Origin of the sequence: Nostocoides sp. F2B08, from assembly GCF_009184895.1 — a bacterium.
Taxonomy (GTDB): Bacteria; Actinomycetota; Actinomycetes; order Actinomycetales; family Dermatophilaceae; genus F2B08.
Window position 1 is genome coordinate 1 of record NZ_WESE01000001.1, and the last position, 57,671, is coordinate 57,671.

47 protein-coding genes and 1 tRNA gene (1 of these 48 running past the window's edge) are annotated in these 57,671 nt (G+C 70.3%); 13 read left to right on the top strand and 35 right to left on the bottom strand.

The genetic code is table 11. From position 1 onward, the window contains the following. Positions 1-120 precede the first annotated feature (120 nt). From GA707_RS00005 to leuS, 5 genes are all read right to left on the bottom strand, one after another. A complete protein-coding gene (locus GA707_RS00005; protein ID WP_152176390.1) occupies positions 121-501 on the bottom strand; it encodes a nuclear transport factor 2 family protein in 381 nt (126 codons plus the stop codon). A 104-nt stretch (positions 502-605) separates the two neighbouring features. Then, positions 606-2,426 carry a choice-of-anchor B family protein gene (locus GA707_RS00010; protein ID WP_152176391.1) on the bottom strand — a complete coding sequence of 607 codons (1,821 nt, stop codon included), beginning with the start codon at positions 2,424-2,426 and terminating at the stop codon, positions 606-608. A gap of 191 nt (positions 2,427-2,617) precedes the next feature. Beyond that, positions 2,618-5,029, bottom strand: coding sequence for a ComEC/Rec2 family competence protein (locus tag GA707_RS00015; RefSeq protein ID WP_152176392.1), 2,412 nt, complete (start codon positions 5,027-5,029; stop codon positions 2,618-2,620). Continuing rightward, positions 5,026-5,853: a helix-hairpin-helix domain-containing protein gene (locus tag GA707_RS00020; RefSeq protein WP_226963418.1), complete on the bottom strand. Its 828-nt coding sequence runs from the start codon at positions 5,851-5,853 to the stop codon at positions 5,026-5,028. The genes GA707_RS00015 and GA707_RS00020 overlap by 4 nt, the downstream gene beginning before the upstream one ends. A 175-nt stretch (positions 5,854-6,028) precedes the next feature. Next, positions 6,029-8,926: a leucine--tRNA ligase gene (gene leuS, locus GA707_RS00025; protein ID WP_152176393.1), complete on the bottom strand. Its 2,898-nt coding sequence runs from the start codon at positions 8,924-8,926 to the stop codon at positions 6,029-6,031. A gap of 250 nt (positions 8,927-9,176) precedes the next feature. On the opposite strand from leuS, the gene GA707_RS00030 reads away from it, so the two are divergent. Beyond that, a complete protein-coding gene (locus GA707_RS00030; protein WP_152176394.1) occupies positions 9,177-10,118 on the top strand; it encodes a hypothetical protein in 942 nt (313 codons plus the stop codon). Here GA707_RS00030 and GA707_RS00035 read toward each other — a convergent pair whose 3' ends face one another. The 7 genes from GA707_RS00035 to GA707_RS00065 all read right to left on the bottom strand — a co-directional run bounded on the left by GA707_RS00035 (position 10,119) and on the right by GA707_RS00065 (position 15,089). Beyond that, the gene (locus tag GA707_RS00035) at positions 10,119-10,772 is read right to left on the bottom strand and encodes a lysoplasmalogenase (RefSeq protein ID WP_193315094.1); all 654 of its coding nucleotides are present in this window, start codon (positions 10,770-10,772) and stop codon (positions 10,119-10,121) included. It abuts the gene before it with no gap. Between the two features lie 242 nt (positions 10,773-11,014). Next, a tRNA-Ala gene (locus tag GA707_RS00040) sits at positions 11,015-11,090 on the bottom strand. Between the two features lie 73 nt (positions 11,091-11,163). Further along, positions 11,164-11,868 carry a histidine phosphatase family protein gene (locus tag GA707_RS00045; RefSeq protein ID WP_152176396.1) on the bottom strand — a complete coding sequence of 235 codons (705 nt, stop codon included), beginning with the start codon at positions 11,866-11,868 and terminating at the stop codon, positions 11,164-11,166. A 12-nt stretch (positions 11,869-11,880) separates the two neighbouring features. Next, positions 11,881-12,297: a ribosome silencing factor gene (gene rsfS, locus GA707_RS00050; protein ID WP_152176397.1), complete on the bottom strand. Its 417-nt coding sequence runs from the start codon at positions 12,295-12,297 to the stop codon at positions 11,881-11,883. Next, complete coding sequence (gene nadD, locus GA707_RS00055; protein WP_226963493.1) at positions 12,294-12,968, bottom strand: nicotinate-nucleotide adenylyltransferase; 675 nt, start codon at positions 12,966-12,968, stop codon at positions 12,294-12,296. Before nadD ends, rsfS begins: the two co-directional genes overlap by 4 nt. Further along, positions 12,952-13,179 (bottom strand): hypothetical protein, encoded by a 228-nt coding sequence (locus GA707_RS00060; RefSeq protein WP_152176399.1) that lies wholly within the window; start codon positions 13,177-13,179, stop codon positions 12,952-12,954. Before GA707_RS00060 ends, nadD begins: the two co-directional genes overlap by 17 nt. A 599-nt stretch (positions 13,180-13,778) precedes the next feature. Then, the gene (locus GA707_RS00065) at positions 13,779-15,089 is read right to left on the bottom strand and encodes a glutamate-5-semialdehyde dehydrogenase (protein WP_152176400.1); all 1,311 of its coding nucleotides are present in this window, start codon (positions 15,087-15,089) and stop codon (positions 13,779-13,781) included. Positions 15,090-15,197: 108 nt separating this feature from the next. On the opposite strand from GA707_RS00065, the gene pdxY reads away from it, so the two are divergent. Beyond that, on the top strand, positions 15,198-16,058 hold the full coding sequence (pdxY, locus tag GA707_RS00070; RefSeq protein WP_193315095.1) for a pyridoxal kinase PdxY: 861 nt from the start codon (positions 15,198-15,200) through the stop codon (positions 16,056-16,058). A gap of 19 nt (positions 16,059-16,077) precedes the next feature. Here the strand turns inward: pdxY and proB are convergent, their stop codons facing one another. The 6 genes from proB to GA707_RS00100 form a co-directional block, all read right to left on the bottom strand. Beyond that, positions 16,078-17,193, bottom strand: coding sequence for a glutamate 5-kinase (gene proB / locus GA707_RS00075; RefSeq protein ID WP_152176401.1), 1,116 nt, complete (start codon positions 17,191-17,193; stop codon positions 16,078-16,080). Continuing rightward, a complete protein-coding gene (gene obgE, locus GA707_RS00080) occupies positions 17,186-18,700 on the bottom strand; it encodes a GTPase ObgE (protein ID WP_152176402.1) in 1,515 nt (504 codons plus the stop codon). Before obgE ends, proB begins: the two co-directional genes overlap by 8 nt. 129 nt (positions 18,701-18,829) lie before the next feature. After that, positions 18,830-19,084: a 50S ribosomal protein L27 gene (rpmA, locus tag GA707_RS00085; protein ID WP_152176403.1), complete on the bottom strand. Its 255-nt coding sequence runs from the start codon at positions 19,082-19,084 to the stop codon at positions 18,830-18,832. 59 nt (positions 19,085-19,143) lie between these two features. Next, positions 19,144-19,452 (bottom strand): 50S ribosomal protein L21, encoded by a 309-nt coding sequence (gene rplU / locus GA707_RS00090; protein ID WP_152176404.1) that lies wholly within the window; start codon positions 19,450-19,452, stop codon positions 19,144-19,146. Between the two features lie 213 nt (positions 19,453-19,665). Further along, complete coding sequence (locus tag GA707_RS00095; protein WP_152176405.1) at positions 19,666-22,680, bottom strand: Rne/Rng family ribonuclease; 3,015 nt, start codon at positions 22,678-22,680, stop codon at positions 19,666-19,668. 193 nt (positions 22,681-22,873) lie between these two features. Next, positions 22,874-23,650: a TIGR03936 family radical SAM-associated protein gene (locus GA707_RS00100; RefSeq protein ID WP_152176406.1), complete on the bottom strand. Its 777-nt coding sequence runs from the start codon at positions 23,648-23,650 to the stop codon at positions 22,874-22,876. Positions 23,651-23,806: 156 nt separating this feature from the next. On the opposite strand from GA707_RS00100, the gene GA707_RS00105 reads away from it, so the two are divergent. Then, complete coding sequence (locus GA707_RS00105; protein WP_152176407.1) at positions 23,807-25,450, top strand: vWA domain-containing protein; 1,644 nt, start codon at positions 23,807-23,809, stop codon at positions 25,448-25,450. 60 nt (positions 25,451-25,510) lie between these two features. After that, positions 25,511-26,878 (top strand): transaminase, encoded by a 1,368-nt coding sequence (locus GA707_RS00110; protein ID WP_152176408.1) that lies wholly within the window; start codon positions 25,511-25,513, stop codon positions 26,876-26,878. 57 nt (positions 26,879-26,935) lie between these two features. On the opposite strand, the gene GA707_RS00115 is transcribed toward GA707_RS00110, so the two are convergent. The 6 genes from GA707_RS00115 to rbfA all read right to left on the bottom strand — a co-directional run bounded on the left by GA707_RS00115 (position 26,936) and on the right by rbfA (position 34,673). Beyond that, on the bottom strand, positions 26,936-28,927 hold the full coding sequence (locus GA707_RS00115) for a TIGR03960 family B12-binding radical SAM protein (RefSeq protein ID WP_152176409.1): 1,992 nt from the start codon (positions 28,925-28,927) through the stop codon (positions 26,936-26,938). 154 nt (positions 28,928-29,081) lie between these two features. Continuing rightward, positions 29,082-30,938 carry a long-chain fatty acid--CoA ligase gene (locus tag GA707_RS00120; protein ID WP_152176410.1) on the bottom strand — a complete coding sequence of 619 codons (1,857 nt, stop codon included), beginning with the start codon at positions 30,936-30,938 and terminating at the stop codon, positions 29,082-29,084. 172 nt (positions 30,939-31,110) lie between these two features. Further along, positions 31,111-32,241, bottom strand: a complete 1,131-nt coding sequence (locus GA707_RS00125; protein WP_226963419.1) for an FtsW/RodA/SpoVE family cell cycle protein — start codon at positions 32,239-32,241, stop codon at positions 31,111-31,113. Positions 32,242-32,248: 7 nt separating this feature from the next. Continuing rightward, positions 32,249-33,238: a bifunctional riboflavin kinase/FAD synthetase gene (locus GA707_RS00130; RefSeq protein ID WP_152176411.1), complete on the bottom strand. Its 990-nt coding sequence runs from the start codon at positions 33,236-33,238 to the stop codon at positions 32,249-32,251. An 11-nt stretch (positions 33,239-33,249) separates the two neighbouring features. Then, complete coding sequence (gene truB / locus GA707_RS00135; protein WP_226963420.1) at positions 33,250-34,194, bottom strand: tRNA pseudouridine(55) synthase TruB; 945 nt, start codon at positions 34,192-34,194, stop codon at positions 33,250-33,252. After that, positions 34,191-34,673 carry a 30S ribosome-binding factor RbfA gene (gene rbfA, locus GA707_RS00140; protein WP_152176412.1) on the bottom strand — a complete coding sequence of 161 codons (483 nt, stop codon included), beginning with the start codon at positions 34,671-34,673 and terminating at the stop codon, positions 34,191-34,193. Before rbfA ends, truB begins: the two co-directional genes overlap by 4 nt. A 118-nt stretch (positions 34,674-34,791) precedes the next feature. Between rbfA and GA707_RS00145 the strand changes: the two genes are divergently transcribed. From GA707_RS00145 to GA707_RS00175, 7 genes are all read left to right on the top strand, one after another. Continuing rightward, positions 34,792-35,346 carry a hypothetical protein gene (locus tag GA707_RS00145; RefSeq protein ID WP_152176413.1) on the top strand — a complete coding sequence of 185 codons (555 nt, stop codon included), beginning with the start codon at positions 34,792-34,794 and terminating at the stop codon, positions 35,344-35,346. Between the two features lie 68 nt (positions 35,347-35,414). Then, positions 35,415-35,996 carry a copper chaperone PCu(A)C gene (locus GA707_RS00150; protein ID WP_152176414.1) on the top strand — a complete coding sequence of 194 codons (582 nt, stop codon included), beginning with the start codon at positions 35,415-35,417 and terminating at the stop codon, positions 35,994-35,996. Then, positions 35,993-37,174, top strand: a complete 1,182-nt coding sequence (locus GA707_RS00155; RefSeq protein ID WP_152176415.1) for a Dyp-type peroxidase — start codon at positions 35,993-35,995, stop codon at positions 37,172-37,174. Before GA707_RS00150 ends, GA707_RS00155 begins: the two co-directional genes overlap by 4 nt. A 174-nt stretch (positions 37,175-37,348) precedes the next feature. After that, a complete protein-coding gene (locus tag GA707_RS00160) occupies positions 37,349-38,287 on the top strand; it encodes a BTAD domain-containing putative transcriptional regulator (RefSeq protein ID WP_193315096.1) in 939 nt (312 codons plus the stop codon). A 1-nt stretch (position 38,288) separates the two neighbouring features. Then, positions 38,289-38,930 carry a response regulator transcription factor gene (locus tag GA707_RS00165; RefSeq protein ID WP_152176417.1) on the top strand — a complete coding sequence of 214 codons (642 nt, stop codon included), beginning with the start codon at positions 38,289-38,291 and terminating at the stop codon, positions 38,928-38,930. Next, complete coding sequence (locus GA707_RS00170; RefSeq protein WP_193315097.1) at positions 38,923-40,254, top strand: sensor histidine kinase; 1,332 nt, start codon at positions 38,923-38,925, stop codon at positions 40,252-40,254. Before GA707_RS00165 ends, GA707_RS00170 begins: the two co-directional genes overlap by 8 nt. Before the next feature lie 60 nt (positions 40,255-40,314). Further along, entirely contained in the window at positions 40,315-40,788 is a 474-nt protein-coding gene (locus tag GA707_RS00175; RefSeq protein ID WP_193315098.1) for a response regulator transcription factor, read from the top strand. 96 nt (positions 40,789-40,884) lie between these two features. On the opposite strand, the gene GA707_RS00180 is transcribed toward GA707_RS00175, so the two are convergent. The 7 genes from GA707_RS00180 to rimP form a co-directional block, all read right to left on the bottom strand. Beyond that, complete coding sequence (locus GA707_RS00180; RefSeq protein WP_152176420.1) at positions 40,885-43,074, bottom strand: hypothetical protein; 2,190 nt, start codon at positions 43,072-43,074, stop codon at positions 40,885-40,887. 91 nt (positions 43,075-43,165) lie between these two features. Beyond that, positions 43,166-43,654: a signal peptidase I gene (lepB, locus tag GA707_RS00185; RefSeq protein WP_152176421.1), complete on the bottom strand. Its 489-nt coding sequence runs from the start codon at positions 43,652-43,654 to the stop codon at positions 43,166-43,168. Positions 43,655-43,691: 37 nt separating this feature from the next. Next, positions 43,692-45,329, bottom strand: coding sequence for a multicopper oxidase family protein (locus GA707_RS00190; RefSeq protein ID WP_152176422.1), 1,638 nt, complete (start codon positions 45,327-45,329; stop codon positions 43,692-43,694). 193 nt (positions 45,330-45,522) lie between these two features. Next, positions 45,523-48,327, bottom strand: a complete 2,805-nt coding sequence (gene infB, locus GA707_RS00195) for a translation initiation factor IF-2 (RefSeq protein ID WP_152176423.1) — start codon at positions 48,325-48,327, stop codon at positions 45,523-45,525. Positions 48,328-48,532: 205 nt separating this feature from the next. Continuing rightward, positions 48,533-48,847, bottom strand: a complete 315-nt coding sequence (locus GA707_RS00200; protein ID WP_152176424.1) for a YlxR family protein — start codon at positions 48,845-48,847, stop codon at positions 48,533-48,535. 85 nt (positions 48,848-48,932) lie between these two features. Beyond that, positions 48,933-49,994: a transcription termination factor NusA gene (gene nusA, locus GA707_RS00205; protein ID WP_152176425.1), complete on the bottom strand. Its 1,062-nt coding sequence runs from the start codon at positions 49,992-49,994 to the stop codon at positions 48,933-48,935. A 44-nt stretch (positions 49,995-50,038) separates the two neighbouring features. Beyond that, entirely contained in the window at positions 50,039-50,548 is a 510-nt protein-coding gene (gene rimP, locus GA707_RS00210) for a ribosome maturation factor RimP (RefSeq protein WP_152176426.1), read from the bottom strand. 210 nt (positions 50,549-50,758) lie between these two features. On the opposite strand from rimP, the gene GA707_RS00215 reads away from it, so the two are divergent. Together GA707_RS00215 and GA707_RS00220 are read left to right on the top strand one after the other, a co-directional pair. Further along, positions 50,759-51,820, top strand: a complete 1,062-nt coding sequence (locus GA707_RS00215) for a DUF4439 domain-containing protein (RefSeq protein WP_193315099.1) — start codon at positions 50,759-50,761, stop codon at positions 51,818-51,820. Between the two features lie 65 nt (positions 51,821-51,885). Continuing rightward, positions 51,886-52,734: an aminoglycoside phosphotransferase family protein gene (locus GA707_RS00220; RefSeq protein ID WP_152176428.1), complete on the top strand. Its 849-nt coding sequence runs from the start codon at positions 51,886-51,888 to the stop codon at positions 52,732-52,734. Positions 52,735-52,840: 106 nt separating this feature from the next. Here the strand turns inward: GA707_RS00220 and GA707_RS00225 are convergent, their stop codons facing one another. From GA707_RS00225 to GA707_RS00240, 4 genes are all read right to left on the bottom strand, one after another. Further along, on the bottom strand, positions 52,841-54,412 hold the full coding sequence (locus GA707_RS00225; protein WP_152176994.1) for an inorganic phosphate transporter: 1,572 nt from the start codon (positions 54,410-54,412) through the stop codon (positions 52,841-52,843). Between the two features lie 228 nt (positions 54,413-54,640). Further along, the gene (locus GA707_RS00230) at positions 54,641-55,420 is read right to left on the bottom strand and encodes a TSUP family transporter (RefSeq protein ID WP_370459956.1); all 780 of its coding nucleotides are present in this window, start codon (positions 55,418-55,420) and stop codon (positions 54,641-54,643) included. Then, entirely contained in the window at positions 55,413-56,183 is a 771-nt protein-coding gene (locus tag GA707_RS00235) for an HAD family hydrolase (RefSeq protein WP_152176429.1), read from the bottom strand. The genes GA707_RS00230 and GA707_RS00235 overlap by 8 nt, the downstream gene beginning before the upstream one ends. Beyond that, a protein-coding gene (locus tag GA707_RS00240) for a proline--tRNA ligase (RefSeq protein ID WP_370459983.1) crosses the window boundary here: on the bottom strand, positions 56,180-57,671 show its 3' portion. The gene runs 272 nt beyond the window's last position; 1,492 of the gene's 1,764 nt are visible here — the last part of the coding sequence; the start codon falls outside the window, past its right edge; it ends in the stop codon at positions 56,180-56,182. The genes GA707_RS00235 and GA707_RS00240 overlap by 4 nt, the downstream gene beginning before the upstream one ends.

Sequence of the window (57,671 nt, forward strand, 5' to 3'; positions counted from 1 at the left end):
CGACCGCGCGTCGACAACGACACGCTCCACCACCACCGGCACACGAAGCACCGAGGCGCCCGCCCCCACATCCCGGGGACGGGCGCCTCACCCCGCCACTTGACAGGAAGTCCCTACATATCAGCCAGCGCCGTCGATGGCACTCACGTGGGCCTCGTCCCCCCGTGAGGACTCGCCCACGACCACCGTGGTCTGCCGCCAGATCAGCCCCTCGCGCAACACGATCGTGCCGACCACGTCGACGACGGTGTCGTCGAGCCGCATCCGTGCCCGGTAGGCGACCGTGTCCTCACTGCGGCCCAGCGTCTCGAGGGACTCGACGCGGGGGCGGGTTCGGATCTGTTCCGCGAAGAGGGACTCGATCTCAATCCGGCCACGGGCAGTGCCCCCGGCGTGGACGAGTCGGGCATCGGGTGCGTATCGCGCGGCGAGACCCGCCGCATCACCCGAGGCCAGCAGCGATGCGTTCTCCTCGAGGACGGTCTCCGCAGTGGTGACCATGCCGCCAGGCTAGCCGTCATCCGGCGCGGACGACGGCGGAGGCCGGGGAGGCGATCGCCTCCCCGGCCCCGTCGCTGTGACCGTTACCCGTATGGGTTACCGGCTCAGTTGCCCTGGCGGCTCAGCCTCGGCTGGAGGATGAACAGACCCCGGTCGATGCTGCTCGCGGCAACGACGCCCTTCTGGCCGAAGTAGGCGTAGTTGCTCCACGTGCCGCCCTCGAACGTGGTGTTGTCGTTCTCCGGGTAGAGGTCGAAGAACGCCGCCTCGCTCAGGCCGCCGCCGGCCAGGTCACGGGTGTCGTAGACCCGCAGACCGGAGGTGTAGTTCGACGCGTAGGCGTACCGACCCTGGGTGTAGATGTTGTGGTCGATCGACGTCGTGTCGTTCGCGAACGCCTGGATCTCGACGATGTTGTCGAGGTCGCTGACGTCCCACACCCGCGTGGTGGTGTTGATGCCGCGGCGCTGCTCGTCGAGCTCGTCGCCGTGCAGGAAGAAGCGGCGATCCGGGGTCAGCCAACCCTGGTGGCTGTAGCCGTCGTTCGCGTATCCCTCACGGGCGATCGAGACCGGGTTGGACTTGTCGGTCACGTCGACGATGGCGACGCGGTGCAGACCTCCGGCACCGCTGGTCGTGGCGTTGGAGTTGAAGCAGATCTCCCGACCGGTGTAGTCGGCGTCCGGCCCGTCGTAGACGATGCACTGCGTGTCGTGGATGTAACCGTGGCCGTCGAAGCAGCCCGCGAAGGTCGGGTTGGTCGGGTCGTTGATGTCGACCATGTGCAGACCGGTTCCACAGAGCGGAGGCGGGTCGTTGGCCGCGACGGTGCCCGTCGCCGGGAGACCTGCCTTGATCACCGCGCCGTCCGCCTGGCTGACCATGACCGACGGGATCGTGATGCTCGGGTCGGCGCCACCCATGGTGATCGGCGCGCCGGCGGTGTTCGCCACGACCACGGCCGCCGCGCCGGCGGCCTGGGCGTTCGCGACCTTGACGGTGAAGCCACAAGTGCCGCGGTCGACGATGGCGATGGCGCCGGCGGGGAAGTCGACGAAGGGAGCACATCCGAGGCTCGGTGTCGCTGAACCGTCGTCGACGAGCGCGAAGGTCCCGGACAGACCCTGGACCGGGGGCGGCGGACCGAAGACGGCACTCGTGGCACCGTAGGTGCCGGCCGCGGCCGATGGGGCGTCGACCGTCACTGTGTTGGGCAGCCCTCCGGAGGAGAACGGTCCGGCACCGACGGAGTAGAGGAAGCCGGTCTCCTCGTTGATGTTCAGGTTGTGCGCAGAGCCGTGACCGGTGTAGCGGGCGTCGACGTCATAGGTCGTGTACGTCCCGTCCCAGTCGCGCAGCCGGGTGAGGTCAAAGACCTGGATGCCGTGGTTGGTGTGCTCCGAGACGACGTAGGCGTGGTTCTTGTACACCTTGATGTCTCGCCACGTCGATCCACCCGCTGTAGAAGCCGTCGGCAGGATGCCCAGAACCTGCGGTCGCTTGGCGTCGCTGATGTCGACGAAGACAGTGCCGTTGGTAGCCCCGACGAGGGCGTAGTCCTTGCGGTTCGACGGGTCGGTCCACCCCCAGATGTCGTTGACGAAGCTCGTGCCGAGCTCGTTGTGCGACACGTGGGACAGCAGGTCGATCCCGTCGCACGGGAAGAAGTCCGCGGCCATGCCGTCGATGCAGGGCGCGGAGGTTCCAGGTGCGTTGCCCTTCTCCGAGCCCTTGCCCTTGCCCGTCGACGATGAGGAAAGCACCCAGTCGCGGTCGTACTTGACCTCGAGACCCTCGTACTTGTTCGGCAACGTGCTGTTACCGCCCTCGTCGGTGACCTCAGGGTGATGCGCGAGGGCGGGGGAGATCGACCCGATGGCGATCATTCCTGCCAAGGCAGCCGCAGCCGCCAGTTGTCGTTTCATGAGTGTGTCTCTCTGCCATGGGTCGGGAGCCCGACCAGCGCTGCCCGATGGGAGTGGCTGGCCCACCACGCGCCTGTGAGTGATGTGACCCGCGCTGAACGTAGCAGTGCCAGAACGACCTCAGGGTCATTAGTTCGACCCTTTCTCTCTGAGAATCCTTGACAGTTCGCCGCACACCTGTCTGGCCCGGATTACCCCTTCTTTCTGGCATACCATCGCACCTCCCCCTGCTCCCCAGGTCCGAGCAGAGCGATGTCGGCGACCTCGTCGGTGCGGACGACAAGGCTCCCGACCGAGCGGTAGAGCGCCAGGTGGGTCGGGGACGGGTGGCCGTAGTCGTTGTCCGCACCGACACTGACCGCCGCGAGCGGGGCCGGGAGGGCCCGGACAAGCATCTCGTCGACGTTCGGGCTGCCGTGGTGCGGCGTCTTGACGAGGTCGAGCCGCGCCGCGAAGTCCTGCCAGGCCGGCTCCCTCCGCAACCGGGTGAGAATGGCGCGTCCGGCCTCGCGCTCGATGTCGCCGAGCAGGATGGCCTGCACCCGCTGGTCGGCCTCGCCCGGCGCGGGAGCCGGGCCGCTCTCGACGGCGAGAACGACGCTGGCGTTGTTGGACATCGAGCCGGAGTGGATCGGCCGGGACGGCCACCACACGGTCGCGGTCGCCTCCTCCCAGACGAGCCGGTCCCCTGCCCGAAGGACCGCGAGCGGTATGCGGTGGTCATCGGCGAGCCGGCTCACCTCGGCTGCTCCCTCGGGCGGCTCGGCCACCGGGGAGACGAGGATTTCCGTGACGTGCCACTGGTCCAGTAGATGCTCGAGACCTGAGATGTGGTCGGCGTCGAAGTGGGTGAGAACGACCGCATCGACGCGGGTCACGTCGAGGCGGCTCAGACACGGACTGACGGCACCCGCCTCGGGTCCCGTGTCGACGACCACGGCCCGGCCGGGACCACTCGCGATGACGATGCCGTCGCCCTGTCCCACGTCACAGACGACCACGCGCCAGTCGGGCGGTGGCCACGTGACGGTGTTTGCGGGCCAGGACAGGGCGGCGGCCAGGGCCGCGGTCGTCGCGACCGGCGTCGGGCGAGCCCTGGCCAGCCAGAGCAGCCACGGGCCGCAGGCGATGAGGAGCACGGACAGGGCCGCGAGCAGGAGGGCCCCAAACGCCCCGTCCGGCCACGGAAGGGTCCCACCGGGGACGGTCACCGCCCAGCGCGCGATCCGCGCGATCAGCCAGGCCGGCAGCGCCGCCGACCAGGCGAGGATCGCACCGGCGGAGGGCCAGATCGAGGCGACGAGCGCGGTCGCCGCCCCTCCGAGCGTGGCGGGAGCGACCAGCGGGGCGGCGAGGAGGTTCGCGAGGATTCCGATGATCGAGACCGAGCCCTGCAGCAGCACGACGACAGGCGCGGTCATCACGTGGGCCGCCACGGGGATCGCGAGCGCATCCCCGACGACGAGCGGCAGCCGCTCCCTACCCGGGAGACGTCGGTGGATGGCCCTCCCCCACGGCCGGGCGAACAGGATCAGACCCAGGGTCGCCAGAGTCGACAGAACGAATCCGTAGGACCGCGCCAGCCAGGGATCGATGACGAGCAGCACCACCACGGTGGCCGCAAGAGCCGGAAGGCCGGCCGACGCCCGGGCACGGGAGAAGGCGAGGACGCCGACGGCTCCCATGGCGGCGGCGCGCAGGACACTGGGCTCAGGTCGGGCGATGACGATGAATGCGGCGATGACGACGAGACCGATGACGACGCGGGTTCGCCGGCTGAGCCGGGTATGTACGACGACCGCCATGACCGCGGTGAGGAGGATGGCCAAGTTGCTGCCGCTCACGGCGGAGAGGTGCGACATTCCCGTGGCGCGCATCGCCTCGGTGAGCTCGTCCGGCGTCAGCGAGGTGTCCCCGACCACGAGGGCCGGGACGAGGGCACGGGCGTCGACCGGCAGGGCAGCCACGGCGGTCCTGAGGCTGGCCCGGATGTGGTCCGACACGGCAAGGAGCGGACCGCGGCGCGTCTCCACCGCGGGCGGACCCAGCGGCGCGAGGACCGCACGCTCGGCGGACCCGGGCTGGGCGGCCCGCAGGCGGGCGGTGAAGGCCACGGTTTCCCGCCACTGAAGGTCGCTCCATCGCTCGTCTCCTCTCACCAGGACCGGGGTCGCGACCGCCGTGTGGTACCCCCGGGCGTCGACCGACTCCAGCCGTACCCGGACGAGAACGCGGCGCTGCTCACCATCGCGACCGACGACGATTGGCTCGGCGAGCACGGTCGCCGTCAGGTGCGCGACGGATCCCGACCGAGCCAGCTCCTCCACCGGCCCGGAGTCCTCACGCCAGGTGTGGAGCGCTCCGGTGAGGACCACGAGCCCGGTCACGAGACACGTCAGGGCGGCGGCTGCGGCGCGGCGGACGACGACGAGTGCACCGGTGACGAGTAGCAGACCCACGCAGAGTCCGGTCCAAGGGCTCCAGCCCAGCGCCCAGACGCCGGTGCCCCAGGCGACGATCGCCGGGACGAGTGCCCGCAGGTCGCTCACCGCAGTCGGCTCGAGCCGGGCTGCGGCGGTCGCAGTGACGGCACCTCGGTTCACGGCGGGACCGTGACCCGGTCGCGGATCTGACCGAGCAGCTTCTCCCCGATCCCGCTGACCTCGCCGAGCTCGTCGACGCTCGTGAAGCGGCCGTGCTCGGTGCGCCAGGCGATGATGCGTTCGGCGAGAACGGGGCCCACACCCGGCAGACCGTCCAGCGCCGTCGCATCCGCCGCATTGAGGTCGATCGGCGCCCCCTCCGCCGCGGGGCCGGTGCCGGTGGAGGCACCCGGGACCGCCGGGACAGCCTCGCCCGGCTTGGGGACGTAGACCTGCTCACCGTCGACGACGGGCCGGGCGAGGTTGACGGCGGCGAGGTCGGCTTCTGTGAGCGGCCCCCCGGCTGCCTCGACTGCATCGATGACCCGACTGCCAGGCGCCAGCCGCACGATGCCCGGGCGGACCACCTGCCCCGCGACGTGGACGACGGCCGGGGCGGCCGTCTCGGTCGCGATGGGTTTCGCCGCCTCCAGAGCCGAGGGGGCGGGCGGTTCCGTGATGACCTCCGGTCGGCTGTCCCGGACCGCCCACGCCACCCGAACCCCGCTCACGAGGACCACGACGAGGACGACGGCGAGAACACTGACCACCGCGGACCGCGTGACGGCCAACCGCCCCCGGTCGAGGCGGCTGGGGACGGTCACAACCTGCGGTCGGTGCCTCTCGGCCCGGTGTCGACCGGCCGGCTCGTGGGCCCGCCGCAGCCACTCGACCGGGTCCTCCGGGGCGTCGTCGTCGCGGCGGGAGCTGGCACCCAGGACGGCACGCGCGCCGGACGAGCCAGCCGGGCCGTTCCGTGGCGGGGTCGCGGAGCGGGAGGACACACCGCGACGCTAGGTGGGCGGCTCGGCCACCGACACCGGACCGAAGCCCGTTGGGGACGACACTCCCGACCGTGGCTCTCGTCCCCAGTCGTCCACATCGGCCATCGGGACGAACCTGGATATTGCTGCGCTTCGTCGGCGGGACCAACCTGGGTCGCGAAAGGTCTGTCCGCTCTCAGGCTGGGACGACGTTGACCAGCTTGGGGGCGCGGACGATCACCGTGCGCACGCCCCCCGCGACCTGGTCGGCGATCTTCGGGATCGCGAGTGCCCGCTCCCGCAGGGCGTCCTCGGCGATGTCCGACGGCACCTCGAGCCTGGCCCGTACCTTGCCACGCACCTGGACCACGCAGGTCACGGTGTCCTCGACGAGATACGCCGGGTCGGCCACCGGGAAGGCCTCATAGGCGAGCGACTCCACATGCCCGAGCCGCGCCCACAGCTCCTCACAGATGTGCGGTGCCAGTGGTGCGGTCATGAGGATCAGCGGCTCGACCGCCGCCCGAGGTGCGCCACCGGAGACCTTCGTCAGCGCATTGTTCAGCTCGGTCAGCCGGGCGATCGCCGTGTTGAACGACAGCGACACGTAGTCGGCTCGGACCGCGTCGATCGTCCGGTGCAGCACCCGCAGCACCTCGGCCGAGGGGTCGTCCTCGCCGACGACGAGCTCACCGCTCTCCTCGTCGACGACGTTACGCCACAACCGCTGGAGGAACCTCTGGGAGCCGATGACGGCCCGGGTCTCCCACGGCTTGCTCGCCTCCAAGGGCCCCATCCCCAGCTCATACAGTCGCAAGGTGTCCGCTCCGTACGCCGCGTACATGTCGTCCGGGCTGATCATGTTCTTCAGCGACTTGCCGACCTTGCCGAACTCGCGCGTCACAGGCTCGCCGTTCCACGTGAACTCCGGCTGCCCGTCGGCCCCCGCGGTCTCGATGACCTCGCTCGCCTCGACGTACTGCCCACGCGAGTCCTGGTAGGCCGGCGCCTGGATGTACCCCTGAGAGAAGTACTTGCGGAACGGCTCGGACGAGCTCAGGTAGCCGAGGTCGTGCAGCACCTTGTGCCAGAAGCGGGCGTAGAGCAGGTGCAGCACGGCGTGCTCGACGCCACCGATGTAGAGGTCGACACCTCCCGGGTCCACCGCGCCCTCCGGCGCACCGGCGATCGGCGCGGGTCTAGGCCCGATCCAGTACTCCTCGTTGGCCGGGTCCACCACCGCATCGGGGTTCTCCGGGTCGAGATAGCGCAGGTAGTACCAGCACGACCCGGCCCAGTTCGGCATGGTGTTGGTCTCGCGACGGAACCGGCGCATACCCTTGCCGTCGCCCAGGTCGAGGTCGACCTCGACCCAGTCGGTCGCACGGGCCAGTGGAGCCTCCGGCTCACTGCTGTTGTCCTCGGGATCGAAGGTCTTGGGGCTGTAGTCCGGGACGTCGGGCAGCTCGAGCGGCAACATCGAGTCGGGCAGGCCGTGGGCCACCCCGTCCTCGTCGAAGACGACGGGGAACGGCTCACCCCAGTATCGCTGCCGACTGAACAGCCAGTCGCGCAGCTTGTAGGTCACGGTCTCCTCCCCGGCACCGATCTCCGTCAGCCACTGCGTCATGCGCGCCTTGGCCTCGGCGACCCCCAGCCCGTCGAGCGAGACCCCGTCGTTCGTCGAGTTGATCGCCGGACCCTCGCCCGTGAACGCCGTGTCCAGGTCGTGGTCGGGCGGCGGCTGCACGGTCCGCACGATCGACAGGTCGAACGCCGTCGCGAAGTCCCAGTCCCGCTGGTCCTGACCTGGCACGCCCATGACCTGACCGGTGCCGTAGCCCATCAGGACGTAGTCGGCGACGAACACCGGCACCCGCTCACCGGTGGCGACGTTGACCGCGAACGAGCCGGTGAAGACACCGGTCTTGTCCTTGCCCTCGGTCTGGCGCTCGATATCCGTCTTGCGCGAGGCCGCCAGCCGGTATGCGTCGACCGCTTCCGCAGGCGTGTTCGCCCCACCCGTCCAGGAGGGTTTCGTCCCTTCCGGCCAGACATCCGCGACGAGCCGGTCGACGACGGGGTGCTCCGGGGAGACGACCATGAAGGTCGTCCCGAACAGCGTGTCGGGACGGGTCGTGAAGACCTCCAGGACCGTCTCGGAGCCATCGACCGCGAAACGCACCGAGGCGCCGTGGCTGCGCCCGATCCAGTTGCGCTGCATGATCCGAACCTTCTCGGGCCAGTCGACCCGGTCCAGGTCGTCGGCCAGCCGGTCCGCGTATGCGGTGATCCGCATCATCCACTGGCGCAGGTTCTTCTTGAACACCGGGAAGTTGCCCCGCTCGGAGCGACCCTCGTTGGTCACCTCCTCGTTGGACAGCACGGTGCCCAGGCCCGGTGCCCAGTTGACCGGTGCCTGGCTCGTGTAGGCCAGCCGGTGCTCGTCCAGGACGTGGGCGCGCTCGGGCTCGGTCAGGTCTTCCCACGCCCGTCCGTCCGGCGTCGCGCGCTCACCCGACTCGAACTGCGCGACCAGCTCGGCGATCGGCCGGGCCCGGCCGCGTCCGCCGTCCTCGCGAGGGGCGTTCTCGTCGTACCAGGAGTTGTAGATCTGCAGGAAGATCCACTGCGTCCACCGGTAGTAGTCGGGGTCGATGGTGCGGATCGCGCGCCGGTCGTCGTAGGACATGCCGAGCCGCTTGAGTTGGCGCGCCATGACGACGATGTTGTCCTCGGTCGTCTTGCGGGGGTGCTGACCGGTCTGAACCGCATACTGCTCCGCGGGCAGGCCGAAGGCGTCGTAGCCCAGGGAGTACAGGACGTTCTTGCCCAGCATCCGGTTGAACCGGGCGGTGACATCCGTGGCGATGTAGCCGAGCGGGTGGCCGATGTGCAGACCCTTGCCGCTGGGATAGGGGAACATGTCGAGCACGAACATCGCGCCGTCGAACCGGGCGACCGTCTCCGGGTCCGCCCACGGGCCGGCCGGATTCGGAGCGCGGAAGAGCTGCTGCTCCTCCCACCGGTCCTGCCAGGTCGTCTCGATGCGGCCGGCCAGCTCGGCGGTGTAGCGGTGCGGGGTGTCGTTCATCTCGTCCTCGTCGTCGATGGGCTCGCCGCTCTCATGAAAAAACCCCTCAGAGCGTGAGGGGTCTGCCGCGGGTGACTGGCTGGGCCTGCAGGTGCAGGGGCCGAAGGTCAGCGCGGCTGTCGAAGGAGCAGCGAGGGAGCCATAGGGGTCCTAGGTTAGCGCAGGGTCGGGGGCCTCGACACGGGTGTCCGGACGGGCCTGGCGCACCATCGCCCGAAGGACTGTCGGTGCCGGCCCCTACGGTGAGGTCATGGAGTACGACCCCGTCCTCGACCGTCCGCTCACCGTCCCCGTCGTCGAGCGGTGCGTCGAGCTCTTGCCCGATGACGATCGGGCGGGCCGGCACTGGACACAGGAGTCGCTCGCGCGGGCGGTCGAGCTCGCGTTGGTCACGGACACGCCCCTCGACCCGACGACGTGCCGCATCATCGCCCTCGGGCTCACCTCGGCCACGAAGGAGATCGACGCGCTGAGGTGGTTCGGCCTGACGGGCATGGTCTCCGCCTCGAGCATGCGGATGAGCCTGGAGTCGGTCGTCGCCGAGCTCGACGTCGTGCCGTTCGTCAGCGCACTGCTCCAGTTCGTCGACGGGGTTCCGGAGCGGGACACTCCCCACGTCTACGCTGCGCTCGGCCCGCTCGCCGGGGGATGGGTCGACCTGGGCCGTCCGGAGATGGCGGTCGTCGAGGACCTGCGCGGGATCATGAGCGGCTCCCTGGCCGCAGCCGGCACGTGGCGGTGCCTGGCAGCGACCGGATTCGGGCGGCTCGCCCCGATGCACATCGAGCGGGCCCTCTTCGCCCGTGACCCTGTCGGACGGCGGGGGCGGATGGACCTGCTGTGGACCCACGGCCGCGTGCCGCTCCCCCCGCTGTGGGACCTGCACCACCTCGCCCTGCGGATCATGGCGCACGGCGACGCCTTCACGGCCCTCGTCGGCGCAGGGCGGTGGCCGGCCGAGGATCAGTTCGCCGAGTCCTACATCGGAGCCTTCGGGTCGGTGCGGGACTACCGGTTGTGGGCCGCCGAGCGAGCGGGTTGGCTGACTCCGCTCATGTCGCTCCTCGCAGAGTTCGACCTCTACGACATCGTGAGCGTCGACTGGGTCGGGTTCGACCGATCCCTCGACTCCGCACTGCTCGAGGGCGACCGCTCGTTCCACGCCTTCCGACGACCCCCAGCCCACGACTGATCACAGCACGGAGAGCCGTAGGGCCGACAGGACGCCGATGACGATGAGGACCTGGCCCACGTGATAGGTCACCATCACGGCCAGATCGGCGTGCCGCGCGCTCCGGACGAAGCGCGCCACGGCCAGGATCGCGTCGCTGACCATGAAGGTCATCGCGCCGAGCCCGATGAGCCACTCCCCCGTCATCCAGGCCGTCACGACCATCGCACCGATGACGACCATGTATGCGGCGACCGCCCCCGCGAGAACAGCCCCTCCCTCGCGGTACGCGGCGGGGATCACGCGACGGGTCGCAAGGAGGACGGCGATGAGCGCCATCAGGCCGATGAGACCCCAGGCCGGCTCGGCCAGCCCGAGGGCCACGAAGGACACGACGTAGGCGAGGTGTCCGAGCAGGAACGCCGACAGACCGGCGAGGAATGCCGACTCGCCGTCCCCGAGGAGGAAGACGTCCCCGGCGAGGCAGAGGACGAGACCGACGAGCAGCCAGCGTCCCGAGATCGACTCACCGGCCCCCGCCAGGCCGGCTACGCCGATGAGGGCGACGAGGGTCAGGGGCTTCGCACCGACCACCGCGCTTCGGGTGCCGGTCGCGACGCCCCACCAGTTGACGACCGCTGCGACGACGACGGCGCTCCATGCGAGGATCAGCACCCGGCGATCATCCCAGCCGGAGCCCGAGTTTCTCGCCCGGGGAGAGAAACTCGGGCTGGGCGAGGGATCCTCACTCTTGTCCAGGTCGACGTTCGCTTGCGGAGCTGAGGGCGGGCCCACTCAGGTCTGCCAGACGACAAAGAGCCGGCGGCAGCCGGCTCTTGTCGAATGGTGGAGCTGAGGGCGGGCCCACTCAGGTCCGCCAGACGACAAAGAGCCGGCGGCAGCCGGCTCTTGTCGAATGGTGGAGCTGAGGGGATTCGAACCCCTGACCCCCTCCATGCCATGGAGGTGCGCTACCAACTGCGCTACAGCCCCGTAGGGAGTCGCGATCGCGACCACGAGAGTTTCGCAGATCCACCGGCCCATCGCCAAATCCGGGCGCTCCCGGTCAGGCGCGCCTCTCGTCGTTCGGCGCGTCCCCCTGCGCATGGTCGAGCATGGGGGCCCGCAGGTTCCACCCCTGCAGCCGCCACGTCGAGCCACCGAGCACGGGGAACGACGGCGGCGCCGCAAGCGTGGACTCGGCCACCTCGGCCCAGTGGCAGTTGCCGAACCCGCCGAACAGGTGCCACATCTGCGAGATCTGCAGGCCGAGCATCGTGCCGACGATCACGCGGGCGGTGATCCCGTGCGTGGCGAGCACACCGACCCGGCCCGGCTCGAGACGACCGAGGACGTCCTCGAGCAACGGCCGGACCCGCGCCTGCACGTCGCTCAGCGACTCCCCCGATACCCCCCGCTTGAAGTCCTCGCCGCGCAGGTGCCGCTCCCGCTCCACCGCATACCGCTCCTTGACCAGCAGCCCGGACATCCCGGTCCACTCGCCGACGTCGATCTCGCGGAGCCGGCCGTCGTACGAGACTGTCACCTCGGCGGCCGAAGCGACGATGTCGCCGGTCGTCGCCGCCCGGGTCAGGTCCGACGCAACGACGAGCGCGGGCGAGCCGAGCGCGATGACCTTGGCGGCCGCCTGGGCCTGGAGCACGCCGACCTCGGTGAGGGGTGAGTCGTACTGCCCCTGCCACACACCCTCGCGGTTGGCACGGGACTCGCCGTGGCGCAGGACGACCAGCCGCCGTGCAGGCTCACTCACCCTCGGTCGACCTCATCCGAGCTCGGTGCGCTCGGCACCGGTCGTGCCGTTGGCGGCGTCCGCCGGACGTGCCGGCACCCCGAGGTCGATCGGCGGGCAGTCCCGCCAGAGACGCTCGAGCTCGTAGAACGCCGCCTCCTCCTCATGTTGCACATGAACGACGATGTCGCCGAAGTCGATGAGCACCCAGCGAGCCTCCCGGTCACCCTCCCGGCGCACGGGCTTCGCGCCGAGCTCGCGCAGGTCGTCCTCGACGGCGTCGACGATCGCACCGATCTGTCGCTCGGATCCGGCGACGACGATCACGAAGACGTCGGTCAGCGCGAGCTGGTCGGACACGTCGATGCCCTGGACGGACTCGGCGAGCTTGTCGGCCGCAGCCTTGGCGGCCGTCGTTGCGAGCTGGAGCGAACGCTCGGTCGCGGTCACACTTCTCCTCGGGTGATGACGGCTCCCGTCACCGGCGCGTCCTGAGCGGAGCCGCCGGTGATGTAGAGCCGGTGTTTGTTGATGTACTGGACGACGCCGTCAGGCACGAGGTACCAGACGGGTTCACCCGCGGCGACGCGGGTGCGGCAGTCCGTCGAGCTGATCGACATGGCGGGAACCTCCTGCAGAGTGACGCCGTCCTCGGGCAGGCCGGCCTCGGAGAGGTGGTACCCCGGGCGCGTCACGCCGACGAAGTGCGCGAGCCGCCAGAGTTCGTCCGCGTCCTTCCAGGACAGGATCTGGGCGAGCGCATCGGCTCCCGTGATGAAGTACAGCTCGACGTCGGGGCGAGCGGCGTGCAGGTCGCGAAGGGTGTCGATCGTGTAGGTCGGCCCGTCGCGGTCGATGTCGACCCTGGAGACCGTGAACCGGGGGTTGGACGCGGTCGCGATGACGGTCATCAGATAGCGGTGCTCGGCCGGGGTGACGTCGTCCTTGAGGTACGGCTGACCGGTGGGCACGAAGACGACCTCGTCGAGGTCGAGAAGTGACTGGACCTCGCTCGCGGCCACGAGGTGGCCATGGTGGATCGGGTCGAACGTCCCGCCCATGACGCCGAGCCGGAGTGGACGAGCGGGCCGTCCCCGGTCTGGGTCAGTGTCCGGCGCCAGGGTGGGTCCCGTGGAACGGGGTGACCTTGTCGTCACCCTCGTGAGCCCACTTCTGGGCCGTGCCGCGGAACGCCCAGACCAGCGCGAGGCCGGACATCAGCAGGGCGAAGGCGATGATGCCGTACAGCCAGGTGGGCATCGGCAGCTCGCGCCCACCCTCGGCGGCCGCGGCCAGGATGCCGGAGAGGGCGGCAAGAACAGTCGTCGACATGCGGACAAGCCTACAAGGTCGCGCCACGTGCCCGGGGTGGGGTGAGCGGCGGTGTATGCGGTGGTCGCTGCCGCTGTTCGCGTCTGCCCACGAGCGCGGTGCGCCGCGGGCGCGGCTCGAGGCGGCTCGTCACAGGTGTCCCACCTGTCACCGACACGCCGGCGTTGTCCACGACTTCTGTCCACAGGAGTGTGGACAACCGACGTCGTGAGTCTGGCATCGTGTGGATGGCGACGTGGACAGCACGCTCCGCCGGGCAGGGGGTTGCGTTCCCCCGACGCGGACGACTACACAGGTATGCGGCACGCTTCGCAGGGTCCTCGGGCCCATCGGCGAAGACGGGCCCGAGCGGAAAACGGGATCACTGTCGGCGTCCCTGGACGATGACGACGACATGTCCCCTGCCACATCGGCGGGGGTGCCGAGCCACGAGCGACGTCGTGGTGGTGACCCGAGACCGGGAGGGGCCGGTGCCATCGGTTCCGTCACGACGGACCACCCACCGTCGCAGTGGACCTGGAGGCCCTCGAGCTCATACCTCGGGGGCCTCAGCCACGCTCCGGTGGCTCGAGGGACGCGACCGCACTAGAGCGGGCGGATCAGGTGCGGATCTGGCCGTCGCCCTCGACGATCCACTTCGTCGTCGTCAGCTCGGGCAGGGCCATCGGCCCACGGGCATGCAGCTTCTGGGTCGAGATGCCGATCTCCGCACCGAAGCCGAACTCCCCGCCGTCGGTGAACCTCGTCGACGCGTTGACCATGACCGCGGCTGCGTCGACCTCGGCGACGAACCTTCGCGCCGCGGCACGATCCTCGGTGACGATCGCCTCGGTATGGCCCGTGCCGTAGCGGTCGATGTGGGCGATCGCCTCGTCGAGCGTGTCCACGACGACGACGCTCATCTCCAGGCCGTGGAACTCCTCGGCGAAGTCCTCCGGGGTCGCGTCGCGGTGCGGGATGTCGTAGGAACGGGCCACCACCGACGCGCGGGGGCCGGCGGCGAGCACTACCCCGGCCTGATGCAGGGCCTGGAGCACCCGCGGCAGGAACACCGCCGACAGGTCGCTGTGGACGACGAGCGACTCGGCAGCGTTGCACACGCTCGGCCGTTGCGTCTTGGAGTTCAGCACGATCGCGAGCGCCTTGTCGAGGTCGGCGGCCGCGTCGACGTAGACGTGACAGTTGCCTATGCCGGTCTCGATGACCGGCACCGTCGACGAGGTGACGACCGTCTGGATCAGGTCGGCGCCGCCGCGCGGGATGAGGAGGTCGACCAGACCCCGTGCGGTCATCAGGGCGCGCACCGCCTCGTGGCCCCCCTCGAGCAGTGCGACGGCGTCAGCCGGCAGACCCTGGGCGGACAGCCCGCGCCGGATGACGTCGACCAGCGCGCGGTTGGTGCTCGCGGCGGCCGAGCCACCCCGCAGGATGACGGCGTTCCCGCTCTTGAGGCCGAGCCCTGCGGCGTCGACCGTGACGTTGGGCCGCGCCTCGTAGATCATGCCGATGACCCCCATCGGCACCCGGACCTGCCGGATCTGCAGACCGTTGGGAAGGGTCGAGCCCCGCACGATTTCGCCGACCGGATCGGGTAGCCCGGCCACGTCGCGCAGGGCGTCGGCGACGGCCGCGACCCGGGATCGGTCGAGACGCAGCCGGTCCAGCAGGCTCTCGGCCATCCCGTCCGCACGGCCCCGGGCGAGGTCTTCCTCGTTCGCGGCGACAATGTCGTCGGCGGCGGCGTCGACGGCGTCGGCGATCGCGCGCAGTGCCGCGTCCTTCTCGGCTCGCGACAGCAGGGCCACCGTCCGAGCAGCCTCGCGAGCCGCGGTGGCGAGTCGGCGGACCTGGGCCGCTCCGTCGAGGTCGTGGACCGATGAGGAGGCCGTGGTCTGCGCTGGCGTCGTCATGGCCTCATGGTAGGCGGCGCCGCCGACCGACCCCGGTGAGGTCCGCATACCGTCGCGAACCCTGCATCGCCTTCGCGGGGGTCCGGGCACCTGAGAGGATGGGTTCTCGTGAGCACGACGACGATCCTCTCCATCCAGTCATCGGTGGCCTTCGGACACGTGGGCAACAGCGCCGCCGTCTTCCCCCTCCAGCGGCTCGGGGTGGAGGTGTGGCCCGTCTACACGGTGCACTTCTCGAACCACACCGGGTACGGTGCCTGGCGCGGTCCGCTCCTCGCCGCGGAGGACGTGCGCGAGGTGATCACCGGGGTCGAGGAGCGCGGCGCGATGCCGGAGGTCGATGCGGTGCTCTCCGGGTACCAGGGCGGCACGCAGATCGGGGACGTGATCCTCGACGCCGTGGCGCGCGTCAAGGCCGCCAACCCGGAGGCGATCTATGCGTGCGACCCCGTCATGGGCAACGCCACGTCGGGCTGCTTCGTCCATCCGGACATCCCGGTGCTGCTGCGTGAGCGAGTCGTCCCGCAGGCCGACCTCATCACGCCGAACCAGTTCGAGCTCGGCTTCCTCACGGGCACCGAGCCCGACGACCTCGAGTCGACCCTCGCCGCCGTCGAGAAGGCCCGCGAGATGGGTCCGTCGACGGTCCTGGTCACCTCGGTCCTGCAGCCCGACCGCCCCGAGGACACCATCGAGATGCTCGCGGTCCACGGCGAGGGGGCGTGGATCGTGCGCACCCCACACCTGCCGATGAAGGCGAACGGGTCGGGGGACGTGACCGCGGCGCTGTTCACGGCCCACTTGCTCGACACCGGCGATGCGGGCCTCGCCCTCGGCCGGACGGTGTCCAGCGTGTTCGACCTCCTGCAGACGACCCTCGACTCCGGTCGGCGCGAGCTGCAGCTAATCCAGAGTCAGGACGCGATCGCGAACCCACGGATGCAGTTCGAGGTCACCCGGCTGCGCTGATGAGTCAGCGGCGCACTCTTCAGAGCAGGACGAGGTCGTCCCGGTGGATGACCTCACGCTCGTACGCCGGGCCGAGCTCGCGCGCGAGGTCGCGCGTGCTGCGGCCGAGCATGATCGGCAGCTCGGCCGACGAGTAGTTCACGAGGCCGCGCGCGACAACCGCCCCCTCGCTCGCACACACGTCGACCGCGTCGCCCTCGGAGAACGTGCCGTGCACCTCGGTCACCCCCGCCGGGAGCAGCGAGGTCCGACGCTCGACGAGCGCGCGGACCGCGCCGGCGTCGACGACGAGGCGCCCCCGCACCGACGTCGCGTGGGCCAGCCACAGCTGGCGGGAGCGCCGGCGGCGCGCACTGGGGGCGAAGACCGTGCCCACGTCACCACCCGTGAGTGCCTCGGCCGCCCGGGCCGCGCTGGTCAGGACCGTCGTGATGCCCGCGGCGTTGGCGATCGCAGCGGCGTCGACCTTGGTCACCATCCCCCCGCTGCCGACATGCGAGCCGGTGCCGCCGACGTCGACACCGCGCAGGTCGTCCTCGCCGCCGATCCGAGGGATCCGGCGCGCGTCGCCGCGACTCGGCGGACCGTCGTAGAGCGCGTCGACGTCGCTGAGCAGCAGGAGTGCATCAGCATGGACGAGGTGGGCCACGAGAGCGGCGAGGCGGTCGTTGTCGCCGAAGCGGATCTCCTGGGTCGCCACCGTGTCGTTCTCGTTGACGATCGGCATGATGCCGAGGTCGAGCAGCTTCTCGAGCGTGCGACGGGCGTTGGTGTAGTGCGCCCGGCGGGTGACGTCGTCGGCCGTGAGCAGCACCTGGCCGACCGTCAGTCCGTGGTCGGCGAACGCCTGCTGGTATGCGGTGATGAGGGCGCCCTGTCCCACACTGGCGGCGGCTTGCTGGGTGGCGAGATCTCGAGGACGGGTCCGCAACCCGAGTGGCCCGAGGCCGGCGGCGATCGCACCCGAGGAGACCAGGACGACCTGCCGGCCCCCGAGACGACGGGCTGCGAGCAGGTCGACGAGCGCCCGCAGCCGGCCGATGTCGAGTCGACCTCCGCTCGCGCCGGTGAGGGACGAGGACCCCACCTTGACGACGAGGCGCTGGGCGTCGACCAGGCGCTGCCGCTCAGACATCGTCGCCGTGCGACCAGTGTCCTGCCCGGCGCTCGGCGTCGAGCTCGTCTCGGGCGGCGGTCTGGGCGTCCTTGCGCGCGTGGAACTCATCGCGCTTCTCGGCCCGGCTCTTGCGGCCGTACTCCTCGAGACGCAGGTCGGTGCCGCGCGGCCCCGTGAGGTGCTCGGCGCCGCTCATCATCGTCGGCTCCCAGTCGAAGACGACGGCGTCGTCGGCGGGCCCGATCAGCACGGTCGACCCGGCGACGGCTCCTGCCGCGAAGAGCGCCTCTTCCACTCCAAGGCGACCCAGTCGGTCGGCGAGGTAGCCGACGGCCTCGTCGTTGGAGAAGTCGGTCTGGCGGACCCAGCGCGTGGGCCGCTCCCCCTCGACGCGGAACACCTCACCGTCGGGACCGTTCTCCCGCACGATGCGGAAGCCGCTGTCGTCGACGGCGCGAGGGCGCAGCACCTGGCGCGGCGGCTCGACGATGGGCAGGTCCTCCCGAGCCTGCCGCACGTGCCGCGCGAGCGCGAACGTGAGCTCCTTGAGCCCGGTGTGGGCCACGGCGGAGACGACGTGCACCTCGAGCCCGCGTGCCTCCAGGTCGGGCCGGACCATCTCGGCGAGCTCTCGGGCGTCAGGAACATCGGCCTTGTTCAACACGACGACGCGGGTGCGCTCGGACAGCGGCCGCCCCCCGAGCGAGTCGTCGGGGACGTAGGCCGCGAGCTCGGCCTCGATGACATCGAGGTCGGTGAGGGGATCCCGGCCCGGCTCGAGCGTCGCGCAGTCGATGACGTGGACGAGCACCGAGCACCGCTCGATGTGCCGGAGGAACTCGAGTCCGAGGCCCTTGCCCATGCTCGCACCCGGGATCAACCCGGGGACGTCGGCGACGGTGAATCGCTCGGACCCGGCCGTGACCACGCCGAGGTTCGGTACGAGCGTGGTGAAGGGGTAGTCGGCGATCTTGGGACGGGCGGCCGACAGGACAGAGACCAGCGAGGACTTGCCGGCGCTGGGGAAGCCGATGAGGGCCACGTCGGCCAGCGACTTCAGCTCGAGCACCACGTCGAGGGTCTCGCCCGGCTCGCCGAGAAGGGCGAAGCCGGGCGCCTTGCGGCGCGGGCTGGCGAGAGCCTTGTTGCCCAGGCCACCACGCCCGCCGCGGGCGACGACGAAGGACTGGCCCGCTGCGACGAGGTCCGCGAGGACCTCGCCGGTGGCGTCCTTGACAACGGTCCCCGCCGGAACCGTGAGCACGAGATCCTCGCCGTCGGCGCCGTTGCGCTCGTCGCCGGCTCCCGGCCGGCCGTTCGGCGCCTTGCGGTGCGGGCTGTGGTGGTAGTCGAGGAGCGTGGTGACCTGCGGGTCGACGGCGATCACGACCGACCCACCCCGCCCGCCGTTGCCTCCGTCGGGTCCACCGAGGGGTTTGAACTTCTCGCGTTTGACCGAGGCGACACCGTGGCCACCGTGCCCCGCGGCGACGTGCAACGTCACCCGGTCGACGAACGTGGCCATCGCGTATGCGCTCCTAGGGTCTGGGCGTCGAGCGTCCAGTCTGTCAGGGGGTCGGGAACGGCGAAGGGCGGGCCAGGCGGCCCGCCCCTCGCATCCTCACCGCGGGCTCGGGCCCGTTGGGAGGTGACGTCAGTCGACGGGGACGACGTTGACGGTCTTGCGGCCGCGCTTGCTGCCGAACTCGACGGCGCCGGCGACGAGCGCGAACAGCGTGTCGTCACCACCGCGGCCGACGCCGTTGCCCGGGTGGAACTTCGTGCCGCGCTGGCGGACGAGGATCTCACCGGCGCTGACGACCTGGCCGCCGTAGCGCTTGACGCCGAGGAACTGGGGATTGGAGTCGCGACCGTTGCGGGTCGAGGACGCACCCTTCTTGTGTGCCATGTCTGTACCTACTTCGTGAGAGGGGGATCCGTGGTGGTGTCGTTCGGACGGGGCGTCGCTCAGACGTCGATCGAGGTGATCTTCACCTGGGTCAAGTGCTGACGGTGGCCCTGGCGCTTGCGGTAGCCCGTCTTGTTCTTGAACTTCATGATCGTGATCTTCGGGCCCTTGGCAGGACCGACGACCTCGGCCTTGACGGAGACCTTGGCGAGCTTGGACGCGTCGCTCGTGACGGACGAACCGTCGACGACGAGAAGCGGGGTCAGGTCGATGCTGTCGCCGGTCGACCCATCGACCTTGTCGATGATGAGGACGTCGCCGACGGAGACCTTCTCCTGGCGTCCGCCGGCGCGAACGATCGCGTACATAGTTGGGAACTCACTTTCGGTAATGACGGGTGATGCGCGCTCTTTCGGTGACCGGCTGGTAGTTGCCCTGGGATCGTGGACGCCGAGGTGCAGATTGGACGTGCGGATCGGACGTACAGAACACACAGGGGACACCGCTCGGTGGGCGCACCAAGGGTCTAATCTACCGGCTGGGCCCGCATGCGGCCAAACCGGCGGTTGGGTCGCGGTCCGTCAGTCCTCCGCGTCGGCGGCGGACCCATCGGGCCGCCCGGCCTGCTCTGGCTGCTGGACCGGCTCGGCTGCGGGTTCCCCACCGAGGACCCGCACCTCACTGCTGCCGGGAGGTCCGGCCTGGGCGACGACGCGGCCTCGACGACGACGCGGTCGGGTGGTCGCCGGCTCGGCCGCCGACACGGTCTCCGGGACCGGCTGTGGTTCGGTCTCGCCGTTGTGCGCGCTGCCCGCTTCGTCGGTCTGGGGCTGGTCGGCGGCGGCACCGTCCACTGCACCGCCCGACTGCTCCGCGCTCACCGCTTCGGCCACCTCGGTGGCGATCGCGCTGACCCGATCGGGGTCGGTCGAGGCCTGCGACTCCTCGTCCGAGGAGACCACGGCTGCGGCCTTGAGTGCGGCCGCGTGCGCCGCGGCGGCGATCTGGGCCGCGGTGGGCCCCGTCGGCTGGGGCCGAACGGGCTCCTGGGCGTCGGGACGGGCTCCTCGGGAGGAGGACTGCTGGGTGGACCCGTTGCCGCCCCGGCCCCGACCACGACCGCGGCCTCCGCCGGACGACTCGTCCTGCGCGGGTTGGTCGACCGGGTCGGCGTGGACGACGACGCCGCGCCCGGAGCAGCTCGAGCACGGCTCGGAGAACACCTCGAGAAGACCTGAACCGACCCGCTTGCGCGTCATCTGGACCAGGCCGAGCGAGGTCACCTCGGCGACCTGGTGCTTGGTCCGGTCCCGACCCAGGCACTCGAGGAGACGGCGGACCACGAGGTCGCGGTTGGACTCGAGGACCATGTCGATGAAGTCGATGACGATGATGCCGCCGATGTCGCGCAGTCGCAGCTGGCGGACGATCTCCTCGGCCGCCTCGATGTTGTTCTTCGTGACCGTCTCCTCGAGGTTGCCGCCCGAGCCGACGAACTTGCCGGTGTTGACATCCACGACGGTCATGGCCTCGGTCCGGTCGATGACGAGGGAGCCACCCGAGGGCAGCCACACCTTGCGGTCGAGGGCCTTGGCGAGCTGCTCGTCGACGCGGTGGCTCGCGAAGACGTCCGTCTCGGCGGTCCATTTCGAGAGCCGCTTGGCCAGGTCGGGAGCAACGTCGCCGAGGTACTCGGAGACGTCGGCCCACGCCTTCTCACCGGATACGACGAGCTCGGAGAAGTCCTCGTTGAACACATCGCGGATGACCTTGACGGTCAGGTCCGGCTCACCGTGCAGCAGCACCGGCGCACCGGCGGCGCCCTTCTTCTTCGCGGACTTCTCGGCCTTCGCGGTAATCCGCTCCCACGCCTGGGTGAGCCGCTCGATGTCCGCGGTCAGCTCCTCCTCGGAAGCCCCCTCGGCGGCGGTGCGCACGATGACTCCGGCGTCGTCGGGCACGATCTTCTTCAGGATCGACTTCAGTCGAGCCCGCTCGGTGTCGGGGAGCTTGCGGGAGATTCCCGTCATGGACGCCTCGGGCACATAGACCAGGAACCGGCCCGGGAGTGAGACCTGTGAGGTCAGCCGGGCCCCCTTGTGACCGATCGGATCCTTGGTCACCTGGACCAGGACGGTGTCACCCGAGGTCAGGGCGTTCTCGATCCGCTTGGGCATGTTGCCCTCGAGCCCCGCGGCATCCCAGTTGACCTCTCCGGCGTAGAGCACGGCATTGCGGCCCTTGCCGATGTCGACGAAAGCGGCCTCCATCGACGGCAGGACGTTCTGGACCCGCCCCAGGTAGACGTTGCCGATCATCGAGGCGCCGGTCTCCCGCGAGACGTAGTGCTCGACAAGCACCCCGTCCTCGAGCACGCCGATCTGGGTCTTGCCCTCCTTCTCGCGCACCACCATGACCCGTTCGACACTCTCGCGGCGGGCCAGGAACTCGGCCTCGGTGATGATCTGACGGCGTCGGCCCGCCTCGCGGCCCTCCCGCCGACGCTGCTTCTTGGCCTCGAGGCGCGTCGAGCCCTTCAGGCCGGTCACCTCGTCCCGGGCCTTGGCGCCGCGGCTCTCGTCGCTGTCGCTGTCGCTGCCTCCCCGGCGACGTCGCCGACGCCGGCGCGATCCCCCGTCCGAAGTGGCCTCCTCGGCCTCGTCGTCATCGATCGCGAGGTCGACGTCGGACTCGCCGGCCCTGCCGTCGGCGGACCCGGACGACTCCGCGTCCTTCGACCCCCGCTTGGGCCCCTTGCCCGACCGCTCGGAAGACCTGCGGCCCGGACCGCTCTCGCTGTCGGAATCGGAGTCGCCGGAATCGGACGCGCCGGAACCGGAGTCGTCCGGCGTCTCGGCGTCCGTGCCGCGTCCGCCCCTGCGGCCGCGACCACCCCGGCGGCGGGACCGACGCGACCCGCCACCGCCGTCCTCGGTGTCGCCCTCACCCGAGGCAGACTCGTCGCGCGGCTCGTCGTCGGCGCTGTCCGCGGTCCGGGCTGCCTCCCCGTCGGCCCGACCGGCCCCGGCGTCCGACTCGCTCCGCGACGGCGCACCGGCTGCGGAGGTCGCACGACGTCGCCGAGGTGCCACCGGTTCCGGAGCCTGGAAGATCAGGCCGAAGCTCGGGACCGCGGTCGCCGTGGCGTCCGCGTCGGCCCCCTCGTCGGTGTCGTCCTCCTCGGCGACCGCTGGCGCGAGCATGTCGTCCGGGTGGCCCGCTGTGGGCTGCTCAGTCGGCTCTTCAGTGGGCTCCTCATCGAGCAGGAGGACCTGCGCGACCGGATCGCCGTCGGGGTCCACGCCAGGCGTGTCATCCACCCGGACCGACGGATCGGCCGGGTCCGTCTGCTTCTCGGCGGCACGACGGCGGCCGGCCGATCGTGCGCCAGCTGATCGGGTCGTCGAGGTCTCGGTTCGACCCTTCTTCGACGCCCGCCGCTTCGATTTCGGCTTGTCCTGTGCTGCGTCGTCCGGCACCTCGTCGGCGTGGGTCAGGTCGCTGCTCGTCCGGTCGCCGTGCGGTTCCTCGGTGTCCGGTCGTTCGTCGGTCTCGGGACGTTCATCGGTGGGGTCTGTCGTGGGTTCGGAAGCCATGCGGCATCCCTCCAGATCGGGCCGGTTGCTCCAGCCACACCCGTTGCGAAGGGTGGCGAGAGATTCACTCGCCGCTCATCGCGACAGAAGCATCCGGTATCGGGTCGGATCGTGGCGGTACACGTGGTCCGTGCACGCCACGGAAGTCAGGCGGGGTGCAACCGGGTCGGCTCGCGCTGCGCGCGGCACCGGCTCAGTCGCCGACGGCGTCCTTGTCGGCGGCCAGGGGGTCGGCCACCCCAGCGGGTGCGGTCTGCAGTAGCCCTTGGGCTCGGCGTGTCACTGTGGGTGACGCGGCGCTCTCAAGGTCGGCCACTGATCGCAACGCGGTCAGGATGTCGTCGGGTCGGACAACGGGTGTGGTGTGCTGAACGACCACCCGCAGTATCGCATACGGGTGCGTGCCCGCCTCATCTGCGACCCGCCGCACCTCGTCGCGGACCTCGGCGGCGACGACCGCGGCGCGTGCGTCGAAGGTCTTCGGACCCGTCTTGAACATCCGCGTCACCGGCGCCTCGGTCGCGGCAAGGAAGGCGTCGACAGCAGCCCGAACGACCTGCTCGTCGGCGGCGGGGAAGACCATCTCCCATTCGCTCGCCTGAAGTCGGTCGGCCAACGACCCGGGGCCCGCCTCGACCACCTCGAGGATGTCCAGGCCGTCCGGTAGCGCGGCGTCGAGCCCGGCACGGAGGCGCTCGGGGTCGACGCGTTCGGTGACGCTGATCTCCAGGTACTCGGCCTCACTCGCCATGCCGGTGGGAGCGGCCCCGGCATACGAGATCTTGGGATGCGGGTGGAAGCCGGCCGAGAACGCCATGGGCACCTGGGCACGACGCAGCGAGCGCTCGAGGGCGCGTGCGAAGTCTCGGGAGGACGAGAAGCGGAGCCGACCCCGTCGGGCGTAGCGGATCCGGAGCTTCTGGACCGCCGGAGGCGGCGGTGGGCCCTCGGGTACTCGTTGACGTGCCATCGCACGCAAGTATCGCCGATGGCGGGACGATCCCGAACGCCGGCGTTGGGAGCTGGGGCCTCCCATGGGACTGAGCCCGCTTGCGCCTCGGCGGACCGCCGGGCAGGATCGACACGCCGAAGGACCGCGAGTGAGGATCCCGTCAGGAGGTGCGGTGTGGCTCCGACCGACCGTACGCCCGGTCGGCATGCCCGTGGCCGCTCCGGAGGGCGTCGGGAGCGCTCCCCGTCGATCGCCGGCGCGTCGTTCGCCGGAGGCTCCGAGGGGCCACCTCTGGGCATACTCCTCATCGTCGGCCTGCTCGTCGTGGGCCTGATCGCAGTCGTCGCCGTGCGCGCCCAACGCGAGAAGGCCACGACGTCCGCTCCCGCCCCGTGCGCCGACGCGGTGACGGTGTCGGCACCTCCCGGCCTCTCCGACGTGGTCGACGGGTATGCGGCGACCGGGGAGGGATGTGCCGCGGCGACCCTGGTCGCCAGCGGCTTGGCGGACGTCCGAATCGTCGACGGGCGCGAGGCGAGGGTCCCCGACACCGCGCTCTCAGATCCGGTCGCGAGCTCCCCCGTCGTGCTGGCGATGACCGAGGAGGCCGCCAGGGCCGCCGAGAGTCTGACCCAGCCCCTGTCCGGTGACGAGCTGCGAGCGGTCCTCGTCCCCGGCACCTGGGCGACGAAGGGCACCGAGTGGGGCGAGTTCCGCATTCGCCTGCCCGACCCGGACACCACCGCTGTCGGCGCGACCGGGGTGTCGGCGCTCGTGGGCGCCCTCGTCGGTTCCAGCACAGCCACGGTCGACCAGCTCCCGGCGGCCGTCTCGAGCGGAGCACTCGGGGCACTCGCCCGGGCGACCGAACCGGTGCCTGCGGACGAGCCGGCGTTTCCCGAGGTCGGCGGTGCAGCCGAGTTCACGCCCGTCGCCTCGGCGGTGGTGACGACCGAAGCGGCCCTCACCGAGTACCTCGGGAACGACGGGGCGGTGCCCGTCGTGGGCGTGGTGATCGGCGACGGGGCCGCTCATGTCCCGCTGCGGGTTCGCGGTTCCGCTCCCGAACTCGTGGACTACCTGCTCTCCGACCCGGGGCAGGAGGAGATCCGCGCGGCGGGCTACTACGGCGTGGACGGCAGCCCTCCGACGGCACGCGGTCCCGTTGCGGTCGACCAGCTCGCGGACGAGCCCGTCGTTCTGGACGACCGCGAGCTCGTCGCCGCTCCGGCGCTGCTCGGGGCCGCGCTACGGCCTCGAGACGTCGTCGTCCTGGTCGACACCACTGCTGAGATGTCCGAACCGGTCGACGGAGCCGGGAGCCGGCAGGCGGCCCTGGCCGTCGCCGCCGAGGACGTCGTGCCGGCGGGCGCGGACGTCCGGGTCTCACTCTGGCTCGGCACCCCCGAGGGCGCCACCGAGGCACTGAGCGCCCAGCCGGCCACCGATGAGACCCTGGAGGCGGTCCGGGACGAGATCGACGGTGCCGAGGTCGGCGGAAGCCCGGACCTCGCGGCCGCCATCCGCGAGACCCTCGCGTCCACGCTGGTCTACGACCGTGAGCCGGACCGCGAGCTCGTCCTGCTCGTCGTCGTGCCGGCCGGGCGCGAGCTGACCGACGAGCAGGAGTCCGCAGTCAGCGGATACCTGAGATCGGCGGTACGACCGGATCAGGACGTCCGCCTGTCGGTCGTGTCGGTCGGGGGTCCCGCACCAGACCTGGATCCCTTGGTCACGACCGGGCGCGGAGTCGTCGCGCCCGCGCCCACGGCGGCCGACCTCCCCGCCGCGCTCACGGCGGCCGTGGTCGGTCGCTGAGGTCGACCGCCGTCGCCACCCCCCTGTCGGCCGAGGCACGCCATCCATTAGGTTCTCGCCATGAGCCGTCTGAACCGGGAGCGCCTCGCGGCGCTCATCGAGCGCGAGCAGGCCGCCTACACCGCGGCCAACCCGCGAAGCGCCGACCTGTACGCGAACGCCACCAACCTCTTCGGGCGCGTGCCGATGACGTGGATGAACATGTGGACCGGCGGCTTCCCGCTCTATCTCGAGCGTGCCCAGGGCAACCGCGTCACCGACGTCGACGGGCACACCTACGTCGACTTCGCCCTCGGTGACACCGGTGCGATGGCGGGCCACTCCCCCGCGGCGACGGTCGCTGCCGTGACCCGACGGATGGGCGAGCTCGGCGGGATCACGACGATGCTCCCGACCGAGGACGCGCAGTGGGTCGGCGCCGAGCTGACGCGCCGCTTCGGACTCCCGTTGTGGTCCTTCACCCTGACGGCGACCGATGCCAACCGATGGGCCATCCGGCTGGCGCGTCTGGCGACCGGGCGACCCAAGATCCTCGTCTTCGGACACTGCTACCACGGCTCGGTGGACGAGGCCTTCGCGATCCCGGGTCCGGACGGCCAGACCGTCTCACGCCCTGGCAACGTCGCGCCCCCGGTCGACCCCGCTCTGACCACACGGTCGGTGCCCTGGAACGACCTCGGCGCCGTCGAGGTCGCGCTCGCGCACGGCGACGTCGCCGCGATCCTCACCGAGCCGGCCCTGACGAACATCGGCATCGTGCTGCCGGAGCCCGGGTTCATGACCGGCCTGCGCGAGCTCGCCAGTCGCTACGGCGCGCTGCTCATGATCGATGAGACCCACACCTTCTCCGCCGGGTGGGGTGGCGCGACGACGGCGTGGGGCCTCCAGCCGGACATCCTCGTCATCGGCAAGTCGATCGGAGGCGGGATCCCGAGCGGCGCGTACGGCATCACCGAGGAGGTCGCCGCGGCTGTGACCAGACACACCGAGGCCGGTGACGCGGACATCGTCGACGTCGGAGGTGTCGGCGGCACTCTGGCCGGCAACGCTCTCTCGCTCGCCGCCATGCGGGCGACGCTCGGCGAGGTCCTGACCGCGGAGGCGTTCGAGCGGATGATCGCACTCGCCACCGAGTTCACGGCGGGCGTGCAGACCACCCTCGACGAGCTCGACGTCCCGTGGACGATCGCCCAGCTCGGCGCACGGGCGGAGTACCGTTTCGTGCGCCCGGCGCCGACCAACGGCGAGGACTCGGCGGCGGCGGCCGACAGCGACCTCGACGCCTACATGCACCTCGCGATGTGCAACCGCGGGATCCTGATGACCCCGTTCCACAACATGGCGCTCATGGGTCCGGACACCCGCCAGGAGGACGTGGCCCGGCACACCGAGGTGTTCCGCGAGGTCGTCGGCACGCTCTTCGAGTAGCCGGCCACCGCATACGGCCGTTCCCTGGGGACCGTCCGCCCACGGCGGGCCGGCAGCTCAGGTCTGCCGTGCGCCGGCAGCGAAGCGGCTCGCGTCCGGGCGAACGACGGTGAGGGGCAGGAGGGTCTTGCCCGTCGGGCCGATCTCGATCTCGGTCCCCATCTGAGGGCAGACGCCGCAGTCGAAGCAGGGGGTCCAGCGGCAGTCGTCGACCTCGGTCTCGTCTAGAGCGTCCAGCCAGTCCTGCCAGAGCCACTCCTTGTCCAGACCGGAGTCGATGTGGTCCCAGGGGAGCACCTCGCTCTCCTCACGCTCGCGCGTGGTGAACCAGGCGACGTCGACGCCGAAGGCTGCGAGCTCGCGTTCGGCGCAGGCCATCCACCGCTCGTAGGAGAAGTGCTCGGACCAGCCGTCGAAGCGCCCGCCGTCTCGCCAGACCGCCTCGATGACCCGGCCGACGCGTCGGTCGCCGCGCGAGAGGAGGCCCTCGACGATACCCGGCTTGCCGTCGTGGTAACGGAAGCCGATGGAGGAGCCGTACCGCCGGTCGGAGCGGATCGCCTCGCGCAGCTTGTGGAGGCGCGCGTCGGTCTCCTCGGCGCCGAGCTGTCCGGCCCACTGGAACGGGGTGTGCGGCTTGGGGACGAACCCGCCGATCGAGACCGTGCACCGGATGTCGCGTCGGCCGCTGACCTCGCGGCCGGTCTCGATGACCCGCTTGGCGAGCTCGGCGATCTGCAGGACGTCCTCGTCGGTCTCGGTCGGCAGGCCGCACATGAAGTAGAGCTTGACCTGCCGCCATCCGGCGCCGTAGGCGGCCGCGACGGTCCGAATGAGGTCCTCCTCGCTCACCATCTTGTTGATCACCCGGCGGATCCGCTCGCTCCCGCCCTCGGGGGCGAAGGTCAGACCCGAGCGTCGGCCGTTCCGGGTGAGCTCGTTGGCGAGGTCGATGTTGAAGGCGTCGACCCGGGTCGACGGCAGCGACAGACCGGTGTTGGTGCCCTCGTAGCGGTCGGCGAGGCCCTTGGTCATGGTCGCGATCTCAGAGTGGTCCGCCGAGGACAGCGAGAGCAGGCCGACCTCCTCGAAGCCGGTGGCCGCCAAACCCCGTTCGACCATCTCGCCCACCCCGGTGATCGAGCGCTCGCGCACCGGTCGGGTGATCATCCCGGCCTGGCAGAAGCGGCACCCCCGTGTGCAGCCGCGGAAGATCTCGACGGACATCCGCTCGTGCACCGACTCGGCGAGCGGCACGAGCGGCTGCTTCGGGTAGGGCCAGGCGTCCAGGTCCATCACGGTGTGCTTGGCCACCCGCCACGGCACCCCGGAGCGGTTGGGTGCGACCCGCTGGATGCGTCCGTCGGGAAGGTAGTCGACGTCGTAGAACGCCGGCACGTAGACCCCGCCGGTGCGCGCCAGGCGCATGAGCAACTCCTCGCGCCCGCCGGGGCGGCCCTGCGCCTTGAACTCGGCGACGATGTCGGTCACTGCGAGCACGGCCTCCTCTCCGTCTCCGACGATCGCGGCGTCGACGAAGTCGGCGACCGGCTCCGGGTTGAAGGCCGCATGGCCGCCCGCGATGACGAGCGGGTGCTCGTCGGTGCGGTCCGCCGAATGCAGCGGGATCCCGGCCAGGTCGAGGGCCGTGAGCATGTTGGTGTAGCCCAGCTCGGTCGCGAAAGAGACACCGAAGAGGTCGAAGTCGGCGACACTGCGGTGGGCGTCGACCGTGAGCTGCGGCACGCCGGCGGCCCGCAGCTCGGCCTCGAGGTCGGACCAGACGGCGTAGGTGCGCTCGGCCAGCGCGTCGGCGCGCTCGTTGATCACTTCGTAGAGGATCATGACGCCCTGGTTCGGGACGCCGACCTCGTAGGCGTCGGGATACATCAGGGCCCACCGCACGGTGAGCTCCTCACCGCCGGGCCCGAACCCGCCGACGTTCCAGTCCTTGACGGTGGAGTTGAGCTCGCCGCCGACATACTGGATGGGTTTGCTCACCCGCGTCAGGAGCGGCTCGAGCGCGCTGAAGTGGGACTCGCCAGGCATCCCACAAGGGTAGGTGCCCGTCCGGGCAGTCCCAAACCACCGTGTCGCGCGACCCCTTGCGCACGGGTGTGGACGACATACGGGACGCGCGAAGGCGCCCGCCCGGGTGGGTGGACGCCGTCGCGTCGAGGGGTATGCGGTGGTCGCCGGCGGACTACCCCTGGTAGTGCGCGTCGAGCAGGTCCTTGTACTTTTCCGAAACCACCTTGCGCTTGAGCTTCATGCTCGGCGTCAGCTCGCCCTCCTCGATGGTGAGGTCCTTGTCGAGGATGGTGAACCGCTTGATCTGCTCCCAGCGGTTGAGTCCGAGGTTGAGCTCGTCGATGTAGCCCTGGACCATCTCGCGGGCCTGGGGGGACGTGACCACCTCGGCGTAGGACTTGCCGGCCATGCCATTCTGCTTGGCCCAGCCCTCCATCGCCTCGGGGTCGAGCGTGACCAGGGCGGAGACGAAGTTGCGATCGGCGCCGTAGACCACGAGCTGGGCGACGTAGGGGCAGATGCCCTTGAACGTGGCCTCGATCGTCGAGGGGGCGACGTACTTGCCGTTGCTCGTCTTGAAGAGGTCCTTCTTGCGGTCGGTGATCTTGAGGAACCCACGCTCGTCGAGCTCACCGATGTCGCCGGTGTGGAACCAGCCCTGCATGTCGAGCACCTCGGCGGTCGCCTCGGGGTTGTTGTGGTAGCCGTCCATGATGCCCTCGCCGCGGAGCAGCACCTCACCGTCCTCCGCGATCATGACCTCCGTGCCCGGCACCGGCCACCCGACCGAGCCGATCTTGAACGCCTTGAGCCGGTTGACGAACGCGGCCGACGAGGATTCGGTCAGGCCGTAGCCCTCGGCGATCTTCAGGCCCATGCCGTAGAACCACGCGGCGACGTCCTGGTTCAGGGCCGCCGAGCCGGAGATGAAGAAGCGGACGTTGCCGCCGAAGCGGTCGCGGATCTTGGTGCCGATGATCTTGTCCGAGATCGTGTGCTGCACGGCAAGCAGGCCCGTCGGCTCCTTGCCCTCGGACTGCAGCGCGGCGACCCGGCGCCCCACGTCGGAGGCCCAGCGGAACAGCTTCAGCTTCAGCCCGCCCTCCTCCTCCATCATCATGCCGATGCGGGCGTAGACCTTCTCGAAGATGCGCGGGGCAGCGCCCATGAAGGTCGGCTTGACCACCGCGAGGTTGTCGACGATCTTGTCGACGCGACCGTCGATGGCCGTCGGGAAGCCCATCTGGATCGGGAACGTGAGGAGCTGCTTGCCGAAGACGTGGGCGAGCGGCAGCCAGAGATACTGCAGGTCACTGGGCCCGAGAATGTCCATCGCCGTGACATTGGCCGACTGGTAGGTCCACGTGCTGTGGAGGAGGCGGACTCCCTTGGGGCGGCCGGTCGTGCCGGAGGTGTAGATGATCGTCGCGAGGTGCTCGGGACGGGTTCCGTCGATCCGGGCGTCGACCGCGCCGTCGTCGGTGGCGAGGACGTCCTTGCCCAGCGCCGCGAGGTCGGCGAGGGTGATGACCCAGTCGCCGTCGGCGTGGCCGTCGAAGACGACCACCTTGTGCACGCCAGACACCTGCTCTCGGATGCCCCGCAGCTTGTCGACCTGCTCGTCGTTCTCGGCGAAGACGACGACCGTCTCGGAGTCCTGGATGATGAACGCGACGTCCTCGGGGATGGTCGTGGGGTAGATCGTGGTCGTGGCGGCCCCGGCGCACATGTTGGCCAGGTCGGCGAGCGCCCACTCGATGCGGGTGCCGGAGGCGATGGCGACCCGCTGCTCGGCTTCGACTCCGAGGGCGATGAGGCCGGCCGCGAGGTCGTAGACCTTGTCCCGCGTCTCGGCCCACGTCATCGTCTGCCACTGCTCGGATGCGTCGGGGAACAGGAACGCCTTGGCGTCCGGTGTCTCGGTCACCCGGTTGCGGAAGAGGTGGCCGACGCTCGGAGCCCGGTCGGTCAGGAGGCTCTGGTCGTACTTCTCGTCGGACGGAACGTGATAGGTCTGCGCTGCGGGCATCGTTGTCCACTTTCGGGAGGTCGTGCAGGGTCCGCCCGGCCGCTGGGACGGGCGTCCCCGTCATCGTTTCACACCCCTTCGGAGCCGTCTGCGCGGCCGGAGTGAACTGCACCACGCTCGACCTGGGACGACTCCGGCCGCTCCCCGGATGACGACCCGGCGACGAGCCGGTTCAGGGACGCCGGGTATGGCGGTGCACGCCCAGGACGATCCCGATCGCCAGCCAGCAGGCGAACATCGAGGAGCCGCCATAGGAGAGGAAGGGCAGCGGCAGACCGGTGACCGGAGTCAGCTGGAGGTTCATGCCGACGTTCTCGACGACCTGGGCCGTGAACCACGCGGCGACGCCCGCGGCGACGAGGTGCGTGAAGGCGTCCTCGCCCCGGATGCCGACGAGGACGGTGCGCGCGATGAGGAACGCGTAGACGAGGAGGATGCCGACGGCGCCGAGGTAGCCGAGCTCCTCGGCGGCGACCGAGAACACGAAGTCGGTCTCCTGGAACGGGATGAGCCCGCCCTGCGTCGATGGACCCTGGAACAGCCCCGTGCCCGTCCAGCCGCCCCGGCGAACCGCGATCCCGACCTGGGTGATCTGGTAGCCGATTCCCAGCGGATCGGCCTGCGGGTCGAGGAAGACGGTGATTCGGTCGCGCTGGTAGGCCGACAGGAACGGCGAGAACCAGACCAGCACGGCGCCGAGGACTCCGAGGAGCGCCCCGAGCAGGATCCACCGGGCCCGAATGCCGGAGACCACGAACATGCCGGTCGCGAGGACGGCGAGCACGGCCGCCGAGCCGAGGTCCGGCTGGCGGATCACGAGCAGGACCGGAAGCCCGGCGACCGCGGCCCCGGCGGCGAGCCGCCCGGCACCGAGACGCTCCCCCCTGTCCAGGGGTCCGGCGAACAGGGCCGCGACGGCGAGGATGACCGAGACCTTGGCCAGCTCGGACGGCTGGATGGACAGACCGATCGGGAGCACGATCCATGACCGGGACCCGTTGATCGTGGACCCGAGCGGTCCGAGAACCGCCAGCAGACCGCCGATGCCGACGAGATAGGCGGCCGGGGCCGCCGTACGCAGGACGCTCGGTGGGATGCGCATGACGACCAGCGCGAGGGAGAGTCCGATGCCCGTGTTGAGCAGGTGCCGGATGAGGTAGGTCGGCCCCGCCTCACCCCGGGTCGCGGACCAGACCAGCACCGCCCCGATGAGCGAGAGGCCGAGGGCTCCGACGACCAGCCCCACGTCGACGTCCCGCCACCGCGTCCCGGCGCGGACCGGAGCCTCGGACAGCCGACTCACGGCGGGATCAGGGAGCCGTGACGGGAGGCGCAGGAGGAACGATCGCCGCCGTGAGGACCTCGCGACACCGCTCGACGTCACCCGACATCGCCTCGAGCAGAGCCTCGACCGAGTCGAACCGGATGGTCGGACGGATTCGCTCGACGAACTCGACCATCACGGTCTCGCCGTAGAGATCGAGGTCGGTGCGGTCGAGGACGTAGGACTCGACACGCCGGGCCCGTCGGCCCTCGAACGTGGGGTTGGTGCCGACCGAGACGGCGGCGGGAAGGGTTCGCTCGGAGTCGCTCGGGTTGAGTTCGACCCGGGTCAGCCAGCCGGCGTACACCCCGTCTGCGGGGATCAGGCCGAGGCTCTCGGGGCTCATGTTCGCCGTGGGGTAGCCGAGCTCCCGACCGCGGTGGTCGCCGTGCACCACCTCGCCGACGAGGCGGTGGGGACGGCCGAGGATGGTCGCCGCCTGGGCCACCTCGCCCGCGGCGAGGTGGCGTCGCACGGCCGAGGAGGACCACCGCTCGCCCTCACCGACGTCGTCGATGACGATGACCTCGAAGCCCATCTCGTCGCCGAGCTCGTGCAGGAGGGCGACATCGCCGGTGTAGCCGCGACCGAAGCCCCGGGTGTCGGCCCCGACGACGAGCGCCTTGACCTGCAGTCCGTCGGCGAAGGTCCTCGTGATGTACTCGCGCGCGGTCTGCTTCGAGAACTCCTCGTCGAAGCGCAGGACGAGCAGCCCGTCGAGCCCGGTCGAGGCGAGGATCTCGTCCCGCAGCCGGCCCGGCGCGATCAGCTCGGTCTGGCGCTCCGGGTGGAAGACCGTCACGGGATGCGGCTCGAACGTGACCGCGACGGCGGGCACGTGATGGCGCCGGGCCGCCGTGATGACGGCGGCGATGATCGTCTGGTGACCGCGGTGCACGCCATCGAAGTTGCCGAAGGTCGCGACGCACGGCCGCAGGGAGTCGGGCGTCTCGGCGAGCGAGTTCCAGCGGTGCACGAGTCGGAAGTCTACGAAGTCGCAGGGGCGAAGACGACATGGGAGCGCGTCCTGTCCCGGCTCTCGTCGATCATCGCGACGAGGCGGCCGTCGGGACCGATCGCGGCAATGGGCTCGGACCGTCCCGGCTCCAGTGACGGGATCCGGGCCCCGTGCCCGAGGGCCCTCGCCTCGTCGGCATCGACCTCGCGGACGGCGAACGAGGTGCGCGCGACCGCCGCCAGATCGAGGACCGGCAGCCCCTCCCCGCGCTCCACCAGGGCGACAAGCTCCTCTACGGTATGCGCGAGGTCGAGCCCGAACCCGCCCACCCGGGTGCGACGCAGGGCGGCCAGGTGTCCACCGCATCCGAGGGACTCACCCAGGTCGCGCGCGAGGGCCCGCACGTAGGTTCCGGAGCTCACCGTCACCTCGACGTCGACGTCGAGAACGGTCGCACCGTGCACCTCGATCTCGGAGACGGACCGGACGACGAAGCGGGACACGGTCACGGGCCGAGGGAGGAGGCGGACCTCCTCGCCGGCCCGGACCCGCGCATACGACCTCTTGCCGTCGACCTTGATCGCACTGACTGCGCTCGGGACCTGCTCGATGTCCCCTGTGAGGGCGGCTACGGCGCGCGCGACCTGCTGCGAGGTCAGGCCCGCGGCCCCGGTGGCGGCCACGACCTCGCCCTCGGCGTCGTCGGTGAGGGTCGCCTGGCCGAGCCGGACGGTGGCGGTGTAGTCCTTGTCGCACCCGACGAGGAAGGTGAGCAGGCGCGTGGCCCGACCGATGCCGAGGACGAGGACGCCGGTCGCCATCGGATCGAGGGTGCCCGCGTGACCGACCTTGCGGGTGTGCGCCAGACGACGGGTGCGGCCGACGACGTCGTGACTGGTCCAGCCGATCGGCTTGTCGACGACAAGGACACCCTCCGGCACCGGTCGGGCCGGCGCGTCCGGCGGTCCGCTCACCGCTGGGCGTCGCTCGGCTGCGGCGCTGCCGGTGAGTCGCCGAGCGACTCGTCGTCGTCGGCCCGGTCCTTCCGGTAGGGATCCTCGTCGCCTGCGTACCGAGCCGCACTCGCGGCGGCCGCGGTCGCGGCGTCACGCTCCTTGGCCTCGCGAAGGAGGTCCTCGATCGCGGCGGCGGACTCGGGAATGGCGTCGGCGAAGAACTCGACCGTGGGAGTCAGTCGGATGCCGATCTGCTTCCCGACGAACGAACGGATCCGCCCCTTGTTCTTGGCGAGGAGGGCGGCGGTGCGCTCGTGCTGGCCCTCGTCGCCGAAGACCGTGTAGTAGATCTGGGAGTGCTGCAGGTCGCCGGACACCTTGACGTCGGTGATCGTCACGAAACCCAGCTCGGGGTCCTTGATGAGGGAACCCAGGTTCGCGGCGACCACTTCCTTGATCCGGTCGGCGATCTTGCGGGCGCGTGCGGCGTCGGCCATGGCAGCCTCCTGAGACGAAGTCGGATCGGGGTACAGACGACCCTAGGCGATGCGAGCGACTGGAGCGAAGAGGCGCCTCGTCCGCGGTCCGCCCACGGGGCGGTATACGGTAGGGGGTATGCACGCCCCGGCCCGTCTCGGACCTCGGCTCGCGCGTGCGCTCCTCCTCGGCGGCTCGGGCATCGCCCTCGGCTCGATGGCGCACCTCGAGGCAGCCGGGTCCGGATCCGGGACAATGGCGGCACCAGCCCTGGTGGGAGCCTCTCTCGTGCTGACGCTGGCCTGGGTGGCCACGGCCCGACGGGTGTCGTGGCCCGTCATCGCGCTCGTTCTGGCCGCCGGTCAGGTCATCATCCACAGCGCACTGGTCATGGGAACCGGTGTGCCCGGCGTCGGCGGCTCGCACACCCATGGTTCCGGCCCGAGCCTGACCGCATCGACGACGGCCGACCCACGGATGCTCGCCCTCCACGTGACCGCCTGGGTCCTGCTCACCTGGGCCTTCACACTCGGCGAGCGGGCCCTGTGGCGTTCCGTGGAACGTCTCGCCGCCGGGGTCACCAGGGCGTGGTCGCCACCACCGCGCCCCCGCTCGGCCGGCGCCGCGCCTGTGACTCCCGCTTCGGTTCTGGCGCCCGGGACCATCCGGGGACGCGCGCCTCCGGTGTTCTGACGCTCTCGCTACCCGTCAGACCCCCGCTCGCGCACCCACGCGCGCCCCTTCGAAGGAACCGACCCCGTATGCGCCTCTCCCGTTCCGCCGCCATCCTGGCGGCAGCCGCGTTCGCCCTCTCCGGTTGCGGCACCAGCGATTCCACGTCCCCACAGTCCGTCCCGCCGACAACCGCCGCGGTGGACGATGGCGACTCCCAGGCCGCGCCGGCCCTGATCCTCCTCGTCGACGGCTGGGCCAAGGCCGTCGAGCAGCTCCCTGACGCCGGCGCGATGCCCGCGATGACCGGCGTCTTCGGCACCCTGACGAACACCGGCGATGCCGATATCCGGCTCGTCGGCGGTTCGAGCCCGGTGGCGGGCACCGTCGAGCTGCACGAGACGGTCATGTCCGATGCGGGGATGGTCATGCGCGAGGCGGACGGAGGACTCGTCGTCCCGGCCGGAGGCTCGCTCGTCCTCGAGCCCGGCGGCCACCACATCATGCTCATGGACCTCACCGGGCCGGTGCCCGCCGGGGCGGACGTCGAGGTCGTCCTGCAGTCCGAGGACGGCGCCGAGGCCACCGTGGTGGCGCCTGCGCGGACCTTCGCCGGGGCCGAGGAGACGTATGCGCCGGCTGAGCCCGCGCATACCTCCTCCGACTCGTGACCGCCCGCATCGGCCGCCGCCGACTGGTCGCCTCGATCGGGGCCGTCGCGGGTGCGAGCGCGCTGGGCGGCTGCGCCGGGTCCGGGGAGGTGTCCCCGGGGTCGGCAGCGACGAGTGCGCCGACCACGAGACCCTTCCATGGCCGGCGGCAGTCGGGGGTCGACGACGTGCCGCAGGCCTTCGCCGCCTGGGTCGCCCTCGACCTGGCACCGGGATCCGACCGCGACACGGTGCGCCGGCTCATGTCCGTCTGGACCGACGACATCGCTCGACTCACAGCTGGCCGCGGCACCCGAACCGACCTCGAGCCGGAGCTCGCGCAGCGTCCCAGCGAGTTGACCGTGACGGTCGGATGGGGACCCGGCGCCTTCACGGCCGCCGGAGTGGCGGCGCCGGACTGGCTGCGTCCGCTGCCGCCGTTCGCGATCGACCGGCTGGAGGACCGCTGGAGCGGCGGCGACCTCGTGCTCCAGGTCGCCGGGGAGTGCCCGGTGACGCTCTCGCACGCGGTTCGTCGCCTGGTGACGGGGGCGGCGCCGATGGCGACGCAGCGGTGGGTCCAACGCGGGTTCCGCGAGACCGGCGTCGACCATGGGGGCCAGCGCATGCGCAACCTCTTCGGCCAGGTCGACGGCACCGTGAACCCGGATCCCCGTCTCGCGGACGACGAGGCGATCGTCTGGGACGACGGATCCGTCTGGCGCCGCGACGCCACAGCCATGATCGTTCGTCGCATCGCCATGGATCTCGACGGGTGGGACCGCGCCGACCGTCGCTCCCGGGAGCACGCGGTCGGTCGCCGGCTCGCGGACGGAGCGCCGCTCACAGGCGGGTCCGAGCTCAGCCCTCCCGACCTGGAGGCGCGCGGCCCTGACGGTTTCCCCGTGATCGACACCTTCGCCCACATGCGGAGGGCGATGCCGGCGAACCCTCTCGAGAGGTTCCTCCGAAGGCCCTACTCGTACGACGACCCGCCGGAGTCGGTCCGCACGAGCGACGCGGGGCTGGTGTTCGTGGCCTTCTGTGCCGACCCGATCCGACAGTTCCTGCCCGTGCAGGAGAGGCTGGCCCAGGCCGACCTGATGAACCTGTGGACGACGCCGGTCGGGTCGGCGGTCTTCGCCGTCCTGCCGGGGTGCGCGGCGGGAGAGTTGCTCGGCGGCGACCTGCTGTCGTGATGTGCGAGGGCGGCCTCGCGATCCTGATACCGCCCGGGCCGAAAGATGGTCCGAAGGGACCATCATCCTGCGATCCTCTGGTCCGGTGTTTACCTGATCATTACCCTCGAAACTGCAACCGCTCGGGGCGCAACCACTGGTGAACCCCGGTCGTCCTGGTCAGAGGGAGACACGATGCCTCGACGGATACGGGTACACCTCTTCGGCCCGACGAGAGTGACCCACCGCGACACGCCCGGTTCGACCACCCGCGTCCTCGGTAAGCAGGGTCGGATCCTCGCGATGCTGGCCCTGCGGCCGGGTCACCCCGTCTCCAAGGACCGACTGGCGGACGCGGTCTGGGACGGTCACCCGCCTCCGTCCTACCGCCAGGCGCTGGACAGTGACGTCTGCGTCCTGCGGCGACGCACAGGACTCGGGCCGGGTAGGTCCTCGGCCCTGGCCACCACCCCCGCCGGATACGTCCTCGACCCCGAGCGCGTCTGGGTGGACCACACCGAGGTCATCGAGCTCTTGGAGCGGGCCCGCGTCGGGCGCTCCGATGAGGCCGTCGTGGCCGCGCGGGCTGCCCTCGACCTCGCCTCGAGCGAGCTCCTCGAGGACGAGCCGTACGCCGAGTGGGCGCAGGAAGCACGCGACGCCTGTCGGAGCACCGAGATGGAGATCTGTCTGCTCGGGTCCCGAGCCGGGATCGTGAGCGGCGACACGGGGTTCGCCGTACGGTGCGGTGAGCGGGCCTTCGCCCGTGCGCCGGCCTCCGAGCAGGCAGCCGTCCAGCTCATGCGGGCACTGTGGTGGGCAGGCCGACGAGGCGAGGCGATCCGGGTGTTCCTGGCCCTGAAGAACACGTTGGTCGACGAGCTGGGCGAACAGCCCGGCGCGGAGGCGCAGCGCCTCTACCTGACGATTCTGCGGGACGGGGAGCCGATCCCGGCGCCTTCCCCTGACGGACTGGACCACCTCCGTCTGAGCCTCGAGCTCCTACGGGGCGCCCTCGAACAGACTCCAGGCGTGCGCACACCCGCACACGACGCCGACCTGGCCGCCGCCGCTGCTGCCGTGCTTGCCGAGCGCGGACGTCAGCGACCGACGACTCGGGCCGCCGCTTCGTGACATGTCGCACGTCGAGCGGGTGCTCATCGTCGACGATCACAAGATCTTCGTCCATCTGCTCGGCACGGCCCTCGCCGGCGAGGCGGATCTCGAGCCAGTCGGTGTGGCCCACGACACGACGAGAGCCCTGGAGATGGTCCGGAGCCTGCACCCGGACGTCGTCGTGATGGATGTGCGTCTCGGCGACGGCGACGGGGTCGCTCTGGCGCGCGAGCTCACCGAGGAGCTCCCGGACCTGCGGGTGATCGTGCTCACCGGCTTCGCCGACGCGGCCCTCGTGCGCCGGGCCGCCCACTCGGGTGCCTGCGCACTCCTCGCCAAGGACGGCGACTTCGCGCTCCTCCTGGAGGCGTTGCGCACCGCCCGTCGCGGCTCCTTCTTCATCGGAGCGGGCGTCCCCGACGCCGCGGAGCGCGGTGACGAGAGGCTCGTGCGGGCGGGCCTCCCGGCGGACGGCGGCATCCTGCTCCGCCTCCTCGCAGCCGGCTTCACGCCCGACGACATCGGGCGCGAGCTCACGCTCAGCAGATCCGAGACGCAGCGTCGGATCAGTGATCTGGTCGCCTCACTCGGCGTCGATGGACCGGCCGACGTCGTCGCCGAGGCGGTCCGACGAGGTCTGTTCAGGATCGGTGATGGCTGACCGGGCGGCGGCTCGGGAGGCTCCGGCACCGGTCAGGACCCCTACTCCGCAGCCGTCCGGGGTGCGGGCCGCGATGGTTCGTTTCACCCTGCTGAGTCTTTTGGGGCTTGCGCTCGTCACCCTGGTGACCATCCCCCTAGCGGCGTGGATCGCGCGGTCGATCGCGCTGCTCGATGCCGAAGACCGCACGAGGGTGTTCACGCGGACGGTGGCGGCACCGCTGCTGACCGAGGCGACTCGAGAAGCACCGATCGGATCACCGCTCGAGCTGGCCATGGAGAACCGCCTCGACGACGGCACCGTAGTGCACGTCGTGATCTGGGACCGCGACGGTCGCGTGGTGTGGTCCGACGATCGCTCCCTGATCGGCTCGACCTACCCACTCGATGCTGAGGTCGAGGACCTGTTCGAGTCGATGGGATCACGCTCGGAGTACTCCTTGGCGATGCACGCCGGAGGAGCTGATGGCGTGCCGGTCCTCGAGGTGTACGCCGCCGCTCGGGACGCGGACGGTGTGCCATTCGTCCTGGAGTGGTACTGGCCCACGTCGCGCCTCGAGGCCGCTCAGCACGAGACCCTCGTTCGCATCCTGCCGCTGACCATCGGTTCCCTCATCCTCCTGCATATCCTCGTGCTGCCTCTCACCCTCGACACCGCACGGCGGGTCGACGCGGAGCGGGCCCGGCTGGCCCAGCACGCCACAGCGGTGCAGATCATGGAACGGCGCCGCCTCAGTGAAGACCTGCACGACGGAGTCGTCCAGGACCTCTCCGGCATCGGGTACGTGCTGCCCACCGTGTCGCGGGAGCTGCCACCGGGCTCGACGGGGCGCGGTCTGCTGGAGCGGGTGGCCCAGGTGATGCAACAGGATGTCCGGTCCATCAGAGGGATGATCGCCGACATCAAGCCACCCACCTTCGCGGGTGCGGGGTTCCTCGAGGCGTTGGACGCCCTCGCCGACCGTACGCGAGCCCAAGGGGTTGCTGCCGATGTCGCCATCCGGGGCGACGTCGACGCTCTCTCACCCGGGGCGCGGGCGCTGGCCTACCGGATCGCCAGAGAGGGACTGCGCAACACGGTGCGACACTCCCAGGCATCCCGCGCCCTCGTGGACCTCGACGTCGATGCGGACGCGGTCACGGTCAGGGTGCGCGATGACGGCGTCGGCCCTGCCGCGACCGCCGATGTCGACCCGGACCGGGACCACTTCGGTCTCCAGCTCCTCGGTGAGGCGCTGCGCGAGGCGGGAGGGCAACTCGAGTTGCGGGCGGCCGAGGGAGGCGGTGCGGAGCTCGTCGCGAGCTTCCGTCCCGACCGGGCCTGAATCCCGCACGCAGATCGTCGGCACAAGGCCGACGCAAGATTGCCGTCCTACGGTGATGCCGTGTCAGATCCGCTCCGCCCAGGACCGTTCCCTGATGACCGCCTCCCCGAGGAGTCCTCGGAGGCCGCCCGGTCGGGGATCCGGGTCGTCATCGTCGACGACCACGACCTGATCCGCACCGCGCTGCGAGCCCTGCTCAGCTGCGAGTCGGACATCGAGGTGTGTGGGGATGCGGCAGAGGGAGACACTGGAGCGACGCTCGTCCTCGACCTGCGACCCGACGTGGTGCTCATGGACCTGACCATGCCCGGTGTCGGGGGGCTCGAGGCGACCCGGCGGATCGTCATGGACTGGCCCAGCGCGAAGGTCGTCGTGCTCACCGCGTTCGCCGAGCCCCGCCTGGTGCGCGATGCCCTGACCGCTGGGGCGCGAGGTTATCTCCTCAAGGACGCAGACCCCTCCGCCGTCGTCGAGGCGGTGCGGGAGGCAGCCCGAGGTGGTCGCCCGATGACCACCGGCATCGGCGAGCACTAGGCCAGCCAGCCCCCGTCCGCGCACCGCAAAGGGCCGTGGTCCCGAAGGACCACGGCCCCCATGGTGCCCGGCTCGTGTCTGGCAGGTTCGGAGCGATCAGCGCCGGTCGAACGCGACGCCGTCCAGACGCCCGCCGCGAGTTGACTCGACAATGATCTGGGTGTTCGCACCGGGGTTCACACCGCCGCTCTTGACCCGGACCTGCCAGTCACCGGTGGTGGCCGGCGCGACCGGTGCCGCGACGACGCCCTCACCGATGAGTGCGCCCTTGCTTCCGTCGGCGGTGCGCACGTAGGCCTTGACGGTGTTCGTCGTGGTCACCGTGGCCGTTCCGCTGATGCGCCATTCAGACTTGCTGGCACGGTACTGAGCCAGGTCGACGGTCAGCACGTCGACGGTCTGGGTGATGCTCACCTCGGCGGGTGCGGACGTCTGGCCGTCCGCCGACGTCACGACCAGCTGGAACGTGACCGGGGCCGAACTCGCGGGCATCGCGAACTGGAAGGACGGGGCAGTGGGGTCGACGGTCACGGAGGTCCCAGAGGTCTGCGTCCAGGTGTACGTCGCCGCGCCGATGCTGTCTGTTCCGGATACCGAGACCTGCTGGCCGATGTAGGCCTCCGCCCGGTTCGCGGTCGCGACGGCGACAGGAGCGGCCGGTGGAGGCGGTGGGGTGGCCTCGGTGACGACGGCGATGGTGAACGGCGCGGTCGTGCTGCTTCCTCCCGAACCCGTCGCGGTGAGGGTGAACGTCAACGTCGTCGCCTCGCTCGGGGCGGTGAACGACACCTCGGTCGCGGTGGTGCTCGACAGCGAGACCGTCGGACCGCCCGTCTGCTCCCACAGGAGAGTCTCGGCGTTCAGTGACGCGCTCGTCAGGGTGACCTGGTCCCCGACGAGCACCTCGACGGGTCCGCTGATCATCGCCAGGGTCGGAGCCGGCTGTGCGGCCGACCCTCCCGAGACGATGACGGGTGCACTGTCGCTGCCACCGCCGCTGGAGGTGACGGTGACCGAGGCGGGTGCGGCCGTCGTCGCGACCGTGGCCGTGCCGCCGGCCAGCACGACCGCAGCGCCCGAGGTGTCGGCGAGGCCCTCGAGGGTCAGCGTCGGCGGGTCGACCTCGTCGCTCGACGTCGCGGTCACGGTCAGCTCGTCGGTCCCCGTGTCATAGCTCGCAGAGGTGATGACGACGCGGTCGGTCACATCGACGGTCCTCGTCGCGACCGGGACGTCGGTCTCGTTGGTGAACGTCACCGAGCCCGGGACGGTGGTGGACAGCGGCAGCCGACCGAAGTAGCGGCCGCCGTCTGCGTCGAGGGTGGTCTTGACCAGGCCGGTCCCCTCGACGCTGATCGACTCGTTCGAATCGGACGTGGCGAAGACGTCGAGGTATCGACCTGACGTCGTCTCGACGAGGTACGCACCGGCGGGGTTGACGCCGGAGTTCGTCGAGACCTTGCCCATCAGGGTGAACTGGTCGGTCGTGGCAACTGTGGTGCGGGTGCCGTCGTCGGCAACCTGGTCGATCCGGAAGAAGTTCGTGTCGTGAGGGCTTCCGGTGACGGTCGTGGGCACGGCCGGGTCACCGACGTACGCGTTGCCGTTCGGCAACGTGATCAGCCCCTCGGCGCGGACCAGGAACGGGTTGATCCGGGACCGGAGGGCGAGGCCGAAGTTGCCCGGGGCCGGAGTGATGTCCTCCACGTAGCGGAAGTCGTCGGCCTCGGCCGCGGTGACCGTGAAGGTGTCGACGCCGTACGGATGCACGACCTCGTAGGTGCCGGCACCGGGGAAGTCGATGTCGAAGCGGAGGCGGCCGAAGACGACCTGGTCGCCGTCCACCGTCGCCCCGTTGGCCATCGTGGCCTCGAGACCGCCCACCAGCACGGCCTTGCCGCCCCCGGGCATGTCGAGCTCGGCGCCGGCCAGGTAGTAGAACGACTCGAGCGGCCAGTTGTCGGGGAAGCTGATCGGTCCGTCAGGGTTCGGCATCTCACCCCGGAGGAAGGCCGGGTCGCAGTACGGGTCCTCGAGGTCGAGGCACTGCTCGAGACGCAGGCCTTCGGAGTCCTCGTACCACGTGGGGTACCCGTGCTCGCCGCTGATCGGCCCGACGGCTGCGAGGTTGGTGGGGTTCCCGACGGTGACCTCAGCGATCGCCACTGCGGCAGTCGCGACGATCAGGCCTGCCGCGGCGATCGCGGATGTCAGGCGTCGAGATGCGGCTCGCCCGGATCCCCGAGGGGACGGCCGGTGCCGGCTCTTGAGAGTTGTCGACGACATGGTGTGCTCCTTCATCAGTCGTTCGGTGCGGTGACCTGGTGTGGTCGTTCGGTCCTGGTGTGGCGGGGGATGGGCGGTGCGGTGGTTCGGGTCATCCGAGAACGATCACCCGCCCCCGCACGCGGTCCTGGCTCACCGGCCCGAAGGACCGGGAGTCGATGGAGTCGAATCGGTTGTCCCCGAGCACGAACACATGCCCGGGCGGAACGTCGACAGGACCGAAGAACACCCCGTCGAGGGTCACGGAGTCGACGTAGTCCTCCCGGACCGGCTCCCCGTTGACATGGAGGACCGCGTCGAGGATCTCGATCCGGTCTCCCCCGACGCCCACGACCCGCTTGACGGTCGGGCCGTCGTCGAGCTCGAGGAGGACCAGGTCCTGAGCGTCGATCTCGACCCAGTACCGGCTGATTCGCTCGACGAGGATCGTCGAGCCGGTCGGCAGCGTCGGCGACATCGAGTCGGAGACGACGGTGAAGGGCGTCAGCAGCCACGTGCGGATGACGATGATCGTCAGGACCACCACGGCGGTGGCGACCAGCCACCGCGACCCGGGCGAGACGAGGCCGGAGGTCCGCATCGCAGGTATCTCAGAGATGGACACGACGACACCGGGCTCAGTCGTCCGCAGGGTAGGTGTCGAGGACCGGCGGGGCCGCCGTCAACGGGTCGTGCGGATCGGGTTGGCCCGGTGTGAGACCGACGGAGAACTGGCCCATCATGTCGTGGTCCTCGTGCGGCAGGTTGTGGCAATGCACCATGTACTTGCCGCTCTGCCTTTCGAAACGCATGAGGACCCGGACCTTCTCGTCCGGCCCGACATAGGCCACGTCCTTGGGGCCTCGCTCGTAGGCGAAGGGGGCCTTGCCGTTGCGGCTGACGATCTGGAAGTCGACGAGATGTATGTGCAGCGGGTGGAACCATCCGCCCGAGCTCGTGTGCAGGTCCCACATCTCGACGGCGTCCAGTGCCGGATCGGCGAGCACCTTCGTGTAGCCGCTCGCGATGACGTCGTTCCACGTCGTCTCGTTGATGTTCCAGACGTTCGTCAGATCGTCCCGCTTGAGGCGGAGCGTCCGGGTCTTCGACGACAGCGCCGGCACCAACGACATGACGTCGCTCGAGGCGAGCGTCTGCGGGATGGTCCGCCACGTCGGGTCGGAGGTGTCGACCGGTGCGTCAACGACGTCGAAGGCCATGATCTCGCCCGTGTAGTCGAAGTCGACGTTCTTGGGGTTGCTCGCGTTGCGCAGTCGCACCCGGGTGCCGGGAGCGTACGTGCTGAAGTCGACGAGGAACTCGTAGCGTTCGGCCGGCGCATGACGCCAGGTCTTCACCGACTGGGACGCCGGCATCAGACCCCCGTCCGTGGCGACCATGTGGACCGGGTCTCCTGTGCTCAGGTAGGGCCGGTAGGACCGGGAGATCGAGGCGTTGAGCAGGCGGAAGCGGTAGACGCGCCGCTTGACCTGCATGACGGGCCAAGGCTTCCCGTTGACGAGGACGATGTCCCCCCACAGACCGGAGTGGTCCTTGTCGTCGAACCGGACCCGCCCGTCCGACTCGAACATCACGTCGCTCAAGGTCAGGGGGACGTCGAACTCTCCTTGCGGGAGCAGCGCCCGCTCCGCTTCGTCGTGGATGTGGTACTGCGCGGCCAGGCCGGAGTAGACGTTGGTCCCCGTGATGTGCGTCGCGTGGTCGTGGTACCAGATCGATCGGGCCGGTTGGTCGTTCTCGTACACGTACTCCTTGCAGTACCCCGGGAACGTCAGATCGTCCGCATACCCGTCGAACTCGGGTGCCGAGGCGTGCCCGTGCAGGTGGGTGGACAGGGGCAGTCCGTGCTCAGCGTGATGTCCGGCGGGCGGCACGATGCCGGTGATCTGGTTCCGTACCCGAAGGATGACCTTCGTGCCTCTCTCCACGGAGATCGTCGGACCGGGAACCTGCCCGTTGTAGCCGATGATCGGCGTGGTGAGCGTCGGCAGGATCGCGGCTGTCCCGGTCCGTGCCGTGACGCTGTACCGCTCGACCGGGACGCCGTCATCGTCGGTGTAGACGTCGAACGGCGCCAGCCGGGGCAGCGGCTGGAACTGCGTACGGTACGGCTTGGGCATGTTGCGGTCCGACAGGTTGCTGGCCGACTTGGTCAGAACCGTGTTGCCCAACGGTTGGGTCAGCCCACCCCACCCCATGAGTCCGAGGGCTCCGAGTCCACCGGCGGTCAGGACGCCGCGTCGCGTGATCTGCATGACGAGTGCTCTTTCGTGCGGTCCGATCTCTCTCGCCGCCCGACGTCCGCGAAGGGGCGTCGGTCGACGGAGTCACCTTGCGCCTTCGTCCTTGCGTCAATCTTGCGCGCCGTTCACCCGTCCTCCGAACAGACGGGAGGCCGGTGTCGTCAGTGGACGACACCGGCCTCCCGGAGTGTGGCGTTGAGAGCGATCAGCTCCTCGGCTTCTCCCGCATCTCGTAGGTCGAGATGAGGTCACCGAGCTGAAGGTCGTTGTACGACCCCAGGTTGATCCCGCACTCGAAGCCCTCCCGGACCTCGGTGACGTCGTCCTTGAACCGTCGCAGACCGGCGATCTCGACGTTCTCGGCGACGACGACCCCGTTGCGGGTGATGCGGGCCTTCGAGCCGCGCTTGATCTCACCGCTGCGCACGATCGACCCGGCGATGTTGCCGAACTTGCTCGACCGGAAGATCTCGCGGATCTCGGCGGTGCCGAGCTCGACCTCCTCGAACTCCGGCTTGAGCATGCCCTTGAGAGCCGCCTCGATCTCCTCGATCGCCTGGTAGATGACCGAGTAGTAGCGGATCTCGACACCCTCACGCTCGGCGTAGTCGGCGTTCTGCCCCTCCGCGCGCACGTTGAAGCCGATGATGATCGCATCGGAGGCCATCGCGAGGTTGATGTTGTTCATCGTGATGGCGCCGACTCCGCGGTCGATGATCCGCAGGTCGACCTCGTCGCCCACGTCGATCTGCAGCAACGCGTCCTCAAGCGCCTCGACCGAACCGGACACATCGCCCTTGAGGATGAGGTTGAGCGTATCGACCTTGCCCTGCGCGAGAGCCTCGTTGAGGTCCTCGAGCGAGATGCGCTTGCGAGACTTCGCCAGCGAGGCCTGCCGGTCCGCGGCCTCCCGCTTCTCGGCGATCTGTCGCGCCGTTCGGTCGTCCGGCGCCACGACGAAGGTGTCGCCGGCCCGGGGGACGGAGGACAGGCCGAGCACCTGGACGGGTCGGGAGGGCGTGGCCTCGGCGACCTGATGACCGTGCTCGTCGAGCATGGCTCGGACGCGTCCGTGGGCGCTTCCGGTCACGATCGCGTCTCCGACCTTGAGCGTGCCGCTCTGGATGAGGACGGTCGCGGTCGCGCCTCGCCCCTTGTCCAGGTTCGCCTCGATGGCGATACCCCGGGCGTCCCGCTCGGGGTTGGCCCGCAGGTCCAGCGCCGCATCCGCAGTGAGGAGAACCGCCTCGAGCAGCTCCTCGATGTTCTGGCCCTGCTTGGCCGAGACGTCGACGAACATCGTCTCGCCGCCGTACTCCTCGGCGACGAGGTTGTACTCGGTGAGCTGCTGGCGGATCTTGGCCGGGTTCGCGCCCTCGACGTCGATCTTGTTCACCGCGACCACGACCGGGACGTCGGCCGCCTGGGCGTGGTTGAGCGCCTCGATCGTCTGCGGCATGACGCCGTCGTCGGCGGCGACGACGAGGATCGCGATGTCGGTCACCTTGGCGCCACGGGCACGCATGGCGGTGAACGCCTCGTGACCCGGGGTGTCGATGAAGGTGATCGCGCGGTCCTGACCCTCGTGCTCCTTGTGGATCTGGTAGGCACCGATGTGCTGCGTGATGCCACCGGCCTCGCCCTCGACGACCTTGGCGTTGCGGATCGCGTCGAGGAGACGGGTCTTTCCGTGGTCGACGTGACCCATGACGGTGACGACCGGTGGCCGAGCCTCGAGGTTCTCCTCCTCCTCGGCGTCGACCCCGATCTCGAGGTCGATGTTGAAGGAGTCGAACAGCTCGCGCTCCTCCTCCTCGGGAGAGACGACCTGGACCTCGTAGCCGAGCTCGGCACCGAGCAGCTTGAAGGTGTCCTCGTCGAGGCTCTGCGTCGCGGTCGCCATCTCACCGAGGTGGATGAGGACGGTGACCAGGGCTGCCGGGTCGGCGTTGATCTTGTCGGCGAAGTCCATGAGGGAAGAACCCCGACGGACACGCACCACGGTCGAGCCGTCGCCGCGCGGGACGGTGACGCCGCCGATCGACGGAGCCTGCATCTGCTCGAACTCCTGGCGCTTGGCGCGCTTCGACTTGCGACCGCGGACCGGCCGACCGCCCCCGCGGCCGAAGGCACCCTGAGTGCCACCGCGACCACCGGGACCACCGGGTCGTCCGCCGAAGCCGCCGCGCGGACCTCCACCGCCGGGGCCACCCCCACCGGGTCGGCCGCGCCCACCGGCGGGACGCTCACCAGGACGTGGGACGGCGGCCCGGTCGGGCATCATGCCCGGGTTGGGCCGCGGACCACCGGGTCGCGGAGCGGCCGGACGCGACCCTGGGGCTCCTCGACCGGCGGGTGGGCGGGGCATGCCCTGCTGGGGGGCGAAGGGGTTGTTGCCGGGGCGCGGCGGGCCGTCCGGGCGGCCCTGGCGCATGCCCTGGCTCGGCGCGAACGGGTTGTTGCCCGGCCGCGGTGCGCCCGGACGGGCACCCGGACGCGGGGCCTGTCCTCCGGGTCGACCACCCTCGCGGGCAGCCGGGGCCTCGGGCCGGGACGCCGGCCGAGGGCCCGGTGTCGGCGCTGCGGGGCCGGGAGCCGGAGCAGCCGGGGCGGGCGCCGACGGCGCCGGAGTGGTCGGGGCGGGTGCGGTCGGGGCCGGTGCCGCGGCCGCAGGAGCCGGCGTCTGCTTGGCGGGGCCCGGGGTGGGCGCAGCAGGTGCCGGCGACTGATCGGGTGCGGGTGCCGTCCCGGTGGCCGGGGCCTGGGGCGCCGGAGCGGCCGGGGCCTGCGGCGCCGGGTCCGACTTGGTCGCCGGGGCGGCCTTCGTGGCCGGCTTCGCGGCGGCTGCGGCCTCCGGCGGGAACTTCTCCTTGTATCGGCGGACGACGGGCGCTTCGACCGTCGAGCTCGCGGTCTTGACGTACTCGCCCATGCCATTGAGGCGTTCGAGGAGGACCTTGCTGGTCACTCCGACCTCTTTGGCCAGTGCGCTCACACGGACTTTGGACACGTTTCTCCTTCTCGGTGGTCCAAACCCGCGGTGGGCGCGAGAGTGGACCGGGTCAGTGCTGGGGGGTGCTCATCGCTGAGTACTCATCGGGGGCTCATCAGCGTCAAACCCGCTTCCGGTTCTTCTGTGCCCGGCGTCCGGTCGGACGTCGGGCTGGTTGAGTGGACTAATCCCGTGCGTCGCTTTCCCGCCCGCCAGGTGGCGGTCAGGAGCGCAGACGATCGAGGTATGCGGTGAGCGGGGAGAGATCGACAGGTGCCCCGACTCGCAGGGCACGGGCGAAGGCTCGACGCCGAACCGCCTGCTCGATGCAGTCGGGATCGGGGTGTAGCCAGGCGCCACGACCTCCGAGCCGACGACGCACGTCGGGGACGATCCGGGGGGGGCCCGCTTCGTCCTCGCGTACCGTCACGCGCAGGAGAACCGACCGGCTATCCGTCCGCCGGCAGCCCACACACGTGCGAACTGCCACGTGGGAGGAGCTGCGACGCCGGAGTCCAGTCCGGTCGATCTCGTCCATTCTAGCGTCCTTCGGCGATCGGCCCGCATCGGTCCACCCCCGGGTGTGCCACAGAGGGCGGGACGGGGGACGGGTCTCCCGCGCCTCAGGCCGGGGCCACGGGTGCAGCGGGCCCGCCGCCCGGCTCGGTGTCGGGCCGGATGTCGATCCGCCATCCGGTGAGCTTGGCGGCGAGGCGGGCGTTCTGTCCCTCCTTGCCGATGGCGAGCGAGAGCTGGTAGTCGGGGACGACGACTCGGGCGGCCCGCAGCTTGGGGTCGACGACGTCGACGGACTCGACCCGAGACGGGGACAGCGCGGCTGCGATGAACACGGTCGGGTCGGTGGAGTAGTCGACGATGTCGATCTTCTCGCCCTTCAGCTCCGTCATGACGGCTCTGACCCGCGACCCCATGGGCCCGATACACGCACCCTTCGCGTTGACGCCCGGAACGGTCGAGTGCACCGCGATCTTGGTCCGGTGACCGGCCTCGCGGGCCAGGGCCGCGATCTCGACGGTCCCGTCGGCGATCTCGGGAACCTCGAGGGCGAAGAGCTTCTTGACGAGGTTCGGGTGGGTTCGCGACAACGTGATCTGTGGCCCTTTCAGACCGCGGCGGACGCTGACGACGTAGCACCGGAGCCGCTCGCCGTGGACGTACTGCTCCCCGGGGACCTGCTCGGCGAGCGGCAGAATCCCCTCGACGGTTCCGAAGTCGACGGTGACGTGCCGCGGGTCGGGGCTCTGCTGGATGATGCCGGCGACGATGTCGCCTTCCTTGCCGCGGAAGTCGCCGAGGATGGCCTCGTCCTCCAGCTCGCGCATGCGCTGGACGATGACCTGACGTGCCGTCGACGCCGCGATCCGTCCGAAGCCGCTCAGCTGGTGCTCGAACTCCGGACCGAGTTCGCGGCGCACGCGCGTCCGCGGGGTCTGGTCCTCGTCGTCATCGGGTGCCGGGACCTCCTCGGTCACCTCGTAGGCCTCACGTGCCCAGATCGTCAGCCGCCCGGTCTTGCGGTCGAGCTCGGCGCGTGCGTTGGGGTAGTGGTCCTCGGTGTGCAGATACGCCTGCAGCACGGCGTTCTCGATGGCCGGCACGAGGATGTCGAGCGAGACGTCGCGCTCGCGTTCGAGCGCTCGCAGTGCCTGCAGGTCGATGTCCATGGCTCTCTTCTCTCGTCGTCCGGTGTCGGTGGGTGTCGGTGCTCTCAGGCGTCGCTCTCCGCGCGCGAGAACTCCACGTCGATGCGGGCTCCGGCGATATCCGCATACGCGATGGTCTCGGTCCGTGCGGGCTCGCGCTTGGTCGCGGCGATCGAGATCGTCACGTCGTCGGGCCCGGCCGCGAGGATGCGACCACGCGTGTCCGGAGCGTCCGCACGGGAGATGATGACCAGGCGGCCGATCCCCCGCTGGTAGTGCCGCGGTCGGGTCAGGGGGCGACCCACGCCGGATGAGGTCACCTCGAGTGTGTAGGGCTGCTCGCCGAGGATGTCCGTGTCGTCGAGCGCGGCACTCACGACACGGGTCGCCTCCGCGACCTCGTCGAGTGACATCGGGTCCGTGGGTTCGCTCTGCGACACGGTCTCGTCGGTGGCTCGGTCCACGGCGATCCGGACCACCCTGCGTCGCCCGGCAGGAGTCACCTTGACCTCATCGACCACCAGCGGGGCCAGAGCGGGCTCGATGAGGGAGCGGATGCGGTCTACGACGCTCACGGGAGGTCAGTCCTTCTGCAGTTGTCGGTGTGGACGTGTCTATTGGGGCGTGCCTGTGGACGGTGGCGCGGTCCGCGCGCCGGCGTCCGGCGGGCCCGCCGTTGCCGGCAGGGCCCGTTGGGACAACTGTAGGCCAGGTGCCGATGCCGGGGTCGGTCCGTGACACGGTGGCGGCCTCGGACCGCGGGGACGCCGCGATAGGTTCGTCGTATGCGTCGGTCGGCCTCCCCTGTCGTGCCGGGGCGTCCGGGGCGAAGATCGGTGGTGCTGGGTGTCGCCGGCCTGCTCACCGGCTCACTCGCGGGCTGCTCCGTCCGGCTGGAGGACGACGCGCCGGCGATTCCGCTCGTGCCGACCCGCGAGTCGGTGCCCGCAGAGAACGCGTTGCTCTGGCTCCTCGCCGACAGTCGACGGCTGTCACTGTCCACCCGATCCGCCGTCTACCAGGAACAGGTGGCCGTACTGCGCAGTGCACTCCATCGGGCAGGGATCCCGATCGAGACCCTCGATGGGGCGATCGCCGGTGCGGGCGGCTCGACCTCCGCCACAGAGACCCCAGCCGCACAACCGTCCGCTACCCGGCCTTCGGCCGCCCAGACCTCAGCCACACAGACCTCGGCCACACAGACCTCAGCCACACAGACCTCGGCCACACTCACCTCAGCGTCGCCGAGCGCGTCGGCGCCGCCGGCGTCGCCCGGCGCTGCCCTGGACCGGATCGAGGAGCTCCGTCGATGCGGTCCGGGGGTCTTCCCCGTGGTCATGAGCCTGCTGGCCCAGCGCTGGGCCGCGGTCACGATCGCCGGGGAGCCGCTCCCGGAGCCCATGCTCGAGGAGGGGTCCGGCCGGATCTGGCGCTATCCCGCCCTGGCCCGGGAGTTCGCGGTGCTCACCCAACCAGCGGTCTACGCCCTCGAGGTCGTCTCCGCCCAGTCGCGCGACGACTCCCGGGAGGTCGCCATCGAGGCACTGTCGACCCTGCGTCTCCTCGCCCGTGAACAGGACGTCCGCGCAGCGGGAACGACGCCGCCGCCGGATCTCGGCTACGCCCTCCCCTTCAGGGTCGACTCCGAGGAGTCGGCTGCAGCGCTCGCCCGACACGTGCTGGCCACTCTCCTGTCGGGCTACGGCGCGCTGCTGTCGACCGTCACCGGCTCGGCGCAGGAGGACGCGGCGCGCGATGTCGTGACCTGGATCGGATCGGTCAGCTGGCTCGGCCAGGCGTGGGGACTCGCTCCGCAGGCCTTCCCGGGCACCGGGCCCGGCGCGTGAGTCACGTGCAACCGGGGCGGTACCCGCCGGCGGCTCCCTACGTGCCGGAGGGCTGGCTCGTTCGCATGTCCCGCCGTCCGGCAGAGGGTGGCCCGTCCGGTGCCGAGTGGGCCCTGCGCGTCAGACGGCTCATCGTCGAGTGTCTGGACCAGTGGGATCTCATGGTGACCGGACCGGCCTCGACCGGATGGACGGCGGTGGTCCTTCCGGTCACCCGCAACGGTCGACCGGCTGTGCTCAAGGTCGGGTGGCCTCATGTCGAGTCGGCGGCCGAGCACACCGCACTCCAGCTCTGGGGTGGCCGGGGCGCGGCACGGCTCCTCGCAGCCGACCCCGGTCGCGGCGCGCTGCTGCTGGAGAGTCTCGACGCGGGCCGCACGCTTGCCGGACTGGATGCGTTCACAGCCTGCGACATCGCGGGTGACCTGCTTCGCCGTCTCCACGTGCCCGCCCCGCCCACGATCCCCAGCCTCGCCGACTACCTCCGCCCGCATCTCGACCGACTCGACGACCCATCGGTGCCACGCCGATTCGCAGCACGGACCCGGGCTCTCGGAGACGAGCTGCTGGACGAGCGAGACCACGTCGTCCTGCACACCGACCTGCACTACGAGAACGTTCTCGCCGGCTCGCGGGAGCCGTGGCTGGCGATCGATCCGAAGCCGTTCGCCGGGCACCCGGGCTTCGAGTTCCAGCCGCTCCTGCGCAATCGGGTGGCCGAGCTCGGGACCGGCGCAGGACTTCGCTGGAGCGTACGGCACCGGCTCGAACGCGCCGCGGAGGCGGCCGTGGTGGACCGTGAGGAGGCGCGCCTCTGGACTCTGCTGCACACGGGCCTGCAGATCCTCTGGGCACGCGACGACCCCGACCAGGCATCCGTGCACGTCGCCCTTTTCAAAGCACTCGAGGACTGACCAGACCGGGACGACACCGGACGACCTCCGCTCCGGTCGTCAGGACGGCGCCACCACCAGATGCGCCGCGTCGACCCGCCGCGAGCACGAGCACCCTCCTGCGGCCTCAGGCCGTCATCAAAGCCTGCAAGGCGAAGAAGAACAGAGCCGACAGCAGCGCCGATGCCGGCACCGTGATGACCCACGCCGAGAAGATCTTCATCAGGTGCGAGCGCTTGACGAGCTGCCGTTTGAGCGCTTTCTTGAGCTGACGCTGCTGGGCGGCCGTGATGACCGCCGCAGAACCCATCTCATCCAGTCGCGCGAGCATGAGCCGCTTGTCCTCGACCGAAGCGACCCGGAAGGTGCCCATGACCCGCTGGACCTCGGCGAAGTGCTCGTCGCCACGGTGACTGTGGATGACGTTCTCGATCACGCGGCCCATCCGCTGCTCGAGGAACTCGCGCAGGAATCCGACTCCGAAGATCCCACCCAGGGCGACGTGCGTCGAGCTGACCGGCAGACCCAGCTGGCTCGCCACGATGACCGTCAGCCCCGCCGCGAGCGCGACGCAGAAGGCCCGTGACCGGTCCAGCTCGGTGATCTCGGTCCCGACGGTGCGTATGAGCTTGGGGCCGAACAGCGCGAGACCGAGCGAGATCCCGAGCGCGCCGATCACGAGGACCCACAACGGGATCACGGCCTCCGACCCACCGGTCCCTCCGACGAGCACCTCGACGATGCCGGCCAGGGGTCCGACGGCGTTGGCGACGTCGTTGGCACCATGGGCGAACGACAGCAGGGCCGCGGCGAAGATCAGCGGGAGCGTGAACAGCTGGTTCACGCCGTCCCGATCCGCCGTCAGGCGGGGCGCCCGGCGGGCGATCCTCGGACGGGTGGTCGAGAACACGACGACGCCCATGACCAGCCCGAGGAGCATGGCGGTCGGCGTCCTGATGGTGATGACGTTCTGCACACCCTTCAGGGCGATGTACGTCGTGAACGTCCACGCCATGAACCCGAGGAGGTAGGGCACGAACCGAACCGCCGCGGCCACCGGATCGTCCTGCCACAGGACGAGTCGCTTCAGCGCGTAGAGCGTCCCGGCGGCTATCAGTCCGCCGGCGAGCGGCGAGATCACCCAGCTCGAGACGATCGCGCCCATCGCGGGCCAGTTGACGATGGCCCAGCCGGACGACGCCATCCCGGCCCCCATGACCCCTCCCACGATCGAGTGCGTGGTCGAGACCGGGGCGCCGACCCACGTGGCGAGGTTGAGCCAGATGGCGGCACCGAGGAGTGCGCCCATCATGACCCACACGAACACCTGCGGGTCGCCGATGTCCTCGGGGTCGATGATGCCGTTCTTGACCGTGCTCACCACCTCGCCGCCGGCGATGATGGCGCCCGCCGCCTCGAAGACCGCGGCGATGACGATCGCCATGGGCAGCGTCAACGCGAACGAACCGACCGCCGGACCGACATTGTTGGCGACGTCGTTCGCGCCGATGTTCATCGCCATGTAGGCGCCGATCACGGCCGCCGCCACGAGGAGGTACACCTGGTCGATGTATCCGAACTGGGTGCCGGTGAAGATCATCACGGCGACCGCGAAGATGAGGGCTGTGCCGATGCGGGCCACCTCGGCCCGGCTGATCCCGGCTGCGCGCTCGACCTTGCGGAAGTCCTTGAGCTTCATCACGTCGTCTTCCTGGCGCGCGACCGGGGGCGAGCCGTCGATGCGGTGAACTGTCGGATGTCGGGCCTGCCGGGCGACAGCGTCGCCCCCCGTGACCGGGAAGACGTGCCGTGGACGGTGGCTGAAGGGGTGTGACGAGGGACGAGACCGGCACGGAGCCGGTCTCGACATCGACGGTACCCTCCCGGATCGTCGAGCGGCAACGTTGCGTTCACCCTCTGTACACGTTCACCAGATTCCCAGCAGATCCCCGCCGATCCGCACGATGAAGGCGAGGATGACGAGCATGAACACGACGCGCACGAAGGTACTTCCGCGAGCAACGGCGGTGCGCGCCCCGACGTACCCTCCGACGATGTTCATCGCCGCCATGAGCAGGCCCACCCGCCACATGACGTGGCCGCCGGGGATGAACACGACGAGGGCTCCGAGGTTGGTGGCGAAGTTGGTGATCTTGGCCTTGGCGCTCGCCTCGAGGAACGCGTAGCCGAGCAGCCCCACGAGCGCGAAGACGAGGAACGACCCCGTGCCGGGGCCGAGCGCGCCGTCGTACACGCCGATGAGAAGGCCCACGGCCATCGCGGTGGCGCCGTGGCGGACGCCGGTGTAGCGCAGCGCCGTGACCGTCCCGAGGGAGGGCTTGAAGAGCGTGTACGTCCCGACGACGACGAGCATGACGAGGATGATCGGGTTGAAGGCGGACTTCGGGATGTTCAGACCGATCAGGGCTCCCCCGATCGCACCGACGAAGGCGACCGCAGCCATCGGCAGGGCGGTGCGCAGGTCCGGCCGGATGCGTCTCCAGTAGGTGATCGAACTCGTGGCGGTCCCGAAGATCGAGGAGATCTTGTTCGTGGCGAGCAGCTGCGCCGGCGATGCTCCCGGGAACCCCAGCACGAGCGCCGGCAGCTGGATCAGCCCTCCGCCACCGACGACGGCATCCACCCAGCCCGCGGCGAAGCCGGCCACGGCCATGACGAGGAGCAGCCCGAGGTCGACGTCACTCACTGCGTCGCCAGCGCTCGATCACACCCGCGATCTCACTGAGCTCGTGGACCACCGCGTCCGGCTCCGCGTCCACCTCGACCCGTTGGTCGGCTGGCAGGCGGGTGTGCGGGATCCAGATGGCCCGCATCCCGATCTGCTGGGGACCGTGGACGTCCTCGAACAGGCGGTCACCGACGTAGACCGACCGCTCCGGCGGCACCCCGAGCGCTGCGCATACGGCGTGGAACGCCTCCGGGTGCGGCTTGACCACGTGGATCTCGCTGGAGTACACGTCGGCGTCGATCAGATCGAGGACTCCGTCACGACGGAAGAGGTCGCGGTGGTATGCGCTGCTCCAGATCGTGTTCGACAGCACGCCGATCCGTAGTCCGGCTGACCGCAGGCTCTCCCACAGTGGTCTGACCTGCGGATCCGTGTGGGTGTGGGGCTCCCAGAAACGTCGGTACGCGGCGAGTGCGAGAAGGTGCCGATCGTGCTCGGGGTCGACACCGGCCATCGCGAGCACGTCGTCCAGGTGTGCGCTTGAGTGCTCCTGACGGCCGCGCCTCCAGGTGTCGGTCTCGGCCTCGAGGATTCGCTCGGCCAGGCGGTGCGCGGCCTCCAGGTCGGCCTCGGAGACTCGCGGGGAGTCGACCGCGACGCCGTGGATCTCCCGGGCGAAGACCCGCCACTGCTCGCCGATGTCCACCTCGTGCCAGGGCGTGAGGGTGCCGCCCCAGTCGAAGATGACCGCCTCGACCGACGCTCGGCGCGCAGATCTCACCCGTGCCCGATCTCGGCCCGGATCTCGGCCACGGCGGTGCCGGTCGGAACGGACCGGCGCTCACCGCTGCGGCGGTCCTTGATCTCGACCTCGCCGTCGGCCAGTCCGCGACCGACGACGACGATCGTCGGGATGCCGATGAGCTCGGCGTCCTTGAACTTGACGCCCGGGCTGACCCCGGTCCGGTCGTCGAGCAGCACCGAGACGCCCGAGCCCTCGAGGGCCCTGGTCAGCTCCTCGGCGAAGGTGAAGACCGCCTGGTCCTTTCCGGTGGCGACGATATGGACGTCCGCCGGCGACAGCGCTCGCGGCCAGACCAGGCCGTGCTCGTCGTGGTTGCCCTCGGCGACGCAGGCCACCGCCCGGGACACACCCACGCCGTACGAGCCCATGATCACGGTGCGCAGCCGCCCCGTCTCGTCGAGCACCTTCAGATCCAGCGCTTCGGCGTACTTGCGGCCGAGCTGGAAGATGTGACCCATCTCGATCCCACGGGCGCTCTCCAGCGGCGCACCGCAGGACGGGCACGGGTCGCCGTCGCGGACCTCGGCCGCCTCGATCGTGCCATCGGCCGTGAAGTCGCGGCCGGCGACCAGGTCGAAGACGTGCCGGCCAGCCTCGTCGGCACCGGTGACCCACGCGGTTCCGTCCACGACCCGGGGGTCGAGCAGGTACCGGATCCCGCTCTGGTGTGTCGTCCCGAGCACCCCGGGCCCGATGTAGCCCTTGGCCAGCTCGGGATGGGCTGCGAAGTCTTCCTCCCCGAACGGGGAGACGGTCGCGGGGTCGACCTGTGCCGCCAGCCGCTTCTCGTCCACCTCGCGGTCGCCGGGCAGCCCGATGGCCAGCGGCTCACGGGTGCCGTCGGGGTGGGTGAGCATGACGACGACGTTCTTCAGCGTGTCGGCCGCTGACCACGCCCGTCCGTCCGGCCGAGGGTGGTCGGCATTCGCCGCCGCGACGAGGGTCTCGATCGTCGGGGTGTCGGGGGTGTCCTCGACATGAGCGGCGGGCAGTCCGTCGAAGGGCACGCTGTCGGGAACCGGGACCCGGACCGCCTCGACGTTGGCGGCATATCCGCACGACGTGCACCGGACGTAGGTGTCCTCGCCGTTGTCCGCGGTGGCGAGGAACTCCTCACTCTTGCTGCCGCCCATGGCGCCTGCCATGGCCTCGACGATGACGTAGTGGAACCCCAGACGGTCGAAGATGCGGATGTAGGCGTCGCGGTGCAGCTGGTAGCTCTTGTCCAGCCCGGCCTCGTCGATGTCGAAGGAGTACGAGTCCTTCATGACGAACTCGCGGCCGCGGAGCAGCCCGGCCCGCGGGCGGGCCTCATCCCGGTACTTCGTCTGGATCTGGTAGATCGCGAGCGGCAGGTCCTTGTAGGAGCTGAACACGTCCTTCACCGCGAGGGTGAACAGCTCTTCGTGGGTCGGGCCGAGGAGGTAGTCCGCGCCCTTGCGGTCCTTGAGCCGGAAGATGTTG

Bases quoted from the DNA above. Each gene is read 5' to 3' on its own strand.
- GA707_RS00005 (WP_152176390.1), bottom strand. From the start codon at position 501: ATGGTCACCACTGCGGAGACCGTCCTCGAGGAGAACGCATCGCTGCTG.
- GA707_RS00010 (WP_152176391.1), bottom strand. From the start codon at position 2,426: ATGAAACGACAACTGGCGGCTGCGGCTGCCTTGGCAGGAATGATCGCC.
- leuS (WP_152176393.1), bottom strand. From the start codon at position 8,926: ATGAACGACACCCCGCACCGCTACACCGCCGAGCTGGCCGGCCGCATC.
- GA707_RS00030 (WP_152176394.1), top strand. From the start codon at position 9,177: ATGGAGTACGACCCCGTCCTCGACCGTCCGCTCACCGTCCCCGTCGTC.
- GA707_RS00060 (WP_152176399.1), bottom strand. From the start codon at position 13,179: ATGTCGACGACTGTTCTTGCCGCCCTCTCCGGCATCCTGGCCGCGGCC.
- GA707_RS00065 (WP_152176400.1), bottom strand. From the start codon at position 15,089: ATGACGACGCCAGCGCAGACCACGGCCTCCTCATCGGTCCACGACCTC.
- proB (WP_152176401.1), bottom strand. From the start codon at position 17,193: ATGTCTGAGCGGCAGCGCCTGGTCGACGCCCAGCGCCTCGTCGTCAAG.
- obgE (WP_152176402.1), bottom strand. From the start codon at position 18,700: ATGGCCACGTTCGTCGACCGGGTGACGTTGCACGTCGCCGCGGGGCAC.
- rpmA (WP_152176403.1), bottom strand. From the start codon at position 19,084: ATGGCACACAAGAAGGGTGCGTCCTCGACCCGCAACGGTCGCGACTCC.
- rplU (WP_152176404.1), bottom strand. From the start codon at position 19,452: ATGTACGCGATCGTTCGCGCCGGCGGACGCCAGGAGAAGGTCTCCGTC.
- GA707_RS00095 (WP_152176405.1), bottom strand. From the start codon at position 22,680: ATGGCTTCCGAACCCACGACAGACCCCACCGATGAACGTCCCGAGACC.
- GA707_RS00100 (WP_152176406.1), bottom strand. From the start codon at position 23,650: ATGGCACGTCAACGAGTACCCGAGGGCCCACCGCCGCCTCCGGCGGTC.
- GA707_RS00110 (WP_152176408.1), top strand. From the start codon at position 25,511: ATGAGCCGTCTGAACCGGGAGCGCCTCGCGGCGCTCATCGAGCGCGAG.
- GA707_RS00115 (WP_152176409.1), bottom strand. From the start codon at position 28,927: ATGCCTGGCGAGTCCCACTTCAGCGCGCTCGAGCCGCTCCTGACGCGG.
- GA707_RS00120 (WP_152176410.1), bottom strand. From the start codon at position 30,938: ATGCCCGCAGCGCAGACCTATCACGTTCCGTCCGACGAGAAGTACGAC.
- rbfA (WP_152176412.1), bottom strand. From the start codon at position 34,673: ATGGCCGACGCCGCACGCGCCCGCAAGATCGCCGACCGGATCAAGGAA.
- GA707_RS00145 (WP_152176413.1), top strand. From the start codon at position 34,792: ATGCACGCCCCGGCCCGTCTCGGACCTCGGCTCGCGCGTGCGCTCCTC.
- GA707_RS00150 (WP_152176414.1), top strand. From the start codon at position 35,415: ATGCGCCTCTCCCGTTCCGCCGCCATCCTGGCGGCAGCCGCGTTCGCC.
- GA707_RS00160 (WP_193315096.1), top strand. From the start codon at position 37,349: ATGCCTCGACGGATACGGGTACACCTCTTCGGCCCGACGAGAGTGACC.
- GA707_RS00165 (WP_152176417.1), top strand. From the start codon at position 38,289: ATGTCGCACGTCGAGCGGGTGCTCATCGTCGACGATCACAAGATCTTC.
- GA707_RS00170 (WP_193315097.1), top strand. From the start codon at position 38,923: ATGGCTGACCGGGCGGCGGCTCGGGAGGCTCCGGCACCGGTCAGGACC.
- GA707_RS00180 (WP_152176420.1), bottom strand. From the start codon at position 43,074: ATGTCGTCGACAACTCTCAAGAGCCGGCACCGGCCGTCCCCTCGGGGA.
- lepB (WP_152176421.1), bottom strand. From the start codon at position 43,654: ATGCGGACCTCCGGCCTCGTCTCGCCCGGGTCGCGGTGGCTGGTCGCC.
- GA707_RS00190 (WP_152176422.1), bottom strand. From the start codon at position 45,329: ATGCAGATCACGCGACGCGGCGTCCTGACCGCCGGTGGACTCGGAGCC.
- GA707_RS00200 (WP_152176424.1), bottom strand. From the start codon at position 48,847: ATGGACGAGATCGACCGGACTGGACTCCGGCGTCGCAGCTCCTCCCAC.
- nusA (WP_152176425.1), bottom strand. From the start codon at position 49,994: ATGGACATCGACCTGCAGGCACTGCGAGCGCTCGAACGCGAGCGCGAC.
- GA707_RS00215 (WP_193315099.1), top strand. From the start codon at position 50,759: ATGCGTCGGTCGGCCTCCCCTGTCGTGCCGGGGCGTCCGGGGCGAAGA.
- GA707_RS00220 (WP_152176428.1), top strand. From the start codon at position 51,886: ATGTCCCGCCGTCCGGCAGAGGGTGGCCCGTCCGGTGCCGAGTGGGCC.
- GA707_RS00225 (WP_152176994.1), bottom strand. From the start codon at position 54,412: ATGAAGCTCAAGGACTTCCGCAAGGTCGAGCGCGCAGCCGGGATCAGC.